This window comes from Mycobacterium sp. NGS19, assembly GCF_059813155.1.
The window spans coordinates 1-56,350 of sequence record NZ_JCALEB010000004.1 but is presented as its reverse complement, the minus strand read 5'-3'; the positions used below and the strand labels follow the sequence as shown (position 1 = coordinate 56,350).

The 56,350-nt window shown below is 66.4% G+C and carries 56 protein-coding genes and 1 tRNA gene (1 of these 57 cut by a window edge); 28 read left to right on the top strand and 29 right to left on the bottom strand.

Annotation, left to right across the window (positions count from 1 at the left end):
• The 5 genes in view from AC5Y4N_RS13410 to AC5Y4N_RS13390 are tightly spaced (at most 12 nt apart) and all read right to left on the bottom strand, a layout consistent with a single transcriptional unit that may run on beyond the window.
• Positions 1-219, bottom strand: the 5' end (the start) of a protein-coding gene (locus AC5Y4N_RS13410) for a CaiB/BaiF CoA transferase family protein (RefSeq protein WP_499909195.1). It extends 963 nt beyond the left edge of the window; the window shows 219 of its 1,182 coding nt (coding positions 1-219); it begins with the start codon at positions 217-219; its stop codon lies off the left edge, out of view.
• A complete protein-coding gene (locus tag AC5Y4N_RS13405; RefSeq protein ID WP_499909197.1) occupies positions 212-1,138 on the bottom strand; it encodes an SDR family NAD(P)-dependent oxidoreductase in 927 nt (308 codons plus the stop codon). The genes AC5Y4N_RS13410 and AC5Y4N_RS13405 overlap by 8 nt, the downstream gene beginning before the upstream one ends.
• Positions 1,139-2,989, bottom strand: coding sequence for a flavin-containing monooxygenase (locus AC5Y4N_RS13400; protein WP_499909199.1), 1,851 nt, complete (start codon positions 2,987-2,989; stop codon positions 1,139-1,141).
• Entirely contained in the window at positions 2,986-4,401 is a 1,416-nt protein-coding gene (locus AC5Y4N_RS13395) for an aromatic ring-hydroxylating oxygenase subunit alpha (protein WP_499909201.1), read from the bottom strand. The genes AC5Y4N_RS13400 and AC5Y4N_RS13395 overlap by 4 nt, the downstream gene beginning before the upstream one ends.
• 12 nt (positions 4,402-4,413) lie before the next feature.
• Positions 4,414-5,259, bottom strand: coding sequence for an SDR family NAD(P)-dependent oxidoreductase (locus AC5Y4N_RS13390; RefSeq protein WP_499909203.1), 846 nt, complete (start codon positions 5,257-5,259; stop codon positions 4,414-4,416).
• A 141-nt stretch (positions 5,260-5,400) separates the two neighbouring features.
• On the opposite strand from AC5Y4N_RS13390, the gene AC5Y4N_RS13385 reads away from it, so the two are divergent.
• The 5 genes from AC5Y4N_RS13385 to AC5Y4N_RS13365 are packed head-to-tail and all read left to right on the top strand — an operon-like array spanning position 5,401 to position 11,584.
• On the top strand, positions 5,401-6,999 hold the full coding sequence (locus AC5Y4N_RS13385) for an SMP-30/gluconolactonase/LRE family protein (RefSeq protein WP_499909205.1): 1,599 nt from the start codon (positions 5,401-5,403) through the stop codon (positions 6,997-6,999).
• Positions 6,996-7,733, top strand: coding sequence for a GntR family transcriptional regulator (locus AC5Y4N_RS13380; RefSeq protein ID WP_499909207.1), 738 nt, complete (start codon positions 6,996-6,998; stop codon positions 7,731-7,733). Before AC5Y4N_RS13385 ends, AC5Y4N_RS13380 begins: the two co-directional genes overlap by 4 nt.
• A gap of 5 nt (positions 7,734-7,738) precedes the next feature.
• Positions 7,739-9,310 carry an AMP-binding protein gene (locus tag AC5Y4N_RS13375; RefSeq protein WP_499909209.1) on the top strand — a complete coding sequence of 524 codons (1,572 nt, stop codon included), beginning with the start codon at positions 7,739-7,741 and terminating at the stop codon, positions 9,308-9,310.
• A 31-nt stretch (positions 9,311-9,341) separates the two neighbouring features.
• Positions 9,342-10,115 (top strand): SDR family NAD(P)-dependent oxidoreductase, encoded by a 774-nt coding sequence (locus AC5Y4N_RS13370; protein ID WP_499909211.1) that lies wholly within the window; start codon positions 9,342-9,344, stop codon positions 10,113-10,115.
• Positions 10,112-11,584, top strand: coding sequence for an acyl-CoA synthetase (locus AC5Y4N_RS13365; protein WP_499909213.1), 1,473 nt, complete (start codon positions 10,112-10,114; stop codon positions 11,582-11,584). The genes AC5Y4N_RS13370 and AC5Y4N_RS13365 overlap by 4 nt, the downstream gene beginning before the upstream one ends.
• Before the next feature lie 41 nt (positions 11,585-11,625).
• Here the strand turns inward: AC5Y4N_RS13365 and AC5Y4N_RS13360 are convergent, their stop codons facing one another.
• Positions 11,626-12,507, bottom strand: coding sequence for an acyl-CoA thioesterase (locus AC5Y4N_RS13360; protein ID WP_499909215.1), 882 nt, complete (start codon positions 12,505-12,507; stop codon positions 11,626-11,628).
• Positions 12,508-12,618: 111 nt separating this feature from the next.
• On the opposite strand from AC5Y4N_RS13360, the gene AC5Y4N_RS13355 reads away from it, so the two are divergent.
• From AC5Y4N_RS13355 to AC5Y4N_RS13340, 4 genes are all read left to right on the top strand, one after another.
• A complete protein-coding gene (locus tag AC5Y4N_RS13355; protein ID WP_499909217.1) occupies positions 12,619-13,269 on the top strand; it encodes a TetR/AcrR family transcriptional regulator in 651 nt (216 codons plus the stop codon).
• Positions 13,270-13,334: 65 nt separating this feature from the next.
• Positions 13,335-14,561 carry an amidohydrolase family protein gene (locus tag AC5Y4N_RS13350; RefSeq protein WP_499909219.1) on the top strand — a complete coding sequence of 409 codons (1,227 nt, stop codon included), beginning with the start codon at positions 13,335-13,337 and terminating at the stop codon, positions 14,559-14,561.
• Positions 14,558-15,697 (top strand): acyl-CoA dehydrogenase family protein, encoded by a 1,140-nt coding sequence (locus AC5Y4N_RS13345; protein WP_499909221.1) that lies wholly within the window; start codon positions 14,558-14,560, stop codon positions 15,695-15,697. Before AC5Y4N_RS13350 ends, AC5Y4N_RS13345 begins: the two co-directional genes overlap by 4 nt.
• Complete coding sequence (locus tag AC5Y4N_RS13340) at positions 15,694-16,950, top strand: acyl-CoA dehydrogenase family protein (protein ID WP_499909223.1); 1,257 nt, start codon at positions 15,694-15,696, stop codon at positions 16,948-16,950. The genes AC5Y4N_RS13345 and AC5Y4N_RS13340 overlap by 4 nt, the downstream gene beginning before the upstream one ends.
• Before the next feature lie 20 nt (positions 16,951-16,970).
• On the opposite strand, the gene AC5Y4N_RS13335 is transcribed toward AC5Y4N_RS13340, so the two are convergent.
• The 6 genes from AC5Y4N_RS13335 to AC5Y4N_RS13310 are packed head-to-tail and all read right to left on the bottom strand — an operon-like array spanning position 16,971 to position 22,728.
• Positions 16,971-17,402, bottom strand: a complete 432-nt coding sequence (locus AC5Y4N_RS13335) for a lipoprotein LpqH (protein ID WP_499909225.1) — start codon at positions 17,400-17,402, stop codon at positions 16,971-16,973.
• A gap of 41 nt (positions 17,403-17,443) precedes the next feature.
• Positions 17,444-18,706 (bottom strand): amidohydrolase family protein, encoded by a 1,263-nt coding sequence (locus tag AC5Y4N_RS13330; protein ID WP_499909227.1) that lies wholly within the window; start codon positions 18,704-18,706, stop codon positions 17,444-17,446.
• The gene (locus tag AC5Y4N_RS13325; protein ID WP_499909229.1) at positions 18,700-19,824 is read right to left on the bottom strand and encodes a CoA transferase; all 1,125 of its coding nucleotides are present in this window, start codon (positions 19,822-19,824) and stop codon (positions 18,700-18,702) included. The genes AC5Y4N_RS13330 and AC5Y4N_RS13325 overlap by 7 nt, the downstream gene beginning before the upstream one ends.
• Positions 19,825-19,828: 4 nt before the next feature.
• The gene (locus AC5Y4N_RS13320; protein WP_499909231.1) at positions 19,829-20,809 is read right to left on the bottom strand and encodes an enoyl-CoA hydratase/isomerase family protein; all 981 of its coding nucleotides are present in this window, start codon (positions 20,807-20,809) and stop codon (positions 19,829-19,831) included.
• A gap of 45 nt (positions 20,810-20,854) precedes the next feature.
• Positions 20,855-21,931, bottom strand: a complete 1,077-nt coding sequence (locus tag AC5Y4N_RS13315) for an NAD(P)H-dependent amine dehydrogenase family protein (protein ID WP_499909233.1) — start codon at positions 21,929-21,931, stop codon at positions 20,855-20,857.
• Between the two features lie 8 nt (positions 21,932-21,939).
• A complete protein-coding gene (locus tag AC5Y4N_RS13310) occupies positions 21,940-22,728 on the bottom strand; it encodes an SDR family NAD(P)-dependent oxidoreductase (protein WP_499909235.1) in 789 nt (262 codons plus the stop codon).
• Between the two features lie 147 nt (positions 22,729-22,875).
• Between AC5Y4N_RS13310 and AC5Y4N_RS13305 the strand changes: the two genes are divergently transcribed.
• The 8 genes from AC5Y4N_RS13305 (at position 22,876) to AC5Y4N_RS13270 (ending at position 28,295) form a co-directional block, all read left to right on the top strand.
• The gene (locus AC5Y4N_RS13305) at positions 22,876-23,490 is read left to right on the top strand and encodes a TetR/AcrR family transcriptional regulator (RefSeq protein WP_499909237.1); all 615 of its coding nucleotides are present in this window, start codon (positions 22,876-22,878) and stop codon (positions 23,488-23,490) included.
• Positions 23,491-23,622: 132 nt separating this feature from the next.
• Positions 23,623-24,270, top strand: coding sequence for a hypothetical protein (locus AC5Y4N_RS13300; protein ID WP_499909340.1), 648 nt, complete (start codon positions 23,623-23,625; stop codon positions 24,268-24,270).
• A gap of 158 nt (positions 24,271-24,428) precedes the next feature.
• Complete coding sequence (locus AC5Y4N_RS13295; protein ID WP_499909239.1) at positions 24,429-25,955, top strand: nitric oxide reductase activation protein NorD; 1,527 nt, start codon at positions 24,429-24,431, stop codon at positions 25,953-25,955.
• Positions 25,956-25,977: 22 nt separating this feature from the next.
• Positions 25,978-26,763, top strand: a complete 786-nt coding sequence (locus tag AC5Y4N_RS13290; RefSeq protein ID WP_499909241.1) for a CbbQ/NirQ/NorQ/GpvN family protein — start codon at positions 25,978-25,980, stop codon at positions 26,761-26,763.
• 15 nt (positions 26,764-26,778) lie between these two features.
• Positions 26,779-26,907: a hypothetical protein gene (locus AC5Y4N_RS13285; RefSeq protein ID WP_499909243.1), complete on the top strand. Its 129-nt coding sequence runs from the start codon at positions 26,779-26,781 to the stop codon at positions 26,905-26,907.
• Positions 26,904-27,605 carry a hypothetical protein gene (locus AC5Y4N_RS13280; RefSeq protein ID WP_499909245.1) on the top strand — a complete coding sequence of 234 codons (702 nt, stop codon included), beginning with the start codon at positions 26,904-26,906 and terminating at the stop codon, positions 27,603-27,605. Before AC5Y4N_RS13285 ends, AC5Y4N_RS13280 begins: the two co-directional genes overlap by 4 nt.
• 22 nt (positions 27,606-27,627) lie before the next feature.
• Complete coding sequence (locus tag AC5Y4N_RS13275) at positions 27,628-28,056, top strand: hypothetical protein (protein ID WP_499909247.1); 429 nt, start codon at positions 27,628-27,630, stop codon at positions 28,054-28,056.
• Positions 28,057-28,160: 104 nt separating this feature from the next.
• The gene (locus AC5Y4N_RS13270; protein ID WP_499909249.1) at positions 28,161-28,295 is read left to right on the top strand and encodes a hypothetical protein; all 135 of its coding nucleotides are present in this window, start codon (positions 28,161-28,163) and stop codon (positions 28,293-28,295) included.
• Between the two features lie 136 nt (positions 28,296-28,431).
• Here the strand turns inward: AC5Y4N_RS13270 and AC5Y4N_RS13265 are convergent.
• Positions 28,432-28,515, bottom strand: a tRNA-Leu gene (locus tag AC5Y4N_RS13265).
• A 153-nt stretch (positions 28,516-28,668) separates the two neighbouring features.
• Between AC5Y4N_RS13265 and AC5Y4N_RS13260 the strand changes: the two genes are divergently transcribed.
• Entirely contained in the window at positions 28,669-29,046 is a 378-nt protein-coding gene (locus AC5Y4N_RS13260) for a hypothetical protein (protein WP_499909251.1), read from the top strand.
• A complete protein-coding gene (locus AC5Y4N_RS13255; protein WP_499909253.1) occupies positions 29,043-29,378 on the top strand; it encodes a DUF3817 domain-containing protein in 336 nt (111 codons plus the stop codon). The genes AC5Y4N_RS13260 and AC5Y4N_RS13255 overlap by 4 nt, the downstream gene beginning before the upstream one ends.
• A 7-nt stretch (positions 29,379-29,385) precedes the next feature.
• On the opposite strand, the gene rdgB is transcribed toward AC5Y4N_RS13255, so the two are convergent.
• From rdgB to clpS, 11 genes are all read right to left on the bottom strand, one after another.
• Positions 29,386-29,988: an RdgB/HAM1 family non-canonical purine NTP pyrophosphatase gene (rdgB, locus tag AC5Y4N_RS13250; RefSeq protein WP_499909255.1), complete on the bottom strand. Its 603-nt coding sequence runs from the start codon at positions 29,986-29,988 to the stop codon at positions 29,386-29,388.
• A gap of 1 nt (position 29,989) precedes the next feature.
• Complete coding sequence (rph, locus tag AC5Y4N_RS13245; RefSeq protein WP_499909257.1) at positions 29,990-30,769, bottom strand: ribonuclease PH; 780 nt, start codon at positions 30,767-30,769, stop codon at positions 29,990-29,992.
• Complete coding sequence (locus AC5Y4N_RS13240; RefSeq protein ID WP_499909259.1) at positions 30,770-31,543, bottom strand: cyclic nucleotide-degrading phosphodiesterase; 774 nt, start codon at positions 31,541-31,543, stop codon at positions 30,770-30,772.
• Between the two features lie 69 nt (positions 31,544-31,612).
• Complete coding sequence (gene murI, locus AC5Y4N_RS13235) at positions 31,613-32,434, bottom strand: glutamate racemase (RefSeq protein ID WP_499909261.1); 822 nt, start codon at positions 32,432-32,434, stop codon at positions 31,613-31,615.
• Complete coding sequence (locus AC5Y4N_RS13230; protein ID WP_499909263.1) at positions 32,431-33,111, bottom strand: rhomboid family intramembrane serine protease; 681 nt, start codon at positions 33,109-33,111, stop codon at positions 32,431-32,433. Before AC5Y4N_RS13230 ends, murI begins: the two co-directional genes overlap by 4 nt.
• Positions 33,102-34,064, bottom strand: coding sequence for a cysteine synthase (locus AC5Y4N_RS13225; RefSeq protein WP_499909265.1), 963 nt, complete (start codon positions 34,062-34,064; stop codon positions 33,102-33,104). The genes AC5Y4N_RS13230 and AC5Y4N_RS13225 overlap by 10 nt, the downstream gene beginning before the upstream one ends.
• Complete coding sequence (locus AC5Y4N_RS13220; RefSeq protein WP_499909268.1) at positions 34,061-34,333, bottom strand: MoaD/ThiS family protein; 273 nt, start codon at positions 34,331-34,333, stop codon at positions 34,061-34,063. Before AC5Y4N_RS13220 ends, AC5Y4N_RS13225 begins: the two co-directional genes overlap by 4 nt.
• The gene (locus tag AC5Y4N_RS13215; protein WP_499909270.1) at positions 34,330-34,770 is read right to left on the bottom strand and encodes a M67 family metallopeptidase; all 441 of its coding nucleotides are present in this window, start codon (positions 34,768-34,770) and stop codon (positions 34,330-34,332) included. Before AC5Y4N_RS13215 ends, AC5Y4N_RS13220 begins: the two co-directional genes overlap by 4 nt.
• 37 nt (positions 34,771-34,807) lie before the next feature.
• Complete coding sequence (locus tag AC5Y4N_RS13210; RefSeq protein WP_499909272.1) at positions 34,808-35,875, bottom strand: P1 family peptidase; 1,068 nt, start codon at positions 35,873-35,875, stop codon at positions 34,808-34,810.
• A complete protein-coding gene (gene aosR / locus AC5Y4N_RS13205; protein ID WP_499909275.1) occupies positions 35,876-36,457 on the bottom strand; it encodes an oxidative stress transcriptional regulator AosR in 582 nt (193 codons plus the stop codon).
• 24 nt (positions 36,458-36,481) lie between these two features.
• Positions 36,482-36,784 carry an ATP-dependent Clp protease adapter ClpS gene (gene clpS / locus AC5Y4N_RS13200; RefSeq protein WP_499909277.1) on the bottom strand — a complete coding sequence of 101 codons (303 nt, stop codon included), beginning with the start codon at positions 36,782-36,784 and terminating at the stop codon, positions 36,482-36,484.
• Positions 36,785-36,911: 127 nt separating this feature from the next.
• Here clpS and AC5Y4N_RS13195 point away from each other — a divergent pair, with 127 nt between their 5' ends.
• The 3 genes from AC5Y4N_RS13195 to AC5Y4N_RS13185 all read left to right on the top strand — a co-directional run bounded on the left by AC5Y4N_RS13195 (position 36,912) and on the right by AC5Y4N_RS13185 (position 41,711).
• Entirely contained in the window at positions 36,912-38,195 is a 1,284-nt protein-coding gene (locus AC5Y4N_RS13195; RefSeq protein ID WP_499909342.1) for a nicotinate phosphoribosyltransferase, read from the top strand.
• On the top strand, positions 38,192-40,162 hold the full coding sequence (locus tag AC5Y4N_RS13190) for an ATP-dependent DNA helicase (protein ID WP_499909279.1): 1,971 nt from the start codon (positions 38,192-38,194) through the stop codon (positions 40,160-40,162). The genes AC5Y4N_RS13195 and AC5Y4N_RS13190 overlap by 4 nt, the downstream gene beginning before the upstream one ends.
• Positions 40,163-40,277: 115 nt before the next feature.
• The gene (locus tag AC5Y4N_RS13185) at positions 40,278-41,711 is read left to right on the top strand and encodes a neutral zinc metallopeptidase (RefSeq protein ID WP_499909281.1); all 1,434 of its coding nucleotides are present in this window, start codon (positions 40,278-40,280) and stop codon (positions 41,709-41,711) included.
• A 30-nt stretch (positions 41,712-41,741) separates the two neighbouring features.
• Here AC5Y4N_RS13185 and glgP read toward each other — a convergent pair whose 3' ends face one another.
• Positions 41,742-44,333 carry an alpha-glucan family phosphorylase gene (gene glgP / locus AC5Y4N_RS13180; protein ID WP_499909283.1) on the bottom strand — a complete coding sequence of 864 codons (2,592 nt, stop codon included), beginning with the start codon at positions 44,331-44,333 and terminating at the stop codon, positions 41,742-41,744.
• Positions 44,334-44,500: 167 nt separating this feature from the next.
• Between glgP and AC5Y4N_RS13175 the strand changes: the two genes are divergently transcribed.
• Both AC5Y4N_RS13175 and glgB read left to right on the top strand, forming a co-directional pair.
• A complete protein-coding gene (locus tag AC5Y4N_RS13175; protein WP_499909286.1) occupies positions 44,501-46,573 on the top strand; it encodes an alpha-1,4-glucan--maltose-1-phosphate maltosyltransferase in 2,073 nt (690 codons plus the stop codon).
• A gap of 36 nt (positions 46,574-46,609) precedes the next feature.
• Positions 46,610-48,814 (top strand): 1,4-alpha-glucan branching protein GlgB, encoded by a 2,205-nt coding sequence (gene glgB, locus AC5Y4N_RS13170; protein ID WP_499909288.1) that lies wholly within the window; start codon positions 46,610-46,612, stop codon positions 48,812-48,814.
• A gap of 25 nt (positions 48,815-48,839) precedes the next feature.
• Here the strand turns inward: glgB and AC5Y4N_RS13165 are convergent, their stop codons facing one another.
• The gene (locus AC5Y4N_RS13165) at positions 48,840-49,733 is read right to left on the bottom strand and encodes a tetratricopeptide repeat protein (protein ID WP_499909290.1); all 894 of its coding nucleotides are present in this window, start codon (positions 49,731-49,733) and stop codon (positions 48,840-48,842) included.
• Between the two features lie 127 nt (positions 49,734-49,860).
• Positions 49,861-51,042 (bottom strand): acetyl-CoA C-acetyltransferase, encoded by a 1,182-nt coding sequence (locus tag AC5Y4N_RS13160; RefSeq protein WP_499909292.1) that lies wholly within the window; start codon positions 51,040-51,042, stop codon positions 49,861-49,863.
• Positions 51,043-51,133: 91 nt separating this feature from the next.
• On the opposite strand from AC5Y4N_RS13160, the gene mce reads away from it, so the two are divergent.
• Positions 51,134-51,598 carry a methylmalonyl-CoA epimerase gene (mce, locus tag AC5Y4N_RS13155; RefSeq protein WP_499909294.1) on the top strand — a complete coding sequence of 155 codons (465 nt, stop codon included), beginning with the start codon at positions 51,134-51,136 and terminating at the stop codon, positions 51,596-51,598.
• A gap of 4 nt (positions 51,599-51,602) precedes the next feature.
• Here mce and AC5Y4N_RS13150 read toward each other — a convergent pair whose 3' ends face one another.
• Entirely contained in the window at positions 51,603-51,884 is a 282-nt protein-coding gene (locus tag AC5Y4N_RS13150) for an Rv1322 family protein (RefSeq protein ID WP_499909296.1), read from the bottom strand.
• A complete protein-coding gene (nucS, locus tag AC5Y4N_RS13145; RefSeq protein ID WP_499909298.1) occupies positions 51,884-52,555 on the bottom strand; it encodes an endonuclease NucS in 672 nt (223 codons plus the stop codon). Before nucS ends, AC5Y4N_RS13150 begins: the two co-directional genes overlap by 1 nt.
• A 45-nt stretch (positions 52,556-52,600) precedes the next feature.
• On the opposite strand from nucS, the gene AC5Y4N_RS13140 reads away from it, so the two are divergent.
• The 3 genes from AC5Y4N_RS13140 to AC5Y4N_RS13130 are packed head-to-tail and all read left to right on the top strand — an operon-like array spanning position 52,601 to position 56,257.
• Entirely contained in the window at positions 52,601-54,214 is a 1,614-nt protein-coding gene (locus AC5Y4N_RS13140; protein ID WP_499909301.1) for an adenylate/guanylate cyclase domain-containing protein, read from the top strand.
• 49 nt (positions 54,215-54,263) lie between these two features.
• Positions 54,264-55,757: an AlkA N-terminal domain-containing protein gene (locus AC5Y4N_RS13135; protein ID WP_499909303.1), complete on the top strand. Its 1,494-nt coding sequence runs from the start codon at positions 54,264-54,266 to the stop codon at positions 55,755-55,757.
• Positions 55,754-56,257, top strand: coding sequence for a methylated-DNA--[protein]-cysteine S-methyltransferase (locus tag AC5Y4N_RS13130; RefSeq protein WP_499909305.1), 504 nt, complete (start codon positions 55,754-55,756; stop codon positions 56,255-56,257). The genes AC5Y4N_RS13135 and AC5Y4N_RS13130 overlap by 4 nt, the downstream gene beginning before the upstream one ends.
• Positions 56,258-56,350 lie beyond the last annotated feature (93 nt).

The window sequence follows — 56,350 nt, the reverse complement described above, 5'->3', positions numbered from 1 at the left end:
GCTGCGCTTGCCGCGGTTGACGTTGACGAACACCCCGCTCATGGCCGGAGCGGGCCCCACCGAGATGTAGCGGGTGTTGTCCCCTTCTGGCGGTTCGACTTTGATCACGTCGGCGCCCATGTCGGCCATGATCTGCGTGCAGTACGGGCCCATCACCATCGCGGTGAGGTCGATGACGCGCACCCCGGCCAGCGGGCCCGTCGACCCGGGACTAGCCATGGTGGGCTTCCTGCCGGCCGGCCATCGCGAAGCTGTAACGGATGTGGTCGCCATGGCCGTCGGGCACGACGGGAAAAATCACCGGGTCGGTTGCGTCGCGGATGACGTCGATGTATTCGGCGACGTCTTCCACCGTCCACGACGGCCGGTATACCCCCGGCGTCTCGACGATCATCGCTCGGGCCACCCGGCCGGCGAGCGCGACGAGCATTTCGCCGGTGAGCGAGCATGTTTCGTGTGCCAACCAGCCCACGACCGGCGCCACCAGGTCCGGGCCCATCGGCGGATAGGCCGACGTGTCGATGCCCTCGGCCATTCTCGTCACCGCTGCCGGAACAATCACATTCGACGTCACGCCGTGCGGTGCTCCCTCCAGCGCCGCGACGTTCGACAATCCGATCAGCCCGGCCTTGGCTACGGCGTAGTTGGCCACCGCGTGGTTCCCGTACAGGCCACCGATCGACGAGGTGAGCACGATGCGCCCGTAACCGGACCCGCACATGACCGGAAACGCCGGCCGCACAACATGAAACGCGCCTTTGAGGTGGACGTCGACGACCGCGTCGAAATCTCCGTACGTCATTTCGCACAGCGAGGCGCGCCGGACGATGCCCGCATTGTGGATCACGACGTCGATGCGGCCGAAGTGGTCGAGGGCGGTCTGGATGATCGCCTTACCGCCCTCCGGTGAGGCGACCGACTCGGTGCTTGCAACGGCATGACCGCCGGCCGCTTCGATCTCGGATACCACCCCGGCGGCGGGTCCGTCGTCGATCCCGTTGCCGGACAAGCTGACTCCGGGGTCGTTGACCACCACCTTCGCGCCGCGCGCGGCCAGCAGCAGTGCGTACGCCCGGCCCAGCCCCCGGCCGGCGCCGGTGACGACGGCGACGCGATCGTCGAATCTGCGTTCTGGCATCTAAGTTCCGAGAACTAGGCCGTCTAGATCGCCCTTGTCGCGCCAGGCCTTGAGCAGATCGCCGAAAGCATAGAAGCCGGGCGAATACGGCTCACCAATGGCAGACCGGATGCCTTCTCCGCCGCCGCCTCCTTCGTTGTTGTAGTAGCCGGGCGTACAGGACACCGCAAACTCCGACATGTCCACCGTGAGTTCACGAATCGTCGTGACCCAATCGTCCTGAGCCTCCTGGCTGGGCTCGACCGTTGTCACGCCGCGGGCAATTGCTTCGGAGATGATGTAGGCGATGTGCTCGGCCTGCTGCTCGAACATCGCGGTGGTGTTGCCTGACACGCCACCCTGGATGAAACCGGTGAAGAACTGATTCGGGAAGCCCACACTCGTCATCCCGTGCAGCGACTTGTAGCCGTCGCGCCAGTGGTCGAACAATGACAGGCCGTCGCGGCCCTCGATGGCGTCGATGGCGTAGCGGCGGCTGATCTCGGTGGTGATCTCGAAGCCGCTGGCCCAGATGATGCAGTCGACCTCGTACTCGACCCCGTTGGCCACGAGCCCTTTCTCCGTCACCCGTTCGACCCCTTTGCAATCCGAGACGTCGACCAGCGTCACGTTCGGTCGGTTGAAGGTCGGCAGGTACTCGTCGCTGCTGCAGGGCCGCTTACACATGAAGCGGTAGTAGGGCTTGAGCGCCTCGGCGGTCACGGGGTCGTCGACGACGGCCTCGACGTGGCGCCGCAGGCGCTCCATGACCTTGTAGTCTTCTTCCTCCCGGATGGCCATGATCTGCTCGATCGTCAGTGACGTGGGGTCCTCGAACGCAGCGATACGCGCGGTCAGGTTGCGCCCCAACTCGGTCCAGAAGTCGCAGACCAGATCCGGCTCGTCGAACACCGCGCCCTCGCCCAACGGGGACCAGCGGTGGAAGTTGCGCTTGCGTTCCTCCTGCCAGCCTGGTTGCAGGGAGGCCGCCCACTGCGGATCGGTCGGCGTGTTGGCCCGCACGTCCACCGATGACGGCGTGCGCTGAAACACGTAGAGGTGCTGGGCATCTCGGCCCAGATGCGGAACCAGCTGCACACCGGTGGCCCCGGTGCCGACCAGCCCGACCCGCTTGTCGTTCAGTTTGTGCAGTCCGCCGTTGGCGTCGCCGCCGGTGTATTCGTAATCCCAACGAGCCGAGTGGAACTGGTGCCCCTTGAAATCCGTGATGCCGGGAACGCCGGGCAGCTTCGGACGGTTGAACGATCCCTGCGTCATGACGACAAAGCGTGCCCCGATGTCGTCACCGCGGTTGGTACTCAGCCGCCAGCGGTTCGCCGAGTCATCCCAACGCATCTGGCAGACCTGCGTCGAGAAGATCGCTCCGTCGTACAGTCCAAAGTGTTTGCCGATGTTACGGCAGTGCTGGAAGATCTCTGCGCCGTCCGCGAACTTCTTCGACGGCATGAAGCCGAGCTCCTCGAGCATCGGGATGTAGCAATACGCGTCGTTGTCGCATTGAATACCGGGGAAGCGGTTCCAATACCAGACACCGCCGAAGTCGCCGCCCATCTCGATGATGTGCACATCGTCCACGCCGGCCTTCTTCAGGTAAGCGCCCGCGAGCAAGCCGGCGATCCCGCCGCCGAGCACCGCGACCTCGATGTCCGCGTTGATCGGGTCGCGGGGTGTCACCGGCGTGTACGGGTCGACTTCGTAGAAGTCGGCGAACTCGCCCTTCAGCTCCAGGTATTGCTTGCTGCCTTCCGGCCGTAACCGCTTGTCGCGCTCGTAAAGGTATTTCTGCCGCAGCGCCTCGATGTCGATGTCGTCGGGCGTCTCGGTGGGTCCGCAGGTGTCGAACATTGTCATGTGTGAGCTTCTCCTTCGCCGTCCGCTTTCCACGCAAGCGGCTCCTGAGCGAGTTCGCGTGGTGCGCCGGTCCCCATGTACTTGGACAGCTGATAGTGCAGATTCACGGTGCTGCGTTCGCGATAGGGATTGGGCATGGTGCCCGGGAAGCCAAGGGACTTCATCCCTTGTTGCACCGCAGCCATGTTCGAGAAGTCCTGCGGCAGCACCGAGCGCCAGCGCGGATCGCCCACCGGGGTGTACTCCCATTCCGTCTGCGGCTCTTGCCCTTTGGGGTACAGCTCGAACACCGACACTTCGAAGATGCACTTGTTCGGGTCGTAGCTGGGATGCGGTCGGGCGCTGTAGCACAGCGCACTGGTCAGGCCCTGGCCGATCTGGAAGTTCGGGAAGATCTGCCAGGCTGTCCCGCTCTGACCCAGCACATCCGGCGGGATCGTCGGCCAGAACACCCCCCGGGCCTCGTCGTCGCGGCGGGCAGAATCCAGCCAATGCGCCAGCACCTTGTCGGCCGGGGTGCCCTCCGGAAGCTCGTCGACCAGCCGCAGCGCGGCGTTCACCAGCGTCTGCGTGGTGGTGGCGTTGGTCTCTTCCATTGTGTAGACCTGCATTTCGGCGGTCGACACCCGCGGATCCGTGCCCGTGCCCAACCGGATCTTGGACTTGGTCTCCTCGAGATCCTCAGGCGCGTCGTAGCCGATGTTGCTGTGCTTGCCTTGCGCTTTGGCCCAGCCCTTGAACTCGCCGAACTTGTTGAATTCCGGATGGGTGGTGTAGACGTGGTACGTCTCGTTGAAGGCCTCCAGCGCGACCTTCCAGTTGCAGTCGAAGTACAACCACTTGCGCCACTTGTAGCGCATGTTCTCCAAGCCGAACGGATCGAGGATCTTCGCGGCCGGGAACAGGTAATCCATCAGCGGCTCGCACTCGGGATCCATGTTGATCCAGAGCCATCCGCCCCACGTGTCCACCCGGACCGGTGCGAGGTGCGTGTTCTGCGGGGTGAGTGCGCCTTTCCAGTCGTCGCGCTCGCGGATGTACGTGCAGGCACCGTCGAGCCCGTAAGTCCAGCCGTGGAACCCGCAGACAAAGGACTTGCGGGTGCGGCCGACCGCATTCTTGGCGCCGTCAGGAGTGTCGATCAGCCGCCGGCCCCGGTGCATGCAGACGTTGTGGTGTGCCGCGAATTCGTTGGGCCCGACTCGCACGACGATGATCGAATCGTCGAGGATGTCGTAGGTCAGATAGCTGCCCACGTCGGGAAGTTCTTCGACACGGCCGACTTGCAGCCAGACCTTGCGCCAGAGCTTGTCACGTTCGGCCCGGGCATAGTCCTCTGAGATGTAAGCCTCCACGCCGATGGTCATCGGCTCTGACAGTTCTTCTGCCGCTTGACCATTCGGTTCTGCCATCACAGCCTCCTTTCAGGGTCGACTGATTGCGCTGCGGAAGGACTCGTCCTTCAAGAAGAGCGAGGTGTTGTCGGCGCCGAGGTGGCTCCAGCGCAGGCTCAGGCCGCCGTCGACGAGAAGGGTCTGCCCTGTGATGTAGCTCGCCAGGTCCGACAGCAAGAACAAGATGACGCCGGCTTGCTCCTCTGGTCGCCCGCGCCGCCCCATGGCGATCGCACGACGATCCCGCTCGGGATCCTCGTCGACATAGGTGCGCGACGCCGCGGTCTCGGTCACCCCGGGCGCCACGGCGTTGACCCGGATGCCGTCCAGGGCGAGTTCGACCGCCATGGTGCGCGTCATCGCCGCGACCGCCGCCTTGGCCGTTCCGTACGCGATGTGAAACGGCGCGGTGTTCATGCCGCTGATCGACGAGAGCGACACGATCGATCCGCCAAGCCCCTTCGCCCGCAATTCGGCGGCCACGGCTCGACTCATGAAGAACGCGGTTTCGAGGTTGGCGGTGAACAGTTGGCGCCAGTCCTCGCGAGTGACCCTGGTCGACGGCATCCACGTCTGCGGCGCAGCGCCGCCGGCGACATTCACCAGTCCGTAAAGAATGCCCTCGGCCCGGCGGGCATGCTCGAGCACTGCGTTGATGCCGTCGTCGGTCGACACGTCGGCGGGCACCGGGAGCACCGCGAGTCCTTGCCGCGCCAGCGGGACGACGTGCTCGTCGAGGTTCTCTTTCGACCGACTCACCGCGATCACGGTCGCGCCTGCCTGGGCGGCCATCCGTGTGATCGTCGTCCCGATGCCACCGCCGCCGGCGCCGGCCACCACCACGGTGCGGCCGGCGAGGCTCAGCAGCTCAGCCATCGACCGATTTGTCCGGACAACATTTCATGCTCTGCATATTGCAGAACACTATTCCGCAGCGGCAACGACGGCGTCAAGGCCGACTAACGTGCTTGCTGCGCCTATTGTCTGGACTAGAAGCAATTGATAGCGTCAGATGCCATGTCGCTGAATGGCAACCGCTACCCCGTCGCCGTGACGCCGGATGTGGCGCCGGGCTGGCGACTCGAGCGGGTGACCGGGCCGAGCCGGCTGTTCGGTGCCAACGGCCTGCGCACCGGCCGCGACGGCCGGGTCTACGTCGCCCAGGTGACGGGAAGCCAGATCAGCGCGCTGGACCTCGAGACCGGAGCGCTGGATACGGTGACCGCGACGGGTGGCGACATCATCGCCCCCGACGACGTCGCGTTCGATTCGCGCGGAAATCTCTACGCCACCGAGGTGATGGACGGCCGGGTGAGCATGCTGGACACGCGCGGCCGCGCCAAGGTCCTCCGCGACGACTTGCCGTCGGCCAACGGAATCACCGTGTACCGGGACCGGCTGTTCATCGGAGAATGCCGTGAGGGCGGGCGGCTGCTCGAGCTCGATCTGGACGGCGGCCGGCCGCGTGTGCTGGTCGAGAACATGCCGCTGCTCAACGCCATGGAGGTGGGGCCCGACGGCCTGCTGTACTTCCCCGTGATGGGCGCGAATGAGATCTGGCGTATCGACCCGGACGGTGGTGCGCCACAACGGGTCACCGCAGACCTTGGCGTCCCCGACTCGGTGAAGTTCGACTCCGAGGGCTACATCGTGTCCACCCAAGTGGCCAGCGGCCAGGTGCTGCGCATCGACCCGCGCACGGGTGAAAAGTCGCTGCTCGCCCAGCTCGATCCCGGGCTGGACAACTGCACCTTCGTGGACGGCCGGCTGCTGGTGTCCAACATCGGCGGCGAGATCACCGAGGTTCTCCCGGGTGGCGAAGCGCGCACGCTGCTGCCGGGCGGCTTCAACTGGCCGCTGGACCTCGCGGTCGCTGACGACGGCCGACTGTACGTGGCCGACGGCACCTACTTCTACGTCGTCGGCTCCGACGCAAGCCTGCAGACCGTCGGCATGTTGTTCTCGCCGGGTTATCCCGGCTTCGTGCGGGGCGTGGCAGCTGTGGGCGCCGGTGAGTTCGTCGTGACGACGTCAGGTGGCCAGGTATCGCGCTACCGGCCGGCGATGAGCGAAACCGACGTTCTGGCAGACGGATTCGACCAGCTGTACGGCGTGGCCATCGGACCGGGCGGCATCGTGGTCGCCGAGTTGGGGACCGGACGCGTGTTGTCGGTCGACGCGGGCAATGTCGACGTGCTCGCGTCGAGCCTGCACCACCCTGTGGGCGTGGCGATCGCCCCTGACGGCGGCGTGCTGGTCGCCGAGTCGGGCGCCGGGCGCGTCGTGCGGTTGAGCGGATCGGGCGTAGAGACCGTCGTCGACGAATTACACACTCCCCAAGGCATTCTCGTGGCCGGACAGCGGCTCTACGTCGTCGACGCCGGCGCCAAGACCGTCGAAGAATTCGACCTCGCGGCGCCATTTCGCCAGACGATAGCGGCCGGGTTGCCGATCGGCCCGCCGCCCGGTGTGGTGCCCAAGCCACTCAAGGGCTTGCCGCCGTTCTCCGGACCCCAGGGTCCGTTCGCGGGAATCGCCGTCGGACATGACGGCACACTTTTCGTTTCTGCCGACGGGGACGGCAGCGTGCTGGCGTTGCGCCGGGCCGAAAGATGACGCTGTCGCCGACCGAGCACCGCTACCTCCAGGTGGCGCGCACCCTGCGGAAGGAGATCGTCGACGGCGTTTACCCGGTGGGTTCGCAGCTGCCCACCGAACACGAGCTGTGCGAGCGATTCGCAGTCAGCCGCTACACCGTTCGGGAGGCGCTGCGGCGGCTGCGCGAAGACAACCTCGTGGCCTCGCGGCCGCGAGCAGGCACCTTGGTGGTGCCCCGCCCGGCGTCGAATTCCTATGCGCAAGACGTGATGTCGATAGACGACTTGATCGCGTTCGCGGCCGGCACCCAGTTCACCATCGAGTCGAACGCACCGGTGACCGTCGACGACGAACTGGCTGCCCGCACCGGACTCGCCGCCGGCACCGAGTGGCTGGCCGTGGCCGGCTACCGGCAAGGCGACGGCGCCTCTGCACCGATCTGCCGCACCGAGTACTTCATCAACCGCGCGTTCGCGGCGGTGGGCCGGCTGCTGCAACGCCACACCGGCCCGATCTTTCCGCTGATCGAAGATCTTTTCGGAGTGAGCGTCGTCGAAGTGCATCAACAGATCTCGGCGGTGGTGATCTCCCCCGAGCTTGCCGAAGGCCTGAAGGTCAGCACGGGCAGCGCGGCACTGGAGATGCGCCGCACCTATACCACCTCCGACGGCGAGGTGGCTCAGGTGACCATCAATACCCACCCGGCGTCACGGTTCCGGCACTCGATGACCATGCGCCGCGTGAAGGGCTAGCCGGCGTGCCCGCGGCCGACATCAACGCCCGAGGTGGGGCGGTGCGCACCACGCTCGCCGACTCACTGCGCGAGGCCGCTTGCACCACGCCGCGCCGGATTGCCCTGATCGACAATGACATTCGCATCGACTGCGCGAGCCTGGAACGCCAGGCCAGCGCGTTGGCACAGACCATGCTGACGCGCTTACCACCGGCGAGTGTGGTCTCGTTCATGCTGCCGAACTGGCACGAGGCGGCGGTGGTCTACCTCGCGGCGACCGTGGCCGGGATGGTCGTAAATCCGATTTTGCCGTCGCTGCGCGACCATGAGCTGCGGTTCATCCTCACGGATTCCCAGAGCCGGATGGTCTTCATCCCAGCGCACTTCGGCGGTTACGACTACGCGGCGATGCTGACTCGGGTCAGCGCGCACCTGCCGTCCGCGCCGGAGGTCGTCGTGGTGCGCGGGGAGCCGTCGGGACACACGCCGTACCCGTCGCTGTTGCGCGGCGCCGACGCGCAGCTGCCGGCTCTGGATCCCGATGCGGTGCAGATGATCCTCTACACGTCCGGAACCACCGGGCGCCCGAAAGGGGTTCTGCACAGCCATAACTCGATCCATGCGCTGATCTGCCAAATACGGGACTATTGGATGGTGAGCCCGGGAGACCGGTTCCTGGTGCCGTCCCCGATCGCTCACATCGGCGGGTCGATCTATGCATTCGAATGCCCGCTGCTGCTGGGCACCACCGCGGTGCTGATGGATCGATGGAATCCGGATGTCGCGGTGACGCTGATGCAGCGGGAGCGCTGCACGCACATGGCGGGAGCCACTCCGTTTTTGGATCGCTTGCTCGCCGCGGCCGGCCGCGCAGGCACCCGACTTCCAGATCTCAAGGTGTTCATCTGTGGCGGCGCAGCTGTCTCGCCTGAGTTGATTCGAAGGGCCGCTTCGTATTTCGACCGGGCTGTGGTCACCCGTGTCTACGGTTCGACGGAGGTGCCGGTGACGACGGTCGGCTCGCCAGAGCCCGGCGACATCGACCATGCGGCGGACACCGACGGGCGCCCCGGCATCGCCGACGTCAAGCTGGTCGACCACGACGCTGCCCCCGCCGGCTGCGGGGAAATCTGTGCCCGCGGCCCGCAGATGCTGGTCGGTTATCTGCATCCAGAAGACAACGCCGACGCGTTCGACGCCGAGGGATATTTCCGCACCGGCGATCTGGGCTGCTGGGTCGACGGCGACTACCTGGTGGTGACGGGGCGGGCGAAGGACATCATCATCCGCAATGGGGAGAACATCTCCCCGAAGGAAGTCGAGGACATCCTGGCCCGCTATCCCGGCATCGCCGAGGTGGCGGTGGTCGGGCTGCCCGACGAGCGCACCGGCGAGCGAGCCTGCGCGGTGGTGGTGCCGGCGGGGGCCGCCGTCATGCCCGGCGTCGCGGAATTGGGCAGCTTCTTGGCCGATCATGGGGTGGCTCGGTTCAAAGCGCCCGAGCAAGTGGTGATGTGGGAATCACTGCCGAAGAACGACGCGGGCAAGGTGCTCAAGCACCAGATCCGGGCGGCGCTCATCGAGACATCGCGATGAGCGCTTGCGCAAAGAGCAGAAGGGGCCGGCTGTGCAGGTAGCGATCGTCACCGGGGCAAGCAGCGGGATCGGATTCGGTTGCGCGGTCAAGCTGGCCAAAATGGGGATGGCGGTGCTCGGTGTCGGTCGTGACCAGAGCAGGCTTGCTGACTTGGAGAACGCAATCGACGGCCCCGGACGTGTCGCGACGCTGGCCGTCGACGTCACCGGCGACGACGCGCCGCGCCGGATTGTCGAAGACGCCGTCGAACGGTGGGGGCGCATCGACTTCTTGGTCAACAACGCAGGCCTCGGCAGTCCCAAGCCACTGCACGAGACCGACGACGCGACACTCGACTCCTTCCTGGACGTGATGCTTCGCGCACCGTTCCGGCTGGCGCGAGATGTGTTGCCGCACATGCAATCCGGGTCGGCGATCGTCAACGTGACGTCGACGTTCGCGGTGGTGGGCGGGCTTCGCGGTGGTGCCTATTCGGCGGCCAAGGGCGGGCTGACGGCACTGACCTTGCACATCGCATGCCAGTACGGCCCGCAAGGCATCCGCTGCAACGCCGTGGCACCGGGGGTGACGCTGACGCCGATGGTGGCGCACCGGCTGCAGGACGAGCGGTTCCGCAAGATCAATGTCGAGATGACGCCGTATCCTCGGCTCGGCCGCGTGGACGACATTGCGAGCACCGTGGCGTTCTTGTGTTCGGAGGGTGGCAGTTTCATCAACGGGCAGACAATCGTCGTCGACGGCGGCTGGAGTTCCACGAAGTACCTGTCGGACTTTGCGCTGAACTCGGAGTGGACGCAACGGTGAATCTCTTTGCGCTGCTGGACCAGGCGGCGTCACGGTTCGGCGACCGGGGCGCGGTCTACCACGGTGATCACTGCCTGAGCACCTGGAGCGAGTTGCGCGACCGCGCATTGCGCCTGGCCGCGTCGATCGCCGCGGTGGCGGGTCCGGGGGCACGCGTGGCGATCGCCAGCGAGAATTGTCCGGAGATCGTCGAGCTGATGTTCGGTATCTGGGCGGCCGAATGTGTGGTGGTTCCGGTCAACTACAAGCTTCATCCGCGCGAGATGGTGCAGATTCTCGAAGATGCCGGTGCCGTGCAGGTGTTCGCGTCGGCGAAGATTGCCGCCGAATTGTCGTCCGTCAGTGCCGTTCCGGTCGAAGTCATTGGGAGCGAGGGGTATTCGCGGTGGCTGTCTGCAGACCATGCTGCGCCGCCGGTGACGGATCCGTCGGCGCTGGCGTGGCTGTTCTACACCAGCGGAACCACCGGCCGGTCCAAAGGCGCGATGCTGTCCCACCGCAACCTGATGGCGATGACGGTTGCCCATCTCGCGGATTTCGATTCACCCGACGAGAACTGCAGCTTGGTGCACGGCGCGCCGATGTCGCACGGCTCCGGGCTCTACATCCCTCCGTACGTGTTACGCGCTGCGCGTCAAGTGATTCCGCAATCGGGTGCATTCGACCCCGACGAGTTCCTCGATCTGTGCGAGCACCATCCCGGCTGCAGCGCGTTCCTCGCGCCGACGATGGTGCACCGTCTGGTACAGACAGGACGACCCCGCCCACGCAATCTGCGGACGGTGGTCTACGGCGGCGGCCCCATGTATGTCGACAGCCTGAAGAAGGCGATGTCGGCGTTCGGACCGATCTTCACCCAGCTGTACGGGCAGGGTGAAGCGCCGATGACGATCACCGGCCTGCGCCGAGCCGACCACCTGAATGCTGACGACGCCGTCCTGGGGTCGGTCGGATACCCCCGGTCCGGTGTCCAGGTCGCGGTCCTCCGGGACGACGGCACGCCGGCTGACATCGGCGAGATCGGCGAAATCGTCTGCCGCGGAGACGTCGTGATGTCGGGCTATTGGAACAACCCGGCCGCCACCGCCGCCACGCTGCAGAACGGTTGGCTACGCACCGGCGACATGGGTTCGTTCGACGCCCGGGGTTACCTGACGCTGCGCGACCGCTCCAAAGACGTGGTGATCAGCGGTGGCAGCAACATCTACCCGCGCGAGGTCGAGGAGGTGCTGGTGGCGCATCCCGGTGTCGCCGAGGCAGCCGTGGTGGGTGCACCTGACGAGGAGTGGGGTGAGGTGGTGGTGGCGTTCGTGGTGGGCGATGTCGACCCGGCGGAACTGGACGCCCACCTGCTCGAGCGCATCGCCCGGTTCAAGCGGCCCAAGCGCTACGTGTTCGTCGACGAGCTGCCGAAGAACAGCTACGGCAAGGTGCTCAAGCGCGAACTGCGCGCGATTTCGGCGCGCTGAACGATACTCAGCGTCGGAAAGCGCGCCGAAATCACCACGGGCTAGAGGCGCGCTTGCTCTTTGATCGCGGTGTCGGTGGTGCGCAGCGGACGGATCATCGCGTCCTGCGTGAACGACGCAATCAGCTCCCCCTCCTCGGTGTGCACGGTGCCCCTCACATAGGACATGCCCGCGCCCACCTGTGTGCTCTCGTGGCTGTAGAGCAGCCATCCGTCCCAGCGCACCGGCTCGTGGAAGCTGACGGTGATCGTCATCGGCGCCGTCGACACCGTGAGGTGAGCCTGGCTGGTCCCGATGCCCTCATGCGCCCGCATCGTGGTCGAAATACCAAGGTGGCCGGTGAAATACGCGATCAACGCCTTGGCCAGATCATCGCGGGCGGGAATCGGGTCGTAGTGCAGCCACGCGTACAACTCGGGCGGCCCCACTTCGTCGGGACTGTTGACGTCGACCACGTCGACGAGGCGCAGCTGCCGTCCGATCATCGGCATCTCGGATACGTTCGCCTCGGCCGGCGCCGCGACCTGGGGCCGCGGCAGATGGTGGCGGATCACGTCGTCCGACGGCACGTCGGCGAACACCGTGAACGTCATGCAGCGCTTGCCATTCTGCTGCGCCGACACGACAGCGGTGGCGGTGGACCGGCCCTCGTGCACAACGTCGACGATCAACTCGACCGGAGTACCGACCAGTACGGCACGACTGAAAACCCCGTGCACCGAGCGCACCGACTTGTCCGAAAAACGTTTTGCGACAGCAACAATCGACTGCGACAGCACCTGCGAGCCTTCGACCACCTGGCGTTGGTCGTCACCGGCGATGCCCGTCGGGGCGGTGAAGCGATTCTCGCCGCTCGGCTGCACGTCGAACAACTCGAGCAGGCCGGTGACCGACCATTGCGTCTGCCCTGAATCCGTCGTCATGTCTTCCTCACTCGTCGACCCATTGCGCACCGGAGCAACACAGTACCTAGAGCGTGGACGAAGCGGTAACGTCATTCTCATACCTGTAGTGCTGACGTGAAGGGTGAGCCGATGGCGAAGCCGACCGGTCAACCGACGGAGACCGGAGCCGGTCGGTCCGCGACACCTGATACCGAGTCGCGCGCGAGCCGGTTCATGAAGTCCGCGTTGGCCATTCTGGGCGAAACCGGGCGCACGGACTTCACCGTGCTCGAGGTGGTGGAGCGGTCGAAGACATCGCTGCGGTCGTTCTATCAACATTTCTCCAGCAAGGACGAGTTGCTGCTGGCGCTGATCGACAAGATCATGGCCGAATCCACCTCCAGGTGGCGCGAGGAGACGGCGAATCTGCCGAGCATTGCGGCGCTGCGCCTGCTGGTCGACCGGATCTGCGCGCCCGCCGCGTCGCACACCCAGGACAGCATCAACCGGGGCCTGACCTTCTACAACGACCATCTGGCCGAGACCCGCCCGGGCGAATACGCGCGCGTGCTGCTGCCGCTGCACCAGTTGATCCAGGACATCCTGCGCCGAGGCATCGCCGAAGGCAGCATCCGCGCTGAGCTCGACGTGGAGACGACGGCCGCGCTGATCATGCAGACCGTGTTGGGCGCGATGCGACTGCGGGTGCTCGGCGCGGAACTCAACGGCGTCCCGATCGACTCCGACCACATCTTCGAGTTCTGCGTGCACGGCATCGGCCGCGGCGCGGACCGCAGCTGACTGGCTGGTCCATGCGTGGTAATGTCATTACCACTTTCGACTAACGAGATTTTCAGGAGACGGTCATGGCAGCCCGGCAGCTTCCCTTCCCGGTGTTCGACGCCGACAACCACTTCTACGAACCAAAAGAGGCGCTGACCAAGTTCTTGCCCGACCATCGCAAGAACGTCATCGATTACATCGAGGTGCGGGGCCGCACCAAGATCATGGTGCGCAACCAGGTCAGCGACTACATCCCTAACCCGACCTTCGAGGTCGTCGCCCGCCCGGGCGCCCAAGAGGAGTACTTCCGCCACGGCAGCGGCGGCAAGAGCTTCCGCGAGGTGATGGGCAAGCCGATGAAGGCGATCCCGGCGTTCCGTGAACCCGCGGCCCGGCTGGAGGTCATGGATTCACTGGGACTCGACTACTCGCTGATGTTCCCGACCCTGGCGAGCCTGGTCGAGGAGCGGATGAAGGACGATCCCGAGCTCATCGCCGACGTCATCCATGCGCTCAACGTATGGATGTACGAGACGTGGCAGTTCAACTACCAAGACCGGATCTTCTCTACGCCGGTCATCAACCTCGGCATCATGGACCGCGCACTCGAGGAACTCGAGTGGTGTCTGGAGCGTGGCGCCAAGACGGTGCTGGTGCGGCCTGCCCCGGTGCCCGGCCTCAAGGGCACTCGGTCGTTCGGGCTTCCCGAATTCGACCCGTTCTGGGACGCGTGCGTGAAGGCAGGCATTCCGGTGTCCATGCACGCGTCGGACTCCGGTTACGCCGAGTACCTCAACGACTGGGAGCCCGCCGACGAGTACCTGCCGTTCAAACCGACCGCGTTCCGGATGGTGTCGATGGGTAAGCGGCCGATCGAGGACTCGATGGCGGCGCTGGTCTGCCACGGTGCACTGACCCGCAATCCCGATCTGCGCGTGCTGTCGATCGAGAACGGCGCGGACTGGGTGCCGTACCTGTTCAAGCAGTTCGACGGCACCTACAAGAAGATGCCGCAGGAGTTCCCGGAGAACCCGATCGAGGCGTTCAAGCGCTGTGTGTATGTGGCGCCGTTCTGGGAGGACGACTTCAAGCAGATGGCCGACCTCATCGGCGTCGATCGGGTGATCTTCGGTTCCGACTGGCCGCATCCCGAAGGCCTCGCCGAGCCGACCAAACTCATCGACGATCTGGCCGGCCTCGATGAAGAGGGTCAGCGGAAAGTCATGGGCGGCAACATGATCGAGCTGTTCAAAGTGCCCAACGAGATCGTCCACAACCCGGACGTGCCGCCGCTGGTCATTCCCGCATGAGCGATGTCGCCAACCCGGAGCTGCTGCTCTTCGCATCGACGGCCCAGTCTTTCCTGGATAAGGAGGCATCTCTTAGCCGAGTTCGCGAGCTGCACACTGCCGGCGCTTCATTCGAGCCCGAATGGTGGCGGCGCGCAGCGGAATTGGGCTGGGCGAGCCTGCTGGTGCCCGAGGAGCTGGGCGGGGGAAGCGTGTCCGGAAACGGTGTCGAGGACCTGGCCGTCGTCGCGGAGCTGATCGGTAAGACCGTCGCACCAGGGCCGTTGCATCCGGTGAGCACAGTACTGGCCGGCCTCGTCGAGGCGAGCGAAAACGCCCGTCACGCAACGACGATCGAGGCACTGATGTCCGGCGAGGCGGTGGCGTCGTGGGCCGTCTACGAGCCAGGCCGGCAGTGGGGACCGCTGCAGCCGACGGTCGCGGCCACCGCGACATCGACGGGATTCCGTATCGATGGCGTCAAGGATCGCGTCGAGGCAGGCGCGGAGAGTTCGCTGTTTCTCGTCGTCGCGTTGTGCGACGGAGCCGTCCGCCAGTTCCTGGTTCCCGCCGATGCGCCGGGTGTGCGAGTCGAGCCGCAGCGCTCCGTTGACCTGGTGAAGCGTTATGCCCGAGTCGAATTCGACGGCGTGCAGGTTGACGAATCTGCTGCGGTCGGCACACCGGCGCAGACCGCTGCGCTCATCGAGCGGCAGGCCCAGATCGCGCAGGTACTGCAGTGCGCGGAGGTGGTCGGCATCCTCGACACCGTGGTCGGCTTCACTATTCAGTGGGCATTCGACCGGTATTCGTTCGGCCGCCCACTGGCGTCCTACCAGGCGCTCAAGCATCGTTTCGCCGATCTGAAGATCGGGCTGGAGGCCTGCCGTGCCGCCACGCGTGCGGCTGTCCGCGAGGTGTCGCGGCGGTCGGCGGGGGCCGAGATGGCGGTCAGTGTCGCGAAATCGTATGTGGGTGAACGGGCACCGGCGATGGTGCAGGACTGCGTCCAGCTGCACGGCGGCATCGGCGTGACCTGGGAGCATGATCTGCACCTGTATTTGCGGCGCGTCACCTTGTACCGCTCGATGTTCGGCACCCCGGAGGATCACAATCTGCGTGTGTACGCGCTGACGCGACAATTGGAGTCGGCATGACCGAGACGGCATCGGCACCGCCACCGGTCAGGGAGACGGTAGACGAATTCGCCGCCCGGGCGCGGGCGTGGCTGGCGGAAAACATGCCGCGGATCGATCCCGACAAGCCGCCCGGCGTCGAACGCGGCGAAGAAGGGCCATGGCTGCGGGCGCGAGAACTTCAGAAGCGGCTGTACGAAGGTGGATTCGCGGGCATTTGCTTCCCGCGGGAATACGGCGGACTCGGTTTGCCGATCGAGTACCAGAAGGCATTCGACGCGGAAACCCGCTCCTACGAAATGCCGATCATCCTCAACACGCCCACGTTCACAATCTGCTGTGCCACGATTCTCGACACCGGCAGCGAAGAGCAGAAGCGTCAGCACATTTCGGCTGCGATCCGTGGCGAGGAAGTGCTGGTACAGCTGTTGTCCGAACCCAGCGGCGGCTCCGATCTCGCCGGCGTGATCACCCGGGCTGACCGTGTGGGCGACAAGTGGGTTATCAACGGCGCCAAGACATGGAGCACCAGTGCGTTCGCCGCAGACTACGGACTGCTGCTGGCGCGCACGGACTGGGACGTGCCCAAGCACGAGGGCCTAACGATGTTCTTGGTGCCCATCAAGAGTCCCGGAATCACATTGCGCCGCATCAAGCAGGTCAACGGCTCACAGGAGTTCTGCGAAGAGTTCTTCGACGGACTGGAAGTCGGGGACGACGCGGTCGTCGGCGAAGTGAACAACGGCTGGAGCGTCGCATCGCGGCAGCTGTACCACGAGCGCAGGGCTGTCGGAGGCGGGTCCGAATTCGCAAGCGGGATCGGCGCGGAGGGCACGACGGACGTACCGGTGGACTTCGCGGCACTCCTGGAAGCGTTGGGACAAACCGACAATGAGCGACTGCAGGAGATAGCGGGCCGCGCACTGGTTCACCGCGCCGTGCAGGAGCAGCTGATCGACCACATCTATCACGCCGTGAACGACGGCTCCCTGCCGCCGGCGGCCGGCTCGATCATCCGGATCACCCACGCCGAGACGCATCAGCTCGAGATCGACACCGCGATGGCGATCGCCGCAAGTGGCGGCGTGGTGGATTGCGGCGACGGCTTGATCCGCTTCGGCGAGCGTTTCCTGTCGCGGCAGACCGCCTCACTGGGCGGCGGCACCACCGAGGTGGCCCGCAATGTGATCGGCGAACGCGTCTTGGGATTTCCGCGCGAATATGCGGCCGATCGCGGTGTGCCGTTCAAAGAGGTTCGGCGCAACCGCAGCTGAGCGCCCGCCACCCTCGGCCTTCAGCAGGTCGCGACGATCTTGAACGTGGCGGTCGCCGGCTCGCTGGGCTTGGACGTGTTGAAACCTTGGGCTGTGCCGCTGATGGTGAAGGTCTCGGAGCCGAAGCTGGCGCTGGCGTCACCGCTGTCGCCTTTGGAGTACGTGCCGGTGAAGCCACCCAAGTTCACGATGTGCACCGACTCGGCAGTCAACTTGTCACCGGTCCGGTTGACCATCGCCTTCACCCCGGAGACGCTCTGGTCGCCGATCGAGATGGTCCAATACCATTGCTGCTGAATGCAATTCACGGCCTGTCTACTGGCGACCGTATTGCCGTTGACGGTCACCGACGCCTGGCTGGGGTGATTCGGCTGCTTGTCCGACGAGCAGCCGGAAAGACCGGCGACGACGAGCACCGCCGCGGTCGCCGCCAAGGCGATCCGATTCTGCACTCGGGCAGAATACATTTCTGATCTTCCGTGCGCACCGGTCTTCAGCGGGCTTCGACGATCTCGCCGCCGACGACCGTGGCCGCCACCATGTCCGAGGAGAGCGTCCCCAAAGCGTCCTGCGGCGCGGCGGCCAGGATGCATAGGTCGCCGGGCTGCCCGGGCTCGACGCGTCGCGGCTCGGACGGACTATCCGGTGAGCCGAGGAACATCCGCAGCGCCCGCAGCGCACCGACGCGTTCATGCGGTCCGAGCACCTGACCTGCCGGCGTGGCACGAGCCACCGCGGCGCGCATCGCCGCCCAAGGGTCCAGCGCGCCGAACGGCGCGTCGGTGCTGCCGGCGACCCGGATGCCGGCCCCCATCAGCGAGGCCACACGCCACAGTTGGCAGTGCTCGTCGACCGGGATGTCGGTTCGATACTCGTCGCCTCGTTCACCGATGAAGTTCGGCTGGGTCACCACCGTCACACCAAGACTCGCGAGTTCGGCGAGGCATGCGTCGGGCACCATCGCGGCGTGTTCGATGCGGTCGCGGGCATGTGCGCCGGCGGCGCGCAGCGCGGCCATGGCGACCACGAGCTGGGCTGCGGTGACGCAGTGGATGGCGACCGGCACCCCGGCATCATGACAGCCGGCGATCCACGCGGTCAGCCCGTCGACGTCGAGGTCGTCGTCGTGCAGAATCTTCTTGCCCGGAGCCAGAAACCGTACACGCTGCCTGAGAGCTGTTGCGAGGCTGGCCATATCGCCGGGCTCGAGGTCGGGGGTGGCGTCGGTGACGCCGGTGACGCCGTAGTGTGCCAGCTGTCGACTCAGCGCCTCGAGATTGTGGGTGCGGCGCGGCACGGCGTCGAGACCAGGATCGGTGCTCGGAATGCGGCCGTCTGGATGGTCCGGGTAGCCGATGCCTTGCAGCGCAGCAGTGTTCAGTATCCACAGGGCGCCGCTGCGATGTTGGACGCGAAGCGGAACGTCTGGGCGCAGGGTGTCGAGCATCGCTCGAGTCAACGAGCCCGCCATTGATTCGTGGTAGCCGACCACGCGGATCCAGCCGTCACGATGTGGTGTCGCCGCCGCGATGGTGTCGGCGAATCCCCTTCCGGCGACGACCGAGTCGAGCACGGCGGCAGCGGCCCGCAGGTGCAGGTGGTGATCATGCAGCCCCGGCAGCACAGCGCCCGCTCGGGCGTCGACGACGGTCTCGCCGGGTCGGGCGGGCAGAGTTGGTGCGACGTCGGTGATCTCATGGTCGACGCGGACGTCGACGACCCGACCGTCGAACAGAGCCGCCCGCCGTATCAGCATGCGACGAGCCGCGTCTCGACCAGTTCGCACACGAGGGCATTGTCGGCTCCCAACTCGTGGGCGGGTTCTGTTGACAGCGCCGGACTCTCGGGTGCGACGGCCTCGACCGGCCCGCCCGGGACAGGGGCGTACGTCGCCGCAACCGTTGCCATCGCAACGTCGGCGACCACGCCACCGCCGTGTGCCAGCGCCTCGAGCACCGTCGCGGTGGCGGTCAGCCCGGTCAGCGGATCGGCGATCGCGTCGCCGCAGAAGACGGGGCCGTCTGCGCCGGTGTTGACCAGTCCCCCGGCGACGGCGGCGTCGTCACCGAATGCCGTCCGGTCCGGATGCGCGGCGCCATATCCGCTGATGCGCAACCAAATCCGGCCGGCCCGCGATGGGACAGCCTCAGCGGACAGCCCGTGGCGTGCGAGGGCCGACGGCCTGGACCCTTCGATCACCACATCGGCGGCCCGAAGCAGCCGGGCAAGATCAGGTGAACCGAAATACGTTGAGTAACAAAGCTTCTCGCTGTTCATCCAGGCGAAGAAGCGCGGGTCGCCGCGGCGGGTGCCGTCCGGACGCGCGGAGGATTCGACCTTGACGACGATGGCACCTGCAGCGGCAAGCAGCCGGCCGCAGAGCGGGCCGGCCCACATCGACGACAGGTCGACCACCAACAGCTCGGTGATCGAACGCGTCGACGCGGTGTCGTGGGGTACCACAGTCGGTGCGCTCGCGCGGACTTCACCGAGCACGGCGACAGGCAGGTCGAGCAGCCTGGCGCGGGCCGCGAACTCGCCGGCCTCGGACGTGGCGACGGCGGCGGTCAGCGCAGGCCACGGATCGGCGCCCACGTCGGGCGACTCGAGCAACGCGGGCACCACGTCGAGGTCGTCGGGGCGGCTGAGCGTCAATGCACACCAGCCGTCGCGGGCTTTGAGCAGTCGGCTTGCGCCACCGGACGAAATGCGTGTCGGCGGTCCTAGACCCAGCAGCGCCGCGCGTCCGGTGATGATCTCGTCGGCGTCGAGCTGCACCGGGCGCCCGCCCAGTGCCGTCACGCGCTCGGCCACAGTGGCGGCGATCTGCCGAGCCTGCGACACCAGCGACACCGGCAGCGTGAACGAGCTCATGGCTTCATTGTGTAACCGCGTCAACCAGTCCCCATTCGAGTGCCGTTGCGGCCGTCAGCACGTGCCCCGACAACACGAGGTATGCCGTCCGCCAGCGGCCGATCCGCCGGGTGATGCTGACCATGCCGCCCGCGCCCGGAATCAGTCCGATGGCCAACTCCGGCAGGCCTATTCGCGATTCGCGGTGCGCCTCGACCCGGCCGCAGAACGCAGCCATCTCCAGGCCGCTGCCCAGCACCTGCCCGTGGACGCGGGCGACCAGGCGCTTTCCTAGTCGGGTGGCGAGATCGTCGAGGGCGCGCGCCGGACTGTGGCGGGTCCTGGCGAGGTGTGCGGTGGCGGGATCGTCGAACGATCCGAATTCGGCGAGGTCACCGCCGCTGCAGAACGACGGCCCCTGCCCTGCCAGCACCACCTCCCGCACCGCCTCGTCGACACGTGCGACGGCCAGCGCATCGAGAAGCGCGGCGCGCATGTCAGTGGAGAACGCGTTGTGCCGCTGTGGCCGGTTCAGCCAGATGACCAGCGAGTCGCCATGGCGTTCAACGAGAACCGGCTCGGCAGTGTTAGGCATCGTGGCGGGACCCCGGGCTTGCAGCCACTCGGCGAACTCGCGCCCGGACTGCAGCGTCGAGTAGGCCAGCGACTCGGTGACCAGACCGCTCCACAGCGGCGCGCCGGGACCGATCGCCCGCACCACGTCGTCACACACCGCGGCGGCCTGAGGCCACCGCTCGATGCGCTGCTCGAGCTCCGCAACGGCGGCCTGGACCGAGGGCACGGTGATCACCCGGCGATCCGCCACCTCGTCGTCGGTGAGGGTGAACGTCGCGTTCTGCACCCAGGCTGGCCGAGCCGCTATGTCAGCTGCCGACCCGACCGCGATCACCGGCCCAGACGGCTCAGCGACGTCGTTACCGGCCGTGGAGCCCAACTCGACGACCCTCAACCTCAGTGAGGAGGCGTTGTCCGGATCAAGGTTCATCGCCCGCGAACATACGGTGTCGCGCTTGCAGATGTGGCCGGATCCCTAGCTCCAGGCCAAGCCCCGCATGGTGGCTGACAGCGGGATGTCGTCGATGCCGATCAATCCCTTCGGGCCGCAGCACACCCACTCGATCGCGTTGACCACGCGAGCCGCAGTGGCCATGCAGCCGGCGTCGGTCGCGTCGAGGAACGGATGCGAGACATGGGTGTTGATCTCCACCCGCGGTTCGCCGTCCACGACGACGCGGTGCACGCCGGTATGTCCGTCCGGTGGAAAGGCCCAGTACGGGGCGGCGGCCGGCGTCAGCCTGGTGACGTGTTCGGCCGTGATGATCGGTTCGCCGGCACGCATGCCTTCGGTGGCGAACCGAACGGCGGCCATGTGTCCGGGCTGCACCGTCATCATCCTGCAGTCGATGCGCTCTGGCGTGAACCAGCGCTCGGCCCGTTGACGCACCTCGTCGAGTGTGACGTCGAGATTGTCCGCCAGGCTGCGCACTTGGCCGCCCCACATCGACACGATGACACCGGGCAAGAACAGCAGCGGCGGATCATCGTCGGGACTCGATCCGAAACCCATTGCCGCACCGGTGAATTCAGCGTCATCATAATTGCCGTAGTCGAAGATCTCCTGCACTGCGATCGAGACGACGCGTGTCGTCAGCGACAGCGCCGCGTGCACCATGGTGTCGCATGAGTAGCCCGGGTCTATGCCGTTGACGTACAGCGAGGAATTGCCGGCCTCGCATGCCCGCTCCAACGGCTCTCGCAGCCATTCCTCGGCGTGGCGTGGAGCGACCAGCCACACCATCGAGGTACCGACGACGTTCGTGCCGGCCGCCAGGAACCTGGCCATCTGGTCGATCGCCTCCATCGGCCGTGTCTCGCCGCGGGAGGTGTAGACGACGCAGTCCGCGCCCAGCGCCACCAACGCGTCGACGTCGTCGGTGGCCACGACGCCGGTCGGTTGGTCGAGCCCGCACAACTCTGCCGCGTCACGACCGACCTTCTCAGGGCTGACGGCATGGACTCCGACGAGTTCCAGATCCGGGCGGCCGATGACGGCTCGCAACGACTGCCGGCCCACGTTGCCCGTGGAGAACTGAACGACCCTGCGCATACCCGCCCCTAGTAGTCCGGTATGGGCAGTGGCGAATTGTTCGAGTCGATGCCGCCGTCCACGTGGAAGATCGCGTTGGTGGCGTAGCAGTCGCGGGTCGCCAGATACACGGTGAGCCGCCCCAAGTCCTCGACGTCGCCGAGGCGGTGCAGCGGTGTGGCTTCCAACATCTTCTCCAGCGACCCCGGCATCAGATCCAGACTTCCCTGCAGCCCCGCCGTAGCGAACGATCCGAGCGCGATTGCATTGACGCGGATCTTCGGCGCGAGTTCCTGTGCCATCGCTCGGGTGAGCGCTTCCAGAGCGCCCTTGGCGACGCAATACGCGGTCAGGGCGCGAATGCCGAATCGGGCAGCACCGGAGGAGATGTTGACGATCGAGCCGTGACCGGCGGCCAGCATGTGCGGTGCGACGAGCTGGCTCATGACGAATGCGGAGGTCACGCACCAGTCGAAGGTGTGCCTGAAATCGTCGTCGGTGATGTCCAGAAACCGCGCGTACGTCGAGCCGCCGACATTGTTGACCAGGATGTCGATGCGTCCGAACCGTTCCATCGCGGAGTTCACCACGCGTTCGCTGTCCGCGCGACTCATCGCGTCGGCGACAACCGCAAGCCCGGTTCCACCTGCATTCTCGATGTCGGCGATTGTTGCCGTGATGTCCGACTCCGTGCGCGCCGTGCCCACAACGGCCGCGCCGGCCTCGGCCAGGACTCGTGCGATGCCCTCACCGACGCCCTTGCCGGCACCGGTGACGATCGCGACCTGCCCCGCCAAGTCGAATTGCTCAAGCGCCATGCAAGCTCCTCGGAAGACAACGCGACGACGGGACCTGCTCATCTAAAGTAGAAAACTGACTCAAGTCAATATTGAGCGACCGACCGCAGCTGATGACGTAGGCGGAGGAGATACGGTCGCGGCAGTTACGGAAGAAGGGCGAGAAGATTGGCAACGCTCGACCGGCCCTCGGCACGGGAAGCCAAGCGCCTGCAAACCAGGGAACGTCTGATGGGTGCAGCCGTCGCTGAATTCAAACGCTCCGGCATCGCCGACGCCGACGTCAGCGCAATCGTCACCGCCGCCGGCGTCGCCCACGGCACCTTCTTCTTCCACTTCCCCACCAAGGAACACGTCCTTTTGGAGCTGGAGCGCCGCGAGGAAGACCGAATTGCCAAGCAGATCAAGCGGTTTTTAGAGTCAGCGCCAGATCTGGCCTCCACGTTGCAAGAGGCGGTCCGGTTGGTGGTGGGCCTCGAGCGCCGACTCGGCGACGCACTGTTCAAGGATTTCTTGGCGTTGCATTTCTCGCCGACGCGGCCGCCGTCCGAGAACGAGAAGGACCACCCCTTGATCGTCGCCGTGGCTCAGGAGATCGAGCGTGCGCAGCGGCGTGGTGAGGTCGACCCCGAAGTGACACCCATGAACAGCGCGGTGTTCTTCCTTCTCGGGCTCTATGCGCTGTTGACCACCACCAGCGCGTGGCCGACGCGCGAGGCGATGCTCGACGACTACGTCACAAGAACGCTGCGCAGCATCGAGATTCGTCAGGGCCGACGCTGAAAAATGGGATTCTGATTGACTTAAGTCAGTATCTGTCCGAAGGTAGATGCCGTGAATCTGCCGTTGTCGACCCGACGCCGCAAAGCGGGGGCTGTGTCCGCCCGGCCCGACGGACTCGGCTTCGACGAGCACATGGAGCAGTCGCGGCTCGCGCAGCGGCAGGCCGACAAGTGGTTGATCGCGGGCAGCATGCTCATCGGCACCGCCGCGCTCGGCATCTTCGGGCTTCCCTTGTTTCTTCGTGGAGTGTGGCTGCTGCGCCGCGCCCACCGCGCCGGGCTGTCCGTGCGTCCGATGCTCGTCACCTTGCTCGGGTACCTGGTGATCATCGACGCCGCCATCAACACCGTCGGTTGGGCGCTCGACATGGTGGCTAACCACACCCTGCTGGCCCGGGTGCTTCTCACCGGCTGGGGCAACATGTTCGACGCCGGTTACTTCTGGCATTTCAACGAGCTATGGATCGGCGGGGCGGCCGGTCCCGGCGAAAAGGGCTGGGAGATCGGCCTCATCCTGACCGTCTTCACGATGCGGATCGCAGCCGCTATCGGGTTTTTGCAGATGAAGCGGTGGGGCCACCAGTGGATGGTGATCACCTGCTGGATGGGCGTGGTGATCTGGATCGGCTACGTGTTCAACATGACCATGTACGCCGACGTGCGCTACGCCGGCGTCGTCTTCCCCGTCATCGGCTGGTGGCTCTACGACATCTTCTACATCACCCCCTTCCTCGCAATCCCCTACCTGCACACCGTCAATCGCGAAATCTTCTCCGACTGACTCCACTCACCGACCAGCGTCAGCCATCTGACAGTTAGGAGGTCCTGATCATGACCTGGATATGGGAGATTCTTCGATACGTCGCCGCCTGGGGCGGCACCTGTCTCATCATCGCGTTCTGGTACTGGATGTTCTCCAGCATCGGCACCTTCTGAACCGTGCCCGACGTCGCTGCAGCTGATCCGCTGGCGCTCGAGCGCAGCTGTTCGTTGACCGCGGCCGCCCTGAGTGGTCGGCGTCGCGAGGGGGCGCGCCTGGTGACCGGCGAGCATCGCAGCTTCGGGTTGAACCCGGCATCGACCGTCGTGCATGTCCCCTATCCACCGGCGCGGGACTGGACACGACGGACGTTGACGTGCGGAGTCGCGCTGCAGTGCTCGCCGTCGAAAGATCTTGTCGCCCAATACCGATTGAGCGACCTGTCGGCGCGTGAACGTCACGCGCTGAGCCTCGTCGAGGGTAGCGTCGCGCTGGGTTGGGTGGCGGCGCGTTGGCCCGGGCTGCTAACCGAGATGCGCCGTCAGCTGCCCGATCTCGAGATCGCCGACCGCGACACCGATGCCATCACGATGTTCGACCGCGCGATCGAACTGGCACACACCAAAGACGAGCTGCCGGAGTATCCCCTCCTGGGCACGTTGCCGTCGGCGTCCGTCACCCCTCATGGGCTACCAAATGCCATTCGCCGTTTCGGCAGGATGCCCTGGACCAGCGCTCAAAAGCGCCGTCCCCGAATGTATTCCGTACCGGTCGGGGGTGATGGCGGCGTCCGCAATCCCAACCTTCCCCCACCCAGCAGGCCTCGAGAAGACGACCTCGAAGCCACACCGAGCCGCAGGCAAGGCGTGCCCTACCCGGAATGGAACATGTGGACGCGCAGCTTCTTGCCGGACCATGTCGCCGTCATCGAACGCACACGCTGGACCGACCGGACAGAGCCGACGACGGTGTTCGCCGACCTACGGAAGTGGTTCGAAGAGCACACACTTCGCGCGATGACCAACCGTCTCGAAGACGGGTCGGACCTCGACGTCGACTCCTACGTGAGCCACTTCGTCGACTTGATGAGCGGTGAAGCCAGAGAGCCGCTGATCTTTCGCGAGTTGCTGCCCAGCGGCCGAGACGTCACGACAGCGCTATTGCTCGACGCGAGTTCGTCGTTGGGCGTCCACGGCGGCCGAATATTCCGTCTGGAGTTGGCGTGCGCCGACGCGTTGTCCCGAGCGATGAATCGCGCGCGGGAGCGACACGGCATCTTCGCATTCACCGGCAACACGCGACATCGCGTCGAAGTGCACTGCCTCAAGGACTTTCACGACGCACGATTCGTGGCGCCCAGCGGCCTGGGGTTGAGGACCGGCGGCTACACCAGGCTGGGCGCCCCGGTGCGGCACCTGACGAGCAGGCTGTTGGCCCAGCCGTCGCAACGGCGACTGCTCATCGTGATCGGTGACGGGCTGATGTCCGACGAGGGCTACGAGGGCCGCTATGCGTGGGCCGACGTAGCCCACGCCGTGGAAGAAGCCAACGATGCGGGCGTGTCCGTCTACTACGTCGGTGTGGGTCCCGCCCGAGTCGATCCGCTGCCGGAGGTGTTCGGACCCCGGCGCTCACAACGGATTCGGCGGGTCGAAGACCTGCCTCGCGTCTTGGCACATGTGCACCGGGAACTGGTCGCCGCATGAGCGTCGAAACCCGAGGGGACAGATGACAACCGATCTCTACCTGACCAACGGCAACGAAGTCCAGCTGTTCGAGCGGGCCTACCGCCAGCGCATACCTGTGATGCTCACCGGACCGACGGGTTGTGGGAAGACGCGGCTGGTCGAGCACATGGGTCTGCTGCTCGAACGGCCTGTGGTCACCATCAGCTGCCACGACGACCTCACCAGCTCCGACCTCGTCGGCCGATTCATGGTGGCGGGCGGCGACGTGGTGTGGACCGACGGGCCGCTGACCAAGGCGGTCAAGGCCGGGGCGATCTGCTACCTCGACGAAGTGGTCGAGGCGCGCCACGACTCCCTGGCAATTTTGCATTCGCTGACCGACCATCGGCGCTGCCTGTACCTGGACCGAGCGGGCGAGGTCGTCGAAGCACCGGATTCGTTCATGCTCGTGTGCTCGTACAACCCGGCGTACCGGAGCTCGCTGAAGGAACTGAAACCGTCGTTTCGGCAACGGTTCGCCACACTGCCCATGAATTACCTGCCGCCCGAACGAGAGGCGGAGGTGGTGGTCGCGGAGTCGGGGGTGGAGCTGTCGACGGCCAGGCGACTTGTCCAGTGCGCCAACGCGATCCGCACTGCGGATCAAGTCTTCCACTTCGAGCCGCCGTCGACTCGTGCATTGGTGACCGCGGCCCAGCTGATCGCCGCCGGCGCGCGCGAAATGGAGGCGGCAGAAGCATGCATCCTCGCGCCGCTGACTACTGACGGAGCCATCCACGACGGGCTGCGGGAGATCGCCGCCGCGAGCTTGCTCACCAACCACTAGAAAGGGGCGCCGACGATGGACCAGCAGGAACGCAAGCGCAAGAGAGCGCTCATCGTCTTTCAGTTATTCATCTACGGCTATCTGCTGGTGATGTTTCTCATCCAGCTCTATATGTCGTTCGCCCGGGGTTGGTGGGAGCTGTGAATGTGCCCCTGCTGCATCGTCGTTCGGGCGCTGTGGGCCTCGACGAGCATGAGGACGCGTCCCGCCACGCCCAGCGCCGAGCCGACAAGTGGATGATCGCCGGTGCGGCGTTGATGGGAATGTGGGCGCCGGGGATTGTCGGATTTCCGATCTTCATGCGCGGAGTGTGGTTGCAGCGTGAGGCTCTTCGCGCCGGGCTGTCGGTTCGGCCGATGATCGTCACGCTGATCGGTTACTTGGTGTTGATCGACGGCGCGCTCAACAGCCTCGGCTGGGCGCTTGACCTCGTCGCGAACCACACGTTGATCAACCGGGTGCTGATGGTCGGCTGGGGCGCGATGTTCGACGGCGGCTACTTCTGGCACTACAACGAGCTGTGGGTGGGCGGGGCGGCCGGCCCCGGCGAAAAAGCTTGGGTCGCTGGGCTCATCCTCACCGTTTTCTCGATGAGGTGCGCTGCCGCTATCGGGTTTCTGCAGATGAAGCGGTGGGGCCACCAGTGGATGGTGATTACCTGCTGGATGGGCGCGGTGATCTGGATCGGCTACGTGTTCAACATGACCATGTACGCCGACGTGCGCTACGCCGGCGTCGTCTTCCCGGTCATCGGCTGGTGGCTCTACGACATCTTCTACATCACCCCCTTCCTCGCAATCCCCTACCTGCACACCGTCAACCGCGAAATCTTCTCGGACTGAAGGCTTCTCGAAGGAGCACCGCATGACAACGTCGTCCCCCACCGCTGCACAAGACAAGGCCGCCGAGCTCCCGCCGGGCACCACCCCGTACTACGCCCGCATGCACAAGTGGATCAAGCGGGCGGTCCTGGTGTGCCTCGTTGCGCTCGTCATCGAAGGCGCGTTCACGCTCCCCTTCATGGCGATCTACTACGGCTATCCGACGTTGAGCCTGACCGAGATCTGCAGCGAGTTGCTGAAGGTGCGGTACTCCGACGACACGCTGGAGTGCAAGTACCCGTATCCGGTGCTGGGGCCGCCGGAGGGCGCTGAAGGGAAGGACACCGCGCAGGACCAGTGGGGCATCCAGCCGGTGCCCAAATACCACCGGCTGGGGTTCCGGGAACTGGTCCGGATTCACAACGACCGGCTCGCGCGACAGGCCGCTCAGCAGCAGTCGGCTCAGCCGTGACGCAGTTTCCGACGACACCAGTGGGGTAGTCGACTACGCACGCCACCGCCGCTGACCGCACATAGCTTCGACGTCATCGAACGCCGACACGAAAGGTCAGTCCGATGACGCTCGCAGGTATCGAATTGCCACATTGGCGTACGCGCACGCCGCGGACGAAGGCCCCCAAACGCCACTACCCGCCGCGGGCCAGCTACTTCGAGGCCTCCGTCTTGGACCGCGGAGTGCGGCGCACTTGACCATCGCGACTGTCGCTTCTCAGTGGGCACAACCGTCGGCTAGCTCTTCTCCCAGCCGATGCCATCGTGGTCGCGGTCGAGCCACGGCCAGTAGTAACGGCTTTCCGACGGGATGAGAAGGCTATCGAGCTGAGAGTGCGGGCGGAGGGACTCGAACCCTCACGCTCTTGCGAGCACGGGGACCTAAACCCCGCGTGTATGCCAATTTCACCACGCCCGCGGCTTCGCGATCGTACCGCTTTGCAGCAGACGGCCCGACTTCGCGAATGTGAACTGGTTGCGGTCCGCCCCGGCGTGTCGGCGCAACCAGTTCACGTTCGCGCAGGTGAGGACGAAGTCGTCGGGCCGAAGAGCGCAGCGGTACCGTCAAGATATGCCCACTACACGGCGTCGAAGGCCGGCGCTGATCCTGCTGGTGATCGTCGCCGCCGCGGCCTGCCTCGCGCTCGGGTGGTGGCAATGGCAACGCTATGAGTCCGCTTCCGGCACCGGCCAGAACCTGGGCTACGCCCTGCAGTGGCCGGTGTTCGCAGCGTTCGTCGTCTATGCCTACCGCAAGTTCGTCCGCTACGAGGAAGAGCCGCCGCAGCTGCACAAGCCCGACACGGTGACAGAGATCCCGCCACATCTTCTACCCGAGCGCCCAAAACCGACGCGCGAAGAACCGCAAGACCCCACACTCGCCGAATACAACGCCTACCTAGCCGAACTCGCCGAAGCCGACAAGAGACACGACAGGACCATTCGATGACCGCTGAAAGCAGCACGGAGACAAGCAAGATCCGCACGGCCCTTAACGCTTACCGGGTGATGGCGTGGGCGACGGGCATCTGGCTCATCGCCTTGTGCTACGAGATCGTCGTCAAGTACCTCGTACAGGTGGACAACCCGCCGTCGTGGATCGGTGTCGTGCACGGCTGGGTCTATTTCGTCTACCTGCTCGCAACGCTCAATCTCGCCGTCAAGGTCCGCTGGCCGCTGTGGACCACTGTCGGCACCCTGCTCGCCGGAACGATCCCGCTGCTCGGCATCATCGTCGAGCACGTCCGCACTCGAGAGGTCAAAGACAAGTTCACGGTGTAGCCCGGAGCTAGGAGTGGGCGAGCGCCCGCAACGCCGGCACGAGAGCGGCCAGCGCCCGGCCGCGATGCGACCGAGCATCCTTCTCGGACGGACTGAGCTCGGCCGCACTGCACTCGAGTCCGTCGGGGATGAAGATCGGGTCATAGCCGAAGCCGCCGTCACCGCGAGGCGCGCTCGCGATCCGTCCCGGCCACCGCCCGCGCACCACCACCTCACCGGTGGCGTGCACCAAGGCACATGCCGAGACGAACGCGGCGCCCCGCCGCTCAAGCGGAACGTCGCGCATTTGAGCCAGCAACAACGCATTGTTCGCAACATCGTCACCGTGAGAGCCCGACCAGCGCGCCGACAGCACGCCCGGCATTCCGTTCAACGCGTCCACCTCGAGCCCGGAGTCGTCGGCCACCGACGGCAACCCCGTCGCGGCGAACGCGTCGCGCGCCTTGGCCAACGCATTCTCCTCGAACGTCGCACCGATTTCGGGTGCCTCGTCGAACGCCGGCACGTCGGACAGCGACAGCAGGGCGAACGCCAACCCCGCCGCATCCAGCACCCGCCGCAGTTCCGCCAACTTCTTGGCGTTGCGGCTCGCCACGAGCAGCCGGGTCACCTCAGCTGCCGAACGCCTTCTTCGGCGGCGGGCGCTCCGGCAGCACGCCGGGATACGGCAATTCCAACGCCGCCCGCTGGATGTCGAACAACTTCTCCGTGGCACCCAGCGCCGCGTCCAGCAGCTTGTCCAGCGTCGAGCGCGGGAACGTCGCACCCTCGCCGGTGCCCTGGACTTCCACGAGTGTTCCGGTGTCGGTGGCGACGACGTTCATGTCGACTTCGGCGCGCGCGTCCTCCTCGTACGGCAGATCCACGCGAATCCGCCCGTCGACCACCCCCACGCTCACGGCGGCGATCATGCACGACAGCGGTCTGGGGTCCGACAACTTGCCGGCCGCCGACAGATAGGTGACCGCGTCGGCCAGCGCGACGTACGCGCCGGTGATCGCCGCGGTGCGGGTGCCGCCGTCGGCCTGCAACACGTCGCAGTCGAGCGCGATGGTGTTCTCACCCAATGCGGCCAAGTCGATGCACGCCCGCAGCGACCGGCCGATCAACCGGCTGATCTCCTGGGTCCGCCCGCCGAGACGGCCCTTCACCGACTCCCGGTCCGAGCGGGTGTGCGTAGCCGCCGGCAGCATCGCGTACTCCGCGGTCAGCCAGCCGGCGCCGGTTCCCTTGCGCCACCGCGGAACCCCGTCGATGACGCTGGCTGTGCACATCACTCTGGTCTCGCCGAACTCGACGAGCACCGAGCCCGCAGGGTGAGACGTGAAGCCCCGCGTGATGGTGACGGGCCGCAGCTCGTCGTCGAGGCGGCCATCCTCTCGGCTCGACATCTACCGGCTGACCTCGAACGTCTCCTGGCACACGACGGCCCGCACCGGACCGTCGAATTCCGCTTTGGCCTCCGTGATGATGTCCTCCCGCGACGTCCACGGCGGGATGTGAGTGAGCAGCAACTCCCCCACCCCGGCCAGCGTCGCGATCTGGCCCGCCTCGGTGCCGGACAGATGCAGATGCTCGGGGCGCTTTCCCGGCGCATGCGTCCACGACGCCTCGCATAGGAACACGTCGGCACCCCGCGCCAGATCCACGATCGCGTCGCACATGCCGGTGTCGCCGCTGAACGTGAACACCGCTCCCGAGTCGTCCGTGAACCGCAGCCCGTACGCCTCGGTGGGATGAGCGACTGCCCGCGGCAGCACTCTCACTGATCCGAACTCCACTTCTTCGCCGTCATTCCAGTGCCGCACGTCGAAGATGTCGGAGAAGTCGTCGACCTCGCCTCCGAACGGAGACGAGGCCTGAGCCAGCCGCGACCAGGTGTCGCTCGGTCCGTACATCAACGCCTTGCCGACCGCGGGCACCGGGTGGTAGCGCCGCCACACGAACAACGCCGGCAGGTCGATGCAGTGGTCGGCGTGCAGATGAGACAGAAGCACATGCACCGCGTTGGGATCGGCGTGGCGCTGCAGCGCGCCCAGCACCCCATTGCCGAAGTCGATGACCAACGGAGGAGCGCCCGGTGCCGTCAGCAGATAGCCCGACGCCGGCGAATCAGGTCCGGTGACGCTGCCGGAGCAGCCGAGCACGGTGATTCGCACAGCCACTAGCTTGCCACGCCGCAACTGCTGTTGACGAAGACATCGCAGCAAAACGCTCGGACCAAGTGGGCAGTCTCAGGTCCGCGAGCCAACGTGATGCCTGACCGGGCGCACACCATCCAACGCCGGGCCCAAGAACCGTGCCGCAAGCTTTGTGAACGCGTCGGGCTCACCGGTCGCTTCGAACACCCGTGCCGCCGGCGGCGCGTCGTGCGGACGCAACAGATCCAGCTCGGTGAGCACACGCACGACGTCCTTCGCGGTCTCTTCGGCGCTCGACACCAACGTGACCGCATCGCCCATCACGAGTTGGATCAAGCCGGACAGCAACGGGTAGTGGGTGCAGCCCAGAACCAGGGTGTCGACGCCGGCGCGCTGCAGCGGCTCCAGATACCCCTCGGCCAGGCCGAGCACCTGCCGCCCGCTGGTGACTCCCCGCTCGACGAAGTCGACGAAGCGCGGGCAGGCCACACCCGTGACGACGGTGTCGCGGGCCGCGGCGAACGCGTCCTGATAGGCGCCGGAGCCGATCGTCGCCTCGGTGCCGATAACGCCGATGCGTCCATTGCGCGTCGTGGCGACGGCCCGGCGAACGGCAGGCAGGATCACCTCGACCACCGGCACGTCGTAGCGTTCGCGGGCGTCGCGCAGGCACGCCGCCGACGCGGTGTTGCACGCGATCACCAGAATTTTCACGCCGCGGGCCACCAGGTCGTCGCCGATGGCCAGCGCGTGCGACCGCACCTGAGGAATGGTCAGCGGGCCGTACGGCCCGTTCGCAGTGTCACCGATGTAGATGACGTCCTCGTCGGGCAACTGGTCGATGATGGCGCGGGCGACCGTCAGACCGCCCACCCCGGAATCGAAGATGCCGATGGGCGCGAATCGCGATGTCACGACGTCAGGTATGGCGTCGCCTTCCGACGGCGTTGTTCGCGCGCCTTGCGCTCAGGGCCGGATAGCACGTAGGCGGCAAACACTCCCGCGATCGCTCCGCATAAATGGCCCTGCCAGGAGACCCCGAAGGTGCCTGGCAGCACGCCGAGCAGCACGGTGCCGTACGCGAACAGCACCAGCACCCCGATCATGATTTCCCAGATCCGCCTGGTGAACCAACCGAACACGACCAGGAACGCAAGCCAGCCGAAGATCAGACCGGAGGCGCCGATGTGGTTGGTCTCCGGCACGTACGCCGGTTTTCCCACGTTGCCGATCAGCCAGGTGCCGAATCCCCCGACGACCCAGACGATGGCGGTCGCGTAGACGAACCGCGCCAACCCGGCGAGTGTCATCAAGAACCCGAGCACCAGAGCCGGCCCGGTATTGGCGATCAAGTGGTCCCAGTTGGCATGCAACAGCGGGGCCCAGATGATGCCCCAGAGTCCGTCGGTTTCCAGGGGCCGGATGCCGTTGTCGTCCAAATCGTGGCGGTTGAGCGTGTCGATCAACTCGACGACGTAGAGCAATGCGACGAACGTGACGATGGTGACGCCGCCTGTCAGCGTCACGGACCGCTTCTTCGTCTGCCGCACCGGTGCCGGCGAGGTGCCACCTCCCGGCCCGATCATGCCCATAGCTGCCCTTCCAGCGCGTCCTCGGCTTCGTCCAGGCTACCGGCGTAGGCACCGGTCGACAGATACTTCCACCCGGCGTCGGCCACCACGAACGCGATGTCGGCACGCTGCCCCGCCTTGACGGCCTTGCCCGCCATGCCCAGCGCGGCGTGCAGCACCGCTCCGGTGGAGATGCCCGCAAAAATGCCTTCGGTGTCGACCAATTCGCGGGTGCGCCGCACCGCGTCAGCGGAACCGACCGAGTACCGGGTGGTGAGTACCTCGGGGTCGTACAACTCGGGGATGAAACCCTCGTCGATATTGCGCAGCGCGTAAACGCCCTCGCCGTAGCGAGGTTCCGCGGCGACGATCTGGACGCCGGGCACATTTTCGCGCAGGAACCGGCCCGTGCCCATCAGCGTTCCGGTGGTGCCCAGGCCCGCGACGAAGTGTGTGATCTCCGGCAGGTCGGCGAGCAGCTCCGGCCCGGTGCCCTCGTAGTGCGACGCGGTGTTGGCGGGGTTGCCGTACTGGTACAGCAACACCCACGACGGATTCTGCGCAGCCAATTCCTTGGCCCGCGCCACGGCAGTGTTGGAGCCGCCCTCGGCCGGCGAGAAGATGATGCGCGCGCCGTACAGCTCCAGCAACTGGCGGCGCTCGATCGACGTGTTCTCCGGCATCACGCAGATCAGCTGGTAGCCCTTGAGCCGTGCCGCCATCGCCAGCGAGATCCCGGTATTGCCACTGGTGGGCTCGAGGATCGTCGACCCCGGCGACAGCACTCCTTGGCGTTCAGCCTCTTCGATCATCCGCAATGCGGGCCGGTCCTTGATCGAGCCGGTGGGATTGCGGTCCTCGAGCTTGGCCCACAGCCGCACGTGGTCAGGGTCGTCCCACTTCGGCGACAGCCGCGGCAGCCCGACCAGCGGCGTGTTGCCGAGTGCCTGCAGCAGCGAGTTGTAACGGGTCATCCGCCAGCGACTGCCGGCAGGATCGTCACCGTATCGCCGTCGTTGATCTCGGTGTCCAGGCCGCCGGAGAAGCGCACGTCCTCGTCGTTGACGTAGATATTGACGAAGCGGTGCAGCTTGCCGTTGTCGACAAGCCGTTCGGAGATGCCGGAGTAGTTGGACTCCAAATCCAAAATCACCGCCTGGAGGGTGTTGCCCTGAGCGGTGACGCGCTTCTCCCCGCCGGTGTGGTTCCTCAGAATCGTCGGGATCGAGACGCTCACGGTCATTGTGGTGCTCCTTCAGCGATGCTTTCGTAGGAGTCGACGACGGTCACCGGCTCCTCGGTCACGACGCCGTCGACGATGCGATAACTGCGAAGCTCGTGGCGGTCCGGGTCGCGCGTCGAGATCAGCACGTAATGTGCGTCCGGTTCGGCGGCGAGCTTGACGTCGGTGCGGCTGGGGTAAGCCTCGGTGGCGGTGTGACTGTGGTAGATGACGACGGGCACCTCGTCGGCCTCGTCCATTTGGCGCCACACCTTGAGCTGCTCACCCGAGTCGAAGCGGTAGAACGTCGGCGAGCGCTCGGCATTGGTCATCGGGATGTGGCGCTCGGGCCGGTCGGAGGTCTGCGGCCCGGCGATCACACCGCACGCCTCGTCCGGATGGTCGGCGCGGGCATGCGCGACCATCGCGTCGACGAGATCGGCACGAATCACCAGCACTGTCTTGCTCCTCGCGTCCGCACCCCTGCGGTCCTTTTCACGTGAACGCCCCCGGCAACACGTCACGATAGGTGGGTATTCCGGCGACCGCGCTGGCGGAGGTCACCGCCCGCACCACAGCGACGGCCATGCAGTCGGCTGCGGCGGCCCCGACCGCTCCTGTCAGCTCCGCCTCGTCCGACATCGACGCGGGCAGCTTGCCGGTGGCCGGCACGTCGACCGCGCCGGTCGCCAAGGCGAATACGGCGTCGCCGTCCAACGGCGAATGCGACGGTCGGATCGCGCGCGCAAGCCCGTCGGCCGCCATGATCGCGACGCGTCGGCACGATGCCGTCGACAGCGCGGCGTCAGTGGCCACCACGCCGATCGTGCTGTTGAACGCCTTGGCGTACCGGTCGTGTTCGGCGACCAGCGCGCCGAACCCGGCCACCTGGTCCTTTGGCGGGGCCGACAGCCCCAGCTCGGCGGTCACGAAATTGGTCCACGGCAGTCCCGTCGCCGGATCGATCACATCACCGACGGAGTTGACCACGACCAGTGCGCCGACCGTGACACCCCCGTCCAGCGTGGTCGATGCTGTGCCGATCCCGCCCTTGAGCACCCCGGCGCGTGCCCCGGCACCAGCGCCCACCGAACCGACGGCCGTTTCCGCCACCGCGGCTTGTGCCGCGTAGTAGCCGAATTCGGCGGTGGGCCGGTACCGCCAATCGCCGACGACGAGGTCGTAGATCACCGCGGCCGGCACGATCGGCACCACCACGTGATCGTCGTCGTCTGCGTTCATCACGATGCCGCGGCCATGCTCCTCCAGCCAGCGCATCACCCCGTCGGCGGCAGTCAACCCGTAGGCGCTGCCCCCGGTCAGCACCACCGCGTCCACGTAGCGCACGGTGTTCGCGGGGTCGAGCAGATCGGTTTCTCGGGTGCCCGGCGCTCCGCCGCGGACCTCCACCGCGGCGACCGTGCCCGCCGGCGGCAGCACCACGGTGGTGCCGGTGGCCCAGCCGGCGCCCATCGAAGCGGCGTCGTCGATCCGGTGGTAGTGGCCGACCAGAACGCCGCCTACATCGGTGAGCGACCCCGCGCCGGTCGCGTCGGGTGCCACTCAGCGCCGCCCCATCAACGCCAGCACCAGGTATTCCTGCATCACCGTCAGCCACTGGTAGACCTCGAAATGTCCGGCCAGCGGGTGATCGTCAGGCAGCCGCTCCGGGCCGTCGGGACCGATGCCCAGCATGGTGCCCAATGCCAGCCGGATGTCGTTGACCGCGGCCACCCACGCGTTGGCGTCGTCGCGGCTCAACTCGAAGCGACCACCGTCGGCCGGCACCGTGGCCAGCATCCGCTCACCGGCCTCGCGCTTGGCCGCGATGATCGCCGGCTCGTGCAGGCTGCGCAGCGCCGCGTTCAAGCTTTCCACCGCGGCCGAGCCGGCCGGATGGTTGCTTTCCGCGCGGTAGAAATCCGGAAGCAGCCGACGCATCGTGGCGTCCTGCGGGCGCTGCGGGTTACCGGCCTTGATTCCGGTGATCTGCTCGAGTTCGTCTGCAGGAGCCGACGATTCACGCTCGTCGAGCATGTCGAGCATCGATCGCACCAAGCTGTGCAACATCGATGCCTCGTGCACGGCCAAGGCGGTCCGAAAGCGTGGGCCATCGGCGGTGTCGACCCGCTTCCATTTGCGCACCGTCGGTCCGTCGCCCTGTGCCGGTCAGCGATCTCGCTGCAGGGTGGCCCACAGCCCGGCGGCGTGAAGCTTCGACACGTCGGCTTCCATCGCCTCCCTGCTGCCCGACGACACCACCGCCTTGCCTTCGTTGTGGACCTGCAGCATCAGCTTGGTGGCGTGCGGTTCGCTGTACCCGAACAGCTTCTGGAACACATAGGTCACGTAGGTCATCAGGTTGACGGGGTCGTCCCACACGATGGTGATCCACGGCGTGTCGGCGGAGTCGACGGACTCGGCACCGACGTCCTCGCGAGTTCCCGGACGGGTCCGCGCTGGCGTAACCATGCGTCAAGAATACCGACGCACACCGACAGATAATCTGTCCGGCTCAGCACCCTCGAGCCGATACGGTTACCGCGTGAGCACTCCGCCGGAGCCGACCGCGCTGCTGACCGACAAGTACGAGCTGACCATGCTTTCGGCGGCGCTGCGCGACGGCACCGCGCACCGGCAGACGACGTTCGAGCTGTTCGCCCGACGGCTGCCGGAAGGCCGCCGCTACGGAGTGGTCGGCGGCACCGGCCGATTGTTGGAAGCGTTGGCCTCGTTGCGTTTTGACGACGCCGCCCTGAGCGCGGTGCAGTCGTTTCTCGACCCCGAAACCCTCGACTACCTGGCCGGCTACCGGTTCGGCGGTGACGTCGACGGTTATCGCGAAGGCGAACTCTACTTTCCTGGATCGCCCGTGCTGACCGTCCGCGGCACCTTTGCCGAATGCGTGGTGCTGGAAACGCTTGCGTTGTCGATCCTCAACCACGACACCGCAATAGCTTCTGCGGCGGCACGAATGGTGAGCGCCGCCGAAGGCCGCCCGATCATCGAGATGGGTTCCCGGCGAACGCACGAGCAAGCGGCGGTCGCCGCCGCGCGGGCAGCATACATCGCCGGTTTCGCCGGATCGTCGAATCTGGCTGCTCAACACCGCTACGGCGTGCCTGCACTGGGGACCAGCGCGCACGCGTTCACCTTGCTGCACAGCACCGCAGCCGGACCCGACGAGCGAGCGGCCTTTCGCGCTCAGGTCGACGCGCTCGGCGTCGACACCACGCTGCTCGTCGACACGTACGACATCACCGGCGGGGTGGCCAATGCGGTAGAGGTCGCCGGCACGTCGTTGGGCGGCGTTCGGATCGACTCGGGTGACCTCGGTGTGCTGGCCCGCCAAGTCCGTCGTCAGCTCGACGACCTGGGGGCCCGGCATACCCGCATCGTGGTCTCCGGAGATCTCGACGAGTTCGCGATCGCCGCGTTGCGCGCCGAGCCCGTCGACAGCTACGGCGTGGGCACGTCGTTGGTCACCGGCTCAGGAGCGCCCACCGCCCAGATGGTGTACAAGCTCGTAGAAGTCGACGGTATACCCGTCGAAAAGCGCAGCACTGCCAAGCAATCTCACGGCGGACACAAGGAGGCGATGCGGATGGCGCGGCCCAGCGGAACCGTCGTCGAGGAAGTCGTGTATCCGGCAGGCCGGCCGCCACCGACCACCGAGCCGTGCCGGGCTGTGACGGCGCCGCTGGTTCGCAGCGGCCGACCCGTAGTCGAGGACGACCTCGGTGCCGCCCGCGCGCGTGTAGCGGACGGGTTGACCAGCCTGCCGTGGGACGGTTTGAAGCTCTCCCGCGGCGAGCCGGCCATCCCCACCAGAGTTGTGATCGCCGCCGATTCGATGCGGGAGGAATCACGTCGGCTCCGGTGACAAAGCTGCTTGCCGCCGCAGTCGACGCCCTCGGCGGCAGTGAGCGGGCTGGCCAGGTCGCGATGGCTCAAGCGGTGGAGCGGGCGTTCGACACCGGGGAGCATCTTGTCGTGCAGGCCGGAACCGGCACCGGCAAGTCACTGGCGTACTTGGTGCCGGCCATCGCTCGCGCTGTCGAAACAGATTGTCCTGTCGTGGTTTCCACCGCCACTATCGCCCTGCAGCGTCAACTTGTCGAGCGCGACCTGCCCCGACTCGCCGATTCGCTGGAGGGCCTGCTTCCCCGTCGCCCGAGCTTCGCGATTCTGAAGGGACGGGGGAATTACCTGTGCCTGAACAAGATTCACAACGGCGCGGCCGAAAGCGGTGCTAACGGCGAGGACGACGCGCTGTTCACGACGACGGCCACCACGGCAATGGGCCGCGACGTACAGCGACTGACCACATGGGCATCGAGCACCGAGACGGGTGACCGCGACGAATTGAAACCCGGTGTGTCCGACCGGTCGTGGGGCCAGGTGAGCGTGTCGGCGCGAGAATGTCTGGGCGCGGCGCGCTGCCCATTCGGTACCGAATGCTTCGCCGAGAAGGCGCGGGCGGTGGCAGGGAAGGCCGATGTCGTGGTCACCAACCACGCGTTGCTTGCGATCAATGCGATCTCGGAGGCGCCGGTGCTTCCAGAACACGACGCGCTCGTCGTCGACGAGGCGCATGAACTCGTCGACAAGATGACAGCGGTTGCCACCCAGGAGCTTTCGGCCACGCCGCTGACCGTTGCCGGTCGCAGAATCGCCCGGCTGGTGCCGACCGAACTCACCGAACGGTTCGACATGGCCGCGACCGCGTTGACCTCGGCGGTCCGGGACAGCGCGGCGGGGCGCATCGATCACCTCGACACCGGGCTCGCCGCGGATCTGGCCGCATTGCGCGACGCGGCCGCCGCAGCGCGTCGTGCGGTCCCGACGTCTGCCAGCGATCCGCGCGCCGCGAGCGCTCGCGCGGAGGCCATCGCCGCCCTCGACGACATCGCCGACACCTGCACCCGGATCCTGGTTTCGTTCCAGGTTCCCATTGCCGAGCGCAGCGACGTCGTCTGGCTGGCTCGCGACGACACCCGCGGGCAGGTGCAGCTGCGGGTGGCTCCGCTGTCGGTGGCGAGCCTGCTGCGCGGCGGCGTGTTCAGCGGGGCCACCACTGTGCTCACGTCGGCGACGCTGACGGCGGGCGGGTCGTTCGACGCGATCGCTGCAGACTGGGGTTTGACCGATGCCGACGTCCGCTGGCGCGGCATCGACGTCGGATCGCCTTTCCCGCATGCGCGTTCGGGCATCTTGTACGTCGCCCGCCACCTGCCGCCGCCTGGCCGGGACGGCACCGGTTCCGCAGAGCAACTGGCCGAGATCGCGGCACTGATCTCGGCCGCAGGCGGCCGCACGCTCGGACTGTTTTCGTCGATGCGCGCGGCGGCAGCGGCGGCCGAGGAGATGCGTGAGCGACTCGCCACGCCGGTGCTGTGCCAGGGTGACGACGCCACCGCAGCGCTTGTCGAGCAGTTCGCCGCCGATCCCCAAACATCCCTGTTCGGAACGCTTTCGTTATGGCAGGGCGTCGACGTACCGGGACCGTCGCTGTCCTTGGTGATCATCGACCGGATTCCGTTCCCCCGTCCCGACGACCCGTTGCTCACAGCGCGCCAGCGAGCCGTCACCGCTCGGGGCGGAAACGGGTTCATGGCCGTGGCGGCCAGTCACGCCGCGCTCCTGCTGGCACAAGGAGCGGGCCGGCTGCTGCGCCGGATCGACGACAGGGGCGTGATCGCTGTCCTCGACTCCAGGATGGCCACCGCTCGCTACGGCACCTTCCTGCGAAAGTCGTTGCCGCCGTTCTGGTTTACCACCGACCGCGATACCGCCCTGGGTGCACTGCGCCGGCTCACCGCCGAAACGCCGACGAAACGGATGTCATGACCGCGTGGCTCGATGGGCGCCGGGAGCGCCGACTGGCGGCGTCGCCCGATCCGCGGCGTGTCCCTCTATCCTGACAGCTGACCAAGTCGCGACGCGACGAGCCGGAAAGGTAGCCATGAGACGACTGTCGCTCGTCGCCGCCGTTGCGGCCAGCGCCGCCCTGGCACTCGGCGGTTGTACGAACCTGCTCACCGGCAAACCGGTCTCGATCTTCGCCGACCCGTTCCGCGTCGCTGGTCTGCCCGCTACAGACGGACCATCCGGTCTGCGGCCCGACGCCGCCGCGCCCACCCGCCAGGCGGACGGCGGCAACGGCGACAGAGACGACCAACTGGCCGTGCAGGCGGTCAGCGACGTCGAACAGTTCTGGGACGGCGCATACCGTAAGCCGCTGGACGGCGTGTTTCAGCCAGCCAGCGCCGTGATTTCCTGGGATGCAACGGAATACAGCACTCGTCGGTTCTGTGGTCACGACACCTACGACTTCGTCAACGCGGTGTACTGCTGGGACGACAACACCATCGGCTGGGACCGCGGTCTGCTGCTGCCGATTCTTCGCAGGACCTTCGGTGACATTTCCGTTCCGCTGGTGCTGGGCCACGAGTACGGCCATGCGGTGCAGCGCCGGGCCCTGCTGGCCGGCCCGGCCACACCGTCGTTGGTCGCCGAACAACAGGCCGACTGCTTCGCCGGCGTGTACATGCGCTGGGTGGCGGAGGACAAATCGCCGCGGTTCACCATGAGCACCGGTGAAGGGCTCAACAGCGTTCTGGCAGCGGTGATTTCGTTGCGTGACCCGCTGCAGTCGACAAGTGCATCAGGTTCGGGCGCCGACGAGCACGGCTCGGCCTTCGAACGCATTTCGGCCTTCCAGTTCGGTTTCACCGACGGCATCGACGCATGCGCGCACATCGACAAGGACGAGATCAAGCATCGCCGCGGCGATCTGCCGGTGGCGCTGACCCAAGACAGCACCGGCGAGTGGCCGGTCAGCGAGGATTCCGTGCACGCGATCGTCGACGCGATGACGCAGGCCTTCAGCCCTGCCAGCCCGCCCACGCTGAGCTTCGACCCGTCGGACACGTGCCCCGATGCTCGGCCCAGCCCACCCGCGTCGTACTGCCCGGCGACCAACACGATCGCCGTCGATCTGCCACGGCTCGAAAAGCTCGGCGCGCCAAGCGAAGAACGGGGCGGCTTCGGCTTGCCGCTGGGTGACAACACCGCATACTCGGTGGTGGTGTCGCGCTACATGGTCGCGATCCAAAAGCAGCGCGGCGTGGTTCTGGACAACGCGGCGGCCGCGTTGCGCACCGCATGCCTGACGGGCGTCGCCACCACCAAGATGTCCGAGCAGATCAACGTCGACGGGCACACCGTCCAATTGGCGGCCGGAGACCTCGACGAGGCGGTGTCCGGCATGCTCACCAACGGCCTGGCGGCCGGCGATGTCAACGGCGAGTCGGTGCCGTCAGGCTTCTCCCGGATCGACGCATTCCGCACCGGTGTGCTCGGCGACGAGAACCGCTGCTTCAAGCGGTACCCGTGACAGCCCGTCGATGCGTGGGACTGCAGCCACTCACGCCAGCGTGACCAAGCCCAGCTCGTTGTCCCCGGTCAACAATGCGTGGTGCGGCAACACTCGAACGGTGTAGCCGACCGAACCTGCGACCGGCAGGGGCGTCGTGGTCGCGAAAGTGTGCTCGCCGGTGTCGGCGATGCCCGCGTGCTGCATCGGCACGCAGACCGGCTCGAGCAGCGAGTCGTCGGCGTCCACGTGGCCCAGCACCGCCTGCACGGTGACCTCGTCGGGCGACAACCCGGCCAACTCGACCGTCGCGGTCAACGTCATCTCGGACCCCAGCACCGGCGTGTCGGGCAGGCCGCTGCTGTCCACCTCGATGATCCGCACCTTCGGCCAGGCGTCGGAAACCTTGCGCCGGTACTCGGCCAATCCCCGGGCGCAGGCGAACTTCTCGCCGTTCACCGGCTCGATGGTGCGATGCAGAGATTGCGCCGAGGGCGCGTAGTACTTCTCGGTGTAGTCGCGCACCATCCTCGACGCGAGCACTTTGGGACCCAGCACCTGCAGGGTGTGTCGCACCATCTCCACCCAGCGCCGAGGTATTCCCGACTCGTCGCGTTCGTAGAACTTCGGCGCCACAGTCGATTCCAGCAGGTTGTAGAGCGCGGCGGCTTCCAGGTCGTCACGGCGCTCGTCGGAGACTCCGTCGGCAGTCGGGATTTCCCAACCGTTCTCGCCGTCGTACCACTCGTCCCACCAGCCGTCGCGGATCGACAGGTTCAGCCCACCGTTCAGCGCGCTCTTCATCCCCGACGTGCCACACGCCTCGAGCGGCCGCAACGGGTTGTTCAGCCACACGTCGCAACCCCAATACAGCAGGCGCGCCATCGACATGTCGTAGTCCGGCAGGAAGGCGATCCGGTGGCGTACCGCCGGCCGGTCGGCGAATCGCACGACCTGCTGGATCAGCGCCTTGCCGCCGTCGTCCGCGGGATGCGACTTGCCTGCCACGATCAGCTGGATCGGCCGCTCCTGGTCGAGCAGAAGCCGCTCCAGGCGCTCCGGGTCACGCAGCATGAGGGTCAGCCTCTTGTAGGTGGGCACCCGACGAGCGAATCCGATCGTCAACACATTGGGATCGAAAGCCGTTGCAGTCCAGCGCAATTCGGCTTCCGGAGCACCTCGCTCCAGCCACGACAGCCGCACCCGGCGACGGACATCGGCGACCAGGCGCTCTCGCAGCAAGCAGCGGATCACCCAGATGCGTTCCGCGTCGAGCTGCTGCACCCGCTCGAACACCTCCGGGTCGGTCGGGCGGTCAGTACCGATCAGTTCGCTACCGAGCTCGATACACTCCGGCGCGGCCCAGCTGTACGCGTGCACACCGTTGGTAACCGATCCGATCGGCACTTCGTCGGGGTCGAATCCGGGCCACAGCTCGTTGAACATCTGCCGGCTCACCCGGCCGTGCAGCAGTGAAACGCCGTTGGCGCGCTGCGCGAGCCGCAGCCCCATGTGCGCCATGTTGAATTTCGTCGGGTCGTCCTCGGCCCCCAGCGCGAGGATTCGGTCCAGCGGCACACCTGGCAGCAGTGCGGACTCGTTGGTGCCGTTGCCGCTGCCGAAATAGTGCTCCACCATCTCGACCGGGAAGCGATCGATGCCCGCGGGCACCGGCGTGTGCGTGGTAAACACCGTGCTGGATCGCACCACGGTCAGGGCGGTGTCGAAATCGAGCTTCTCGTCGGTCATCAACTCCCGGATCCGCTCCGCACCGAGGAATCCGGCGTGGCCTTCGTTCATGTGGAAGACCTCGGGCGCCGCGATGCCTTCGGCTGCGCTGAAAGCCCGAATCGCACGCACGCCACCGACGCCGGCGAGGATCTCCTGCTTGATGCGGTGGTCCTGGTCGCCGCCATAGAGGCGATCGGTGACGCTGCGAAGATCGTGCTCGTTGTCTGGAACGTCGGAGTCCAACAGCAGCAACGGGATTCGGCCGACCTGCGCGATCCACACCCGCGCCCGCAGCTCGCGGCCGTCGGGCAGCGCCAGCGCGATGAGCACAGGCTCGCCGGATTCGGCGGTCAGCAGCCGCAAGGGCAGCCCCTGAGGATCCAGCGACGGATACGTCTCGTGCTGCCAACCGTCGGCCGTCAGCGACTGACGGAAGTACCCCGACCGGTAGTAGAGGCCCACGGCGATCAACGGCAGACCGAGATCCGACGCGGCCTTGAGGTGGTCCCCCGCGAGGATGCCCAGCCCGCCCGAGTAATTGGGCAGCACCTCCGACACCCCGAACTCCATCGAGAAGTAGGCGATCCCCGAGGGCAGCACCGCACCGGCCGCACTTTGTTCCTGGTACCACCGGGGCCGGGTCAGATAGTCGCGCAGATCGTCGGCCAGACTGTCGAGCTGCTCGAGGAAGTGCTGGTCGACGGCGAGTTCGTCGAGCCGTTGCGGCGTCACCGCGCCCAGCAACGCCAGCGGGTCTTTTCGGCACCGTTCCCACAACGTCGGGTCGATGGCTGCGAAAAGATCCTGGGTCGGCTTGTCCCACGACCATCGCAGGTTCACCGACAGCTGCTCGAGTGCGGCCAGCCGATCGGGAAGGTGAGCACGGACTGTGAATCGACGCAGTGCCTTCACGCGGCAATACCTTACTGAGAATTCGCGGCGACGCAGTCCGTCGCACACGTCACATCACCCGACGGCGGCGTTTGGGACCGACACTACGGTGGGAACGGGACAACAAAGAAGCGACAGCCGAACCACCACCGCGGCATGCGCGTGCCGCGCCATCGAAGGAGTCTCGGGTGCCCGGTCGGATCGAAATCGATGATGTTCGGCCCGTCGTCTCGTGCGGAAGATATCCGGCCAAGGCCGTCGTCGGAGAGATCATGCCGGTCCGGGCGACCGTGTGGCGGGAGGGCCACGAGGCAGTGGCTGCCACGCTGGTGGTGCGCTATCTGGGCCGTGGCTACCCGCGGCTGGCCAAGACGGCCGACCGCAGGACGGCCGTACCCGGCGCGCATTCCGCCGGCGTGCAACGGGTCAAGCCGATCCTGCTTCCGATGTCACAGGGCAGCGAACCCGACGTCTTTCACGGTCAGTTCACGCCCGACACTGTCGGGCTGTGGACGTTCCGGGTGGACGGCTGGGGCGATCCGATCACGTCGTGGCGCCGGGCGGTCACGGCCAAACTCGACGCCGGTCAGGGCGAACCCGAGCTGTCCAACGACTTGCTGGTCGGCGCGAAGTTGTTCGAGCGGGCCGCGATGGGACTGCCGCGCAAGTTGCGCGACCCGCTGCTGGAGGCCGCGGTGGCATTGCGCGCCCCCGGTGATCCGCTGACCCGGGTCGCCGCTGCGACCACCGACGAGGTCAGCGAACTGTTGGCGCAGTATCCGCTGCGCGAGTTGGTCACCCGCGGCGAGCAGTACGGAATCTGGGTCGACCGCCCGCTGGCGCGGTTCGGCTCGTGGTACGAGATGTTCCCGCGCTCCACGGGCGGCTGGGGCGCCGACGGCAAGCCGGTGCACGGCACGTTCGCCACCGCCGCGCGGGCGCTGCCGCGGATCGCGAAGATGGGTTTCGACGTGGTCTACCTGCCGCCGATCCATCCCATCGGCAAGGTGCACCGCAAGGGCCGCAACAACTCGGTCACCGCTGCACCCGGTGACGTCGGCTCGCCGTGGGCGATCGGCAGCGACGAGGGCGGCCACGATGCCGTCCACCCCGACCTCGGCACCATTGACGATTTCGACGCATTCGTCGCCGCCGCGCGCGACAACGGCCTGGAGGTGGCGCTGGATCTGGCGCTGCAGTGCGCACCGGATCACCCGTGGGCGCGCGACCACCGCGAGTGGTTCACGGTGCTGCCCGACGGCACCATCGCGTACGCCGAGAATCCGCCGAAGAAGTACCAGGACATCTATCCGCTGAATTTCGACAACGACCCCGAGGGGCTTTACCACGAGGTGCTGCGGGTGGTACGGCACTGGATTGACCACGGCGTCAAGGTCTTTCGCGTCGACAACCCCCACACCAAGCCGCCGAACTTTTGGGAATGGCTGATCGAGGAGGTCAAAAGCGTCGACCCGGACGTGCTGTTCTTGTCCGAGGCCTTCACCCGGCCGGCGCGCCTGTACGGCCTGGCCAAACTCGGCTTCACGCAGTCCTACACGTACTTCACCTGGCGCACGGCGAAGTGGGAGTTGACGGAGTTCGGCGAGGAGATCGCCCAGCACGCCGACTATGCCCGGCCGAACCTGTTCGTCAACACGCCCGACATCCTCCACGAGAGCCTGCAGCACGGCGGCCCGGGCATGTTCGCCATTCGCGCGGCGCTGGCCGCCACGATGGGCCCCACCTGGGGCGTCTACTCCGGCTATGAACTGTTCGAGCATCGACCGGTCCGCGAGGGCAGCGAAGAGTACCTCGACTCCGAGAAATACCAGCTGCGTCCGCGTGACTTCGAGGGTGCGCTGGAACGCGGCGAGTCCCTCGAACCGTTCATCACCCGCCTCAACGAGATCCGCCGCCTGCATCCCGCGCTTCACCAGCTGCGCACCATCCACTTTCACCACGTCGACAACGACGCGCTGCTGGCCTACAGCAAGTTCGACCCGTCGACCGGTGACGCGGTACTGGTGGTGGTGACGCTGAACCCGTTCGGGCCCGAAGAGGCCACGCTGTGGTTAGACCTGCCGGCGTTGGGTATGGAGTGGTACGACCGCTTCTGGGTTCGTGACGAGATCACCGGCGAGGAATACCACTGGGGCCAGGCAAATTACGTCCGTCTCGATCCGGTGAGAGCCGTCGCCCACATCTTGCACCTGCCACGGGTGCCGGAGGAGGCCCGGCTGTCGCTACTGCAGAGGAAGTGACCGTATGCCGATGAGCGCTTGCGCGAAGAGGACACGATGACGCAATCCAAGCAGCACACCGCCCATCTGGCGCCGGACAGGTCGGATTTCGACCGGATCCTCGCCGGTGAGCATCACGACCCGCATTCGGTGCTGGGCGCGCACGAGTACGGCGACCACACGGTGATCCGGGCGTACCGCCCCCATGCGGCCGAAGTCGTCGCAATCGTGGGGTCGCAGCGCTATCCGCTGCGTCACCTCGAGGGCGGACTGTTCGCGGTCGCGCTGCCGTTCGTGAACCTGATCGACTACCGGCTCGAGATCAGTTACCCCGGAGCCGACGGCCGCCTCGACGTGCACACCGTCGCCGACGGGTACCGCTTCTTGCCGACGCTCGGCGAGATCGACCTGCATCTGTTCAACGAGGGCCGCCACGAACGCCTGTGGGAGATCCTCGGCGCTCATCCCCGTACGTTCACCACCCCCGACGGCGAGGTGACGGGCGTGTCGTTCGCGGTCTGGGCGCCGAACGCCAAGGGCGTCAGCCTGATCGGCGACTTCAATCACTGGGACGGCAACGAGGCCCAGCTGCGAGTACTCGGCTCCTCGGGCGTGTGGGAATTGTTCTGGCCCGGTTTCGAAGTGGGCGGCTTGTACAAGTTCCGCGTGCACGGCGCCGACGGCGCGGTCACCGACCGGGCCGATCCGTTCGCGTTCGCCACCGAAGTGCCCCCGCACACGGCCTCAAAGGTGACCACGAGCAGCTACGAATGGCAGGACGAGGAGTGGATGGCCCGCCGCGCGGCTACCAATCCGGTGTTCGCGCCGATGAGTACATACGAGGTGCACCTGGCGTCGTGGCGCCCCGGGCTGAGCTACCGTCAGCTCGCCACCGAACTCACCGAATACGTTGTCGCTCAGGGTTTCACACACGTCGAATTGCTGCCGGTCGCCGAGCACCCGTTCGGCGGTTCCTGGGGATACCAGGTCACCTCGTATTACGCGCCGACGTCACGGCTCGGCACGCCCGACGACTTCCGGGCGCTGGTCGACGCACTGCACCAAGCCGGAATCGGCGTGATCGTGGACTGGGTGCCCGCTCACTTCCCGAAGGACGCCTGGGCGCTCGGCCGCTTCGACGGAACCCCGCTCTACGAGCATTCCGACCCACGCCGCGGCGAGCAACTCGACTGGGGCACTTACGTTTTCGACTTCGGCCGACCGGAGGTGCGTAACTTCCTGGTCGCCAATGCGCTGTACTGGCTGCAGGAGTTCCACGTCGACGGGCTGCGCGTGGACGCGGTGGCGTCGATGCTGTACCTGGACTACTCCCGTCCCGAAGGTGGTTGGACACCCAACATCTACGGCGGCCGCGAGAACCTGGAAGCCGTGCAGTTCCTCCAGGAGATGAACGCCACGGTGCACAAGCTCGCGCCGGGCATCGTCACCGTCGCGGAGGAGTCCACCTCCTGGCCAGGTGTCACGCGTCCGACAAACCTTGGTGGCCTTGGCTTTTCGATGAAGTGGAACATGGGGTGGATGAACGACACGCTCGGCTACATCAGCCGAGATCCCATCCACCGCAGCTACCACCACCATGAGATGACGTTCTCGCTGCTGTACGCGTTCAGCGAGAACTTCGTGCTGCCGATCAGCCACGACGAAGTGGTCCACGGAAAGGGCACGCTGTGGGGCCGCATGCCCGGCGACGACCACATGAAGGCCGCCGGACTCCGCAGTCTGCTGGCATACCAGTGGGCCCACCCCGGCAAGCAGTTGTTGTTCATGGGTCAGGAATTCGGCCAACGCGCAGAGTGGTCCGAAGAGCGCGGTGTGGACTGGTACCAGCTCGACGAGAACAGCTACTCCAACGGCATCCTGCGGCTGGTGCATGACATCAACACGATCTATCGCAGCCATCCGGCGCTGTGGTCACGGGACAGCAGCCCGGAGGGCTACTCGTGGATCGACGCGAACGACTCCGCCAACAACGTGCTGAGCTTTCTGCGGTTCGGCAGCGACGGCTCGATGCTGGCGTGCGTCTTCAACTTTGCGGGCACCGAGCACACCCGCTACCGGCTCGGCCTGCCGCGCGCCGGGCGGTGGCGTGAAGTGCTCAACACCGACGCGACGATCTACAACGGCGCCGGCATCGGCAACTTCGGCGCGGTCGAGGCCGACGACGAACCATGGCATGGCCGTCCCGCATCCGCGGTGATGGTGTTGCCGCCGCTGTCGGCGCTGTGGTTCGAACCCGAGTAGCTGGCGGATCGCGAAATCTGAGGATTCAGTACAGGGCGTTGGCCAGGTTGCGCCGAGCGGTGATGACCGCCGGGTCGGCAGGGTCGAACAAGTCAAAGAGCTCGACGAGCCTGGTGCGGACTTTCGCACGGTCGTCGCCCGACGTGCGCTTGACCAAGTCGATGAGCCGGTTGAACGCCGCATCGACCAACTGGTTGAGGATCTCGACGTCAGCGGCGGCGAAGGCGGCCTCGATATCGTCAGGGTTGGCGTCAGCCACCCGCGTGGCGTCGGGCCGCTGCTTGGTGGCGCGCGTCAAGAACGAGATCTGCCGGACCGCACCCTTGGCCTCCGGGTGGCCGGGATCTTTGTCGAGGATGGACTGGTAGGCGGCGAGCGCCGCGTCGAAGTTGCCCTCCTCCAGTAGCTCGCGCGCCCTGGCCAACTCCGGATCCACCTGCTCGGGCTCCGCATCGGTTGTGCCGCTGAGTTTTCCGGCCGTGGCAGCGACGAGCGAGTCGACCCACCTGCGCAACTGTTCGGGTGGCTGGCTGCCCTGGAAGCTGGAGATGGGCTGGCCGGCGGCTACTGCGACGACGGTGGGCACCGCCTGCACGCCGAAGATCTGCGCGACGCGCGGTGTGGCGTCCACGTTGACGGTGGCCAACGCCCACTTGCCGGCGTCGGAGGACGCCAGACCCGCCAACGTATCGGCGAGTTGTGCGGAGGTGTCGCTGCGCGGAGACCACAGGACCACCACGACCGGCACCTGGTTGGACCGAACCAGCACCTCTGATTCGAAGTTGGCTTCGGTGACCTCTGTCCCGGCTTGGGCGCCGGGAGCCCGGCCGGTATCGCTCTGGGTGGCTCGCTGTTTGAGGGCGGAAAGGTCAACGGCGCCCGCCATCGCGGGCGCAATGGGTGGACGGGGACGACTCACGTCGTCAAGTTTGTCACGCCGCGAGCAGCACGGTGGCGGCCGGTGGACCGGCCACACGGTCCGGTATGACGCAATTCACATGACCCGCTTTGCGGTGGCCGTGACGTCCGCGCCAGCAACGTTGGCGTCACCTCGCGCGAAGAATCAGCGCGTCACCCTGGCCGCCGGCGCCACAGAGTCCGGCGACGGCATAACCGGAGCCGCGCCGCGACAGCTCCAGCGCGGCATGCAGGGTGATCCGGGCACCTGACATCCCGATCGGGTGACCGACGGCGATCGCGCCGCCGTTGACGTTCACCTTCTCGGGATCCACCCCCAGTTCGCGGGTGGAGGCCAACGCAACAGCGGCGAACGCCTCGTTGATCTCGATGACGTCGAGCTGGTCCACCGAGATGCCTTCGCGCGCGACCGCCTTCTTGATCGCATTGGCCGGCTGGGACTGCAACGTCGAGTCCGGTCCCGCGACGACTCCGTGTGCGCCAATCTCCGCCAGCCAATTGAGCCCGAGTTCCTCGGCCTTGCGCTTGTTCATCACCACGACAGCCGCGGCGCCGTCGGAGATCTGCGACGCCGAGCCGGCAGTGATGGTGCCGTCCTTGCGAAACGCCGGCTTGAGCCCGGCCAGCGATTCCGCCGTGGTGTTGGCGCGGATGCCCTCGTCCTCGGTGAACTCGATCGGATCGCCCTTACGCTGCGGAATCTTGACCGGCACCACCTCGTCGGCGAACACCCCGTCCTTCCACGCGGCCGCGGCCTTCTGGTGTGACCGGGCGGCGTACTCGTCCTGCTCGGCGCGGGTGAACCGATCGACTTCGTTGCGCTGCTCGGTGAGCGCACCCATCGGTTGATCGGTGAAGACGTCGTGCAGCCCGTCGTAAGCCATGTGATCCAGCACCGTCACGTCGCCGTACTTGTAGCCGGCGCGGCTGCCGACCAACAGGTGGGGGGCCGCGGTCATCGACTCCTGACCGCCCGCGACCACCACGTCGAACTCACCGGCCCGGATCAACTGGTCGGCCAACGCGATCGCGTCGATCCCGGACAGACACATCTTGTTGATGGTCAGCGCCGGCACGTCCCACCCGATGCCGGCCGCCACAGCCGCCTGGCGCGCAGGCATCTGCCCGGCGCCGGCAGTGAGCACCTGCCCCATGATCACGTATTCGACGAGCGACGCCGACACATTGGCCTTCTCGAGTGCGCCCTTGATCGCGATGGCTCCCAGGTCGCTTCCCGAAAAATCCTTCAGCGAACCCATCAACTTGCCGATCGGGGTGCGAGCTCCAGCAACGATGACCGACGTCGTCATAAATACCTCCAGAACTGGTGTCCGCATCCGGAAAACGGGGTAAGTATGGGCCCAAGAAGCGGAATCTATGTCGTTAGGTTACCTTGACGTTATGACCACCGAGCAGGTTGACGCCCGACCCGTCCTGGCAAGTGCGCTGGTCACAGCGATAGACCACGTCGGTATCGCCGTGGCCGATCTCGATGCCGCCATCGCCTGGTACCACGACCACCTCGGCATGATCGTCGTGCACGAAGAGGTCAACGAAGGCCAGGGAGTGCGTGAGGCGATGCTGTCCGTGCGCGCCGCCCCTGCAGGTAGCGCACAGGTGCAGCTGATGGCCCCGATCGACGACTCCTCGCCGATCGCGAAATTCCTCGACAAGCGTGGCCCGGGCCTGCAGCAGCTGGCTTACCGGGTCAGCAACCTCGATGAGCTCACCCGGCGCCTCGAAGACCAGGGCGTGCGGTTGCTGTACGACGTCCCGCGGCGCGGCACCGCCAACTCGCGGATCAACTTCATCCACCCCAAGGATGCCGGCGGCGTACTGATCGAACTCGTCGAGCCGGCCGTCTGATTCGCTAAGACCACTTGCGCGTCGGCCCGCGGGTAGCCCGGTGGGTCCAGCACGCGGTGTGCCAGTGCCGTCGATCCTCGACCCCGCCGTGGGCGTCGACCGGCCAGACCACGAGATGTGCTGTGGCCGTGAGGATTTCGTGATCACAGCCGGGACAGCGATAGACCTTTGTGGCGCGTGCGGCGGCCACGGGCCGCACCTCGTAGTCGTAGCCGTCGGGCCCGGCTTCGATCCGGCGGGCGATGGGCGGCAGCGGCCGCTTGGCTGGTGTCCGGCGCTTGGCCATCAGAACAACCGGTATTCGTCGCTGCCCAAGCCCCGCATCTCGTCGTAATCCAATGTCACGCAACGGATTCCGCGGTCGACGGCCAAGGTTCGCGCTTGCGGCTTGATCTGCTGAGCGGCGAACACGCCGCTGACCGGGGCCAGCAGGCTGTCGCGGTTGAGTAGTTCGAGGTAGCGGGTCAGCTGTTCCACCCCGTCGATCTCGCCGCGCCGCTTGATCTCCACCGCAACCGACCGACCCTGGTCGTCGCGGCAGAGCAGGTCGACCGGACCGATGGGGGTCATGTACTCGCGGCGCACCAAGGTGTATCCCGAGCCCAGCAGCTCGATGTGCTCGGCGAGCAACTCCTGCAGGTGCGCCTCGACGCCGTCTTTCACCAGGCCGGGGTCGACGCCCAGTTCGTGTGACGAGTCGTGCTCGATGTCCTCCACCGTGATCCGCAACTGCTCACCAGCCTTGTTCTGCACCACCCAGACGGTTTCGGATCCGTCGGAGGTTTCCGTCAGCCAACACGGCGGGCTCATCCAGTTCAGCGGTTTGTAAGCGCGGTCGTCGGCGTGCACGCTGACCGATCCGTCAGCCTTGATCAGCAGCAGGCGCCGCGCGGACGGCAGATGTGCGGTGAGCCGTCCGAGGTAGTCGACAGTGCAGCGGGCGATCACGAGACGCACGCGTTCACTCTATGGCCCCGGCCCCGCCACTAGGCTGACGCCACGATGGTTGCCAAGTTGTCGGTAGGTCAGCGGCTCGGCCGGTTGGCGGAGCGCGTGACACGGCAAAGCGGCCGACTGCCGGATACCCCCGACTTCGGGACCTGGATATTAGGCCGAGCCGAAGAGAGCCCCAGACGCCGACGGGTGCGGATCCAGACCATTCTCACCGTGTTCGTGCTCAGCGCGAACCTCATCGGTATCGGCGTCGCATTACTGGTCGTTACCGTGGCGATTCCGGTGCCCAGTATCTTCACCGACGCGCCGCTGTGGCTGACCTTCGGCATCAGCCCCGCCTACATCGGGGCTGCGCTGTTCGTGGGCGTGGTATGGATGACGCGGCGCATCGTCAAGTCGCTGCGCTGGTCGATCGAGGACCGCGCACCCACACGCGAGGATCAGCGCAACGCCTTCATGGCGCCGTGGCGGCTCGCAGGCATCCATCTGGTGCTGTGGGGCATCGGAACGGCCCTGCTGACGACGCTGTACGGGCTCGTCAACACCGCTTTCATCCCCCGGTATCTGTTCGCGGTGAGTTTCAGCGGAATCGTCGTCACCGCGATCTGCTACATGTTCACCGAATTCGCGCTGCGGCCCGTCGCCGCCCAGGCGCTGGAGGCCGGCCCGCCCCCGCGCCGATTCGCTCCGCGCGTCATGGGACGGATCATGACGGGCTGGGCGCTCGGCTCCGGCGTCATCGTGCTCGGCATCGTGCTGCTGGCTGTGTTCTCCCTGTCACTGCAGAACTTGACCCAGACGCAGTTCGCCGTTGCCGTGCTGATCCTGGGCATCGTGGCGCTGCTCTTCGGCGCGCTGCTGATGTGGCTGGTCGCCTGGCTCATCGTGACGCCGGTGCGGGTGGTGCGCACAGCGCTCAAGAAGGTCGAAGAGGGCAACCTCGACTGCAACCTGGTGGTGTTCGACGGCACCGAGCTGGGCGAGTTGCAGCGCGGCTTCAACGCGATGGTGCATGGGCTGCGGGAACGGGAACGGCTGCGCGACCTGTTCGGTCGCCACGTCGGCAGGGAAGTCGCTGCCGCCGCCGAACAGCAAGAGCTCGAACTGGGCGGTGAAGTGCGCCACGTCGCAGTACTTTTCGTCGACATCATCGGGTCGACGCAGCTGGTGAGCAGCAAGCCACCGATCGAGGTGGTGGATTTGCTCAACCGGTTCTTTGCCGTGGTGGTCGAGGAAGTCGACCGCCATCACGGTCTGCTCAACAAGTTCGAGGGCGACGCGTCGCTGGCGATTTTCGGCGCGCCTGTGCGGCTGCCCCGGCCCGAGGACGAGGCGCTCGCCGCGGCCCGCGCGATTATCCGACGGTTGCGTCACGACGTACCGGAATGCCCTGCCGGTGTCGGCGTGGCGGCCGGTAAGGCGGTGGCCGGAAACGTCGGGGCCTACGAGCGCTTCGAGTACACCGTGATCGGCGATCCGGTGAACGAGGCTGCGCGGTTGTGCGAACTGGCCAAGTCGTATCCGCAGCGGTTGCTGGCGTCGGCGGTCACTGTCGAAGCGGCCAGCGACGACGAACGGCGCTGTTGGTCGGTCGACGGTGAAGTGGTGCTACGCGGGCGCGACAAGCCGACGAGGTTGGCCATCCCCGAGCCCGGACAGTGATGTCGGATTTCCGCCAGTGCTGTCGCTTGGTGCGTGTCATTGTCGATGTATGCACGACGACTTCGACCGCTGCTACCGCGCGATCCAGTCCAAGGACGCTCGGTTCGACGGTTGGTTCGTCACTGCCGTTCTGACCACCAAGATCTACTGCCGGCCGAGTTGCCCGGCGCGCTCGCCGTTTGCGCGCAACGTGCGGTTCTATCCGACCGCCGCGGCCGCGCAGCGGGCCGGCTTCCGACCGTGTAAGCGCTGCCGCCCGGACGCTTCCCCGGGATCGCCGGAGTGGAATGTTCGCGGCGACGCAGTGGCAAGGGCGATGCGACTGATTGCCGACGGCACGGTGGACCGCGAGGGCGTCGCCGGATTGGCGGCCGAAGTCGGCTACACCCCCCGTCAGCTCGAGCGCGTGCTTCAAGCGGAGGTAGGCGCCGGTCCGCTGGCACTGGCCCGCGCGCAGCGCACCCAGACGGCACGGGTGCTGATCGAAACCACTGATCTGCCGTTCAGCGACGTCGCTTTCGCCGCCGGCTTCTCCAGCATCCGGCAGTTCAACGACACCATCCGCGAGGTCTGCGCTGCCACGCCCACCGATCTGCGCCGGATGGCCACCCGCCGGGCGGATTCCGACGCCACGGCGCATGGGGCCGGGACCGTGTCACTGCGGTTGCCGACGCGCACGCCGTTCGCGTTCGAGGGTGTGTTCGGCCACTTGGCGGCCACTGCGGTACCCGGCTGCGAGGAGGTCCGCGACGGCAGCTACCGGCGAACGTTGCGGCTGCCGTGGGGCGAGGGCATCGTCAGCCTCACCCCTGCGCCCGACCACGTTCGATGCGTATTGCGGCTGTATGACTTTCGGGATCTGGCCACGGCCATCGCGCGCTGCCGGCGGCTGCTGGACCTAGACGCCGATCCGGAGGCGGTGGTCGACTTCCTCGGTGCCGACGCCGACCTCGCCGCGCTCGTGGCCAAGCACCCCGGCCAGCGCATACCCCGCACCGTCGACGAACACGAACTCGCGGTGCGCGCGGTGATCGGCCAGCAAGTGTCCACCAAGGCAGCGCGAACGCATTGCGCGCGAATTGCGGCGAAGTACGGCACCCCGATCACCGACCCCGACGGCGCACTGACCCATACGTTCCCGTCGGTCGAACGACTGACCGCACTGCATCCGTCCGAGCTTGCGCTACCAAAGGCGCGTTCCGACAGCATCATTCGTCTGGTGCATGCGCTGGCCGCAGGTGAGGTGACGCTCGGGCCGGGTTGCGACTGGCAGCGGGCGCGACGGCAACTCCTCGAGCTGCCCGGTATCGGGCCGTGGACCACCGAAGTCGTGGCGATGCGCGCGCTTGGCGATCCCGACGCATTCCCTGTCGGCGATGGTGGAATACGCACGGCTGCAAGACAACTCGGGCTGCCAACAGAGCCACGCGTGTTGAGCGACTACAGCAAGAGATGGCGCCCCTGGCGGTCGTATGCGGCCCAGCACATGTGGGTCACCCTCGACCACCCCGTGAACCACTGGCCACCGAAGGAGAAGACATGAGCGGCATACGTTTTCGGATCGTCGAGAGCCCAATAGGTCCGCTTACGTTGGCAGGCCGCGGCAATGCCCTGGCGCACTTGCGAATGCAGGATCAGACTCACGAGCCCAGCCGAGTCGGCTGGGAACGCGATGACGACGCCTTCCCGCAAGCCGTTGAGCAACTTGGCGCATATTTCGCCGGCGAGCTGACAGAGTTCGATCTCGAGCTGCACTTGGCGGGAACCGAATTCCAGCGGCGGGTATGGGGTGCACTGCAGACGATTCCCTACGGGCAGACTCGGTCCTACGGTGAGATTGCGCTACAGATCGGCGCACCCGGCGCGTCCCGCGCGGTAGGACTTGCCAACGGCCGCAACCCGATTGGGATCATCGTTCCGTGCCATCGGGTGATCGGTGCCAGCGGTTGCCTCACCGGCTACGGCGGCGGGCTGGACCGCAAGCGACACCTTCTGCAATTGGAGCGCAGTAGAAAAGCCGCAGCCCTGACACTGTTCGACTGACGCGACGCTTGTCTGCGATCCGCGCGAGCAGACGCAAATGGTCCACGAATGCCTGTGCCCCCCAACGTAATTGGGGGGCACAGGGCTTGTGTT

Bases quoted from the DNA above. Each gene is read 5' to 3' on its own strand.
- AC5Y4N_RS13320 (WP_499909231.1), bottom strand. From the start codon at position 20,809: ATGAACCTTGATCCGGACAACGCCTCCTCACTGAGGTTGAGGGTCGTC.
- AC5Y4N_RS13220 (WP_499909268.1), bottom strand. From the start codon at position 34,333: ATGACCGTGAGCGTCTCGATCCCGACGATTCTGAGGAACCACACCGGC.
- AC5Y4N_RS13225 (WP_499909265.1), bottom strand. From the start codon at position 34,064: ATGACCCGTTACAACTCGCTGCTGCAGGCACTCGGCAACACGCCGCTG.
- AC5Y4N_RS13140 (WP_499909301.1), top strand. From the start codon at position 52,601: ATGGTTGCCAAGTTGTCGGTAGGTCAGCGGCTCGGCCGGTTGGCGGAG.
- AC5Y4N_RS13185 (WP_499909281.1), top strand. From the start codon at position 40,278: ATGAGACGACTGTCGCTCGTCGCCGCCGTTGCGGCCAGCGCCGCCCTG.
- AC5Y4N_RS13135 (WP_499909303.1), top strand. From the start codon at position 54,264: ATGCACGACGACTTCGACCGCTGCTACCGCGCGATCCAGTCCAAGGAC.
- clpS (WP_499909277.1), bottom strand. From the start codon at position 36,784: ATGGTTACGCCAGCGCGGACCCGTCCGGGAACTCGCGAGGACGTCGGT.
- AC5Y4N_RS13390 (WP_499909203.1), bottom strand. From the start codon at position 5,259: ATGGCTGAGCTGCTGAGCCTCGCCGGCCGCACCGTGGTGGTGGCCGGC.
- AC5Y4N_RS13405 (WP_499909197.1), bottom strand. From the start codon at position 1,138: ATGCCAGAACGCAGATTCGACGATCGCGTCGCCGTCGTCACCGGCGCC.
- AC5Y4N_RS13285 (WP_499909243.1), top strand. From the start codon at position 26,779: ATGGACCAGCAGGAACGCAAGCGCAAGAGAGCGCTCATCGTCTTTCAG.
- AC5Y4N_RS13345 (WP_499909221.1), top strand. From the start codon at position 14,558: ATGAGCGATGTCGCCAACCCGGAGCTGCTGCTCTTCGCATCGACGGCC.
- AC5Y4N_RS13330 (WP_499909227.1), bottom strand. From the start codon at position 18,706: ATGCTGATACGGCGGGCGGCTCTGTTCGACGGTCGGGTCGTCGACGTC.
- AC5Y4N_RS13230 (WP_499909263.1), bottom strand. From the start codon at position 33,111: ATGGGCATGATCGGGCCGGGAGGTGGCACCTCGCCGGCACCGGTGCGG.
- AC5Y4N_RS13395 (WP_499909201.1), bottom strand. From the start codon at position 4,401: ATGGCAGAACCGAATGGTCAAGCGGCAGAAGAACTGTCAGAGCCGATG.
- AC5Y4N_RS13355 (WP_499909217.1), top strand. From the start codon at position 12,619: ATGGCGAAGCCGACCGGTCAACCGACGGAGACCGGAGCCGGTCGGTCC.
- AC5Y4N_RS13290 (WP_499909241.1), top strand. From the start codon at position 25,978: ATGACAACCGATCTCTACCTGACCAACGGCAACGAAGTCCAGCTGTTC.
- AC5Y4N_RS13160 (WP_499909292.1), bottom strand. From the start codon at position 51,042: ATGACGACGTCGGTCATCGTTGCTGGAGCTCGCACCCCGATCGGCAAG.
- AC5Y4N_RS13255 (WP_499909253.1), top strand. From the start codon at position 29,043: ATGACCGCTGAAAGCAGCACGGAGACAAGCAAGATCCGCACGGCCCTT.
- AC5Y4N_RS13260 (WP_499909251.1), top strand. From the start codon at position 28,669: ATGCCCACTACACGGCGTCGAAGGCCGGCGCTGATCCTGCTGGTGATC.
- AC5Y4N_RS13150 (WP_499909296.1), bottom strand. From the start codon at position 51,884: ATGGCCAAGCGCCGGACACCAGCCAAGCGGCCGCTGCCGCCCATCGCC.
- AC5Y4N_RS13275 (WP_499909247.1), top strand. From the start codon at position 27,628: ATGACAACGTCGTCCCCCACCGCTGCACAAGACAAGGCCGCCGAGCTC.
- AC5Y4N_RS13340 (WP_499909223.1), top strand. From the start codon at position 15,694: ATGACCGAGACGGCATCGGCACCGCCACCGGTCAGGGAGACGGTAGAC.
- AC5Y4N_RS13385 (WP_499909205.1), top strand. From the start codon at position 5,401: ATGTCGCTGAATGGCAACCGCTACCCCGTCGCCGTGACGCCGGATGTG.
- AC5Y4N_RS13300 (WP_499909340.1), top strand. From the start codon at position 23,623: ATGGAGCAGTCGCGGCTCGCGCAGCGGCAGGCCGACAAGTGGTTGATC.
- AC5Y4N_RS13350 (WP_499909219.1), top strand. From the start codon at position 13,335: ATGGCAGCCCGGCAGCTTCCCTTCCCGGTGTTCGACGCCGACAACCAC.
- rph (WP_499909257.1), bottom strand. From the start codon at position 30,769: ATGTCGAGCCGAGAGGATGGCCGCCTCGACGACGAGCTGCGGCCCGTC.
- AC5Y4N_RS13315 (WP_499909233.1), bottom strand. From the start codon at position 21,931: ATGCGCAGGGTCGTTCAGTTCTCCACGGGCAACGTGGGCCGGCAGTCG.
- AC5Y4N_RS13130 (WP_499909305.1), top strand. From the start codon at position 55,754: ATGAGCGGCATACGTTTTCGGATCGTCGAGAGCCCAATAGGTCCGCTT.
- AC5Y4N_RS13310 (WP_499909235.1), bottom strand. From the start codon at position 22,728: ATGGCGCTTGAGCAATTCGACTTGGCGGGGCAGGTCGCGATCGTCACC.
- glgB (WP_499909288.1), top strand. From the start codon at position 46,610: ATGACGCAATCCAAGCAGCACACCGCCCATCTGGCGCCGGACAGGTCG.
- AC5Y4N_RS13195 (WP_499909342.1), top strand. From the start codon at position 36,912: ATGCTTTCGGCGGCGCTGCGCGACGGCACCGCGCACCGGCAGACGACG.
- mce (WP_499909294.1), top strand. From the start codon at position 51,134: ATGACCACCGAGCAGGTTGACGCCCGACCCGTCCTGGCAAGTGCGCTG.
- AC5Y4N_RS13400 (WP_499909199.1), bottom strand. From the start codon at position 2,989: ATGACAATGTTCGACACCTGCGGACCCACCGAGACGCCCGACGACATC.
- AC5Y4N_RS13270 (WP_499909249.1), top strand. From the start codon at position 28,161: ATGACGCTCGCAGGTATCGAATTGCCACATTGGCGTACGCGCACGCCG.
- AC5Y4N_RS13325 (WP_499909229.1), bottom strand. From the start codon at position 19,824: ATGAGCTCGTTCACGCTGCCGGTGTCGCTGGTGTCGCAGGCTCGGCAG.
- AC5Y4N_RS13360 (WP_499909215.1), bottom strand. From the start codon at position 12,507: ATGACGACGGATTCAGGGCAGACGCAATGGTCGGTCACCGGCCTGCTC.
- AC5Y4N_RS13380 (WP_499909207.1), top strand. From the start codon at position 6,996: ATGACGCTGTCGCCGACCGAGCACCGCTACCTCCAGGTGGCGCGCACC.